Annotated in this window: 53 protein-coding genes (1 of these 53 running past the window's edge); 23 read left to right on the top strand and 30 right to left on the bottom strand. The window is 60.3% G+C overall.

The window, feature by feature from the left end; translation table 11 throughout:
* The 3 genes in view from C6382_RS05745 to tldD are tightly spaced (at most 14 nt apart) and all read left to right on the top strand, a layout consistent with a single transcriptional unit that may run on beyond the window.
* Positions 1–2,870 carry the 3' portion of a YhdP family protein gene (locus C6382_RS05745; RefSeq protein WP_107023576.1) on the top strand. The gene continues 940 nt to the left of window position 1, outside the view, so the window shows 2,870 of its 3,810 coding nt (coding positions 941–3,810); its start codon lies off the left edge, out of view; the stop codon is at positions 2,868–2,870.
* 14 nt (positions 2,871–2,884) lie between these two features.
* Positions 2,885–3,736, top strand: coding sequence for a carbon-nitrogen hydrolase family protein (locus C6382_RS05740; RefSeq protein WP_107023575.1), 852 nt, complete (start codon positions 2,885–2,887; stop codon positions 3,734–3,736).
* A 2-nt stretch (positions 3,737–3,738) separates the two neighbouring features.
* Complete coding sequence (gene tldD, locus C6382_RS05735; RefSeq protein WP_107023574.1) at positions 3,739–5,178, top strand: metalloprotease TldD; 1,440 nt, start codon at positions 3,739–3,741, stop codon at positions 5,176–5,178.
* Positions 5,179–5,220: 42 nt separating this feature from the next.
* On the opposite strand, the gene yjgA is transcribed toward tldD, so the two are convergent.
* The gene (yjgA, locus tag C6382_RS05730; RefSeq protein ID WP_107023573.1) at positions 5,221–5,742 is read right to left on the bottom strand and encodes a ribosome biogenesis factor YjgA; all 522 of its coding nucleotides are present in this window, start codon (positions 5,740–5,742) and stop codon (positions 5,221–5,223) included.
* A 108-nt stretch (positions 5,743–5,850) separates the two neighbouring features.
* On the opposite strand from yjgA, the gene pmbA reads away from it, so the two are divergent.
* A complete protein-coding gene (pmbA, locus tag C6382_RS05725; protein ID WP_107023572.1) occupies positions 5,851–7,197 on the top strand; it encodes a metalloprotease PmbA in 1,347 nt (448 codons plus the stop codon).
* A 101-nt stretch (positions 7,198–7,298) separates the two neighbouring features.
* Positions 7,299–8,660, top strand: coding sequence for a TldD/PmbA family protein (locus C6382_RS05720; RefSeq protein WP_107023571.1), 1,362 nt, complete (start codon positions 7,299–7,301; stop codon positions 8,658–8,660).
* 488 nt (positions 8,661–9,148) lie between these two features.
* Here the strand turns inward: C6382_RS05720 and C6382_RS05705 are convergent, their stop codons facing one another.
* From C6382_RS05705 to C6382_RS05660, 10 genes are all read right to left on the bottom strand, one after another.
* Positions 9,149–9,421 carry an HPr family phosphocarrier protein gene (locus tag C6382_RS05705; RefSeq protein ID WP_107023570.1) on the bottom strand — a complete coding sequence of 91 codons (273 nt, stop codon included), beginning with the start codon at positions 9,419–9,421 and terminating at the stop codon, positions 9,149–9,151.
* Positions 9,422–9,441: 20 nt separating this feature from the next.
* Complete coding sequence (gene rapZ, locus C6382_RS05700; RefSeq protein WP_107023569.1) at positions 9,442–10,296, bottom strand: RNase adapter RapZ; 855 nt, start codon at positions 10,294–10,296, stop codon at positions 9,442–9,444.
* Between the two features lie 2 nt (positions 10,297–10,298).
* Positions 10,299–10,763 carry a PTS IIA-like nitrogen regulatory protein PtsN gene (ptsN, locus tag C6382_RS05695; protein WP_107023568.1) on the bottom strand — a complete coding sequence of 155 codons (465 nt, stop codon included), beginning with the start codon at positions 10,761–10,763 and terminating at the stop codon, positions 10,299–10,301.
* A gap of 11 nt (positions 10,764–10,774) precedes the next feature.
* A complete protein-coding gene (hpf, locus tag C6382_RS05690; protein ID WP_028942831.1) occupies positions 10,775–11,083 on the bottom strand; it encodes a ribosome hibernation-promoting factor, HPF/YfiA family in 309 nt (102 codons plus the stop codon).
* Positions 11,084–11,160: 77 nt separating this feature from the next.
* Positions 11,161–12,654, bottom strand: a complete 1,494-nt coding sequence (locus C6382_RS05685; protein ID WP_107023567.1) for an RNA polymerase factor sigma-54 — start codon at positions 12,652–12,654, stop codon at positions 11,161–11,163.
* A gap of 179 nt (positions 12,655–12,833) precedes the next feature.
* Positions 12,834–13,559: an LPS export ABC transporter ATP-binding protein gene (gene lptB, locus C6382_RS05680; RefSeq protein ID WP_107023566.1), complete on the bottom strand. Its 726-nt coding sequence runs from the start codon at positions 13,557–13,559 to the stop codon at positions 12,834–12,836.
* Entirely contained in the window at positions 13,560–14,087 is a 528-nt protein-coding gene (lptA, locus tag C6382_RS05675) for a lipopolysaccharide transport periplasmic protein LptA (RefSeq protein ID WP_107023565.1), read from the bottom strand.
* Complete coding sequence (lptC, locus tag C6382_RS05670; RefSeq protein WP_107023564.1) at positions 14,074–14,646, bottom strand: LPS export ABC transporter periplasmic protein LptC; 573 nt, start codon at positions 14,644–14,646, stop codon at positions 14,074–14,076. The genes lptA and lptC overlap by 14 nt, the downstream gene beginning before the upstream one ends.
* Positions 14,647–14,654: 8 nt before the next feature.
* Positions 14,655–15,179, bottom strand: coding sequence for an HAD family hydrolase (locus tag C6382_RS05665; protein ID WP_107023563.1), 525 nt, complete (start codon positions 15,177–15,179; stop codon positions 14,655–14,657).
* Positions 15,180–16,154 carry a KpsF/GutQ family sugar-phosphate isomerase gene (locus C6382_RS05660; RefSeq protein ID WP_107023562.1) on the bottom strand — a complete coding sequence of 325 codons (975 nt, stop codon included), beginning with the start codon at positions 16,152–16,154 and terminating at the stop codon, positions 15,180–15,182.
* A 245-nt stretch (positions 16,155–16,399) separates the two neighbouring features.
* On the opposite strand from C6382_RS05660, the gene C6382_RS05655 reads away from it, so the two are divergent.
* The 14 genes from C6382_RS05655 (at position 16,400) to C6382_RS05590 (ending at position 27,312) form a co-directional block, all read left to right on the top strand.
* The gene (locus C6382_RS05655) at positions 16,400–17,209 is read left to right on the top strand and encodes an ATP-binding cassette domain-containing protein (protein ID WP_038614373.1); all 810 of its coding nucleotides are present in this window, start codon (positions 16,400–16,402) and stop codon (positions 17,207–17,209) included.
* Positions 17,209–18,006 (top strand): lipid asymmetry maintenance ABC transporter permease subunit MlaE, encoded by a 798-nt coding sequence (gene mlaE / locus C6382_RS05650; protein ID WP_107023561.1) that lies wholly within the window; start codon positions 17,209–17,211, stop codon positions 18,004–18,006. The genes C6382_RS05655 and mlaE overlap by 1 nt, the downstream gene beginning before the upstream one ends.
* Complete coding sequence (gene mlaD / locus C6382_RS05645; RefSeq protein WP_107023560.1) at positions 18,006–18,473, top strand: outer membrane lipid asymmetry maintenance protein MlaD; 468 nt, start codon at positions 18,006–18,008, stop codon at positions 18,471–18,473. The genes mlaE and mlaD overlap by 1 nt, the downstream gene beginning before the upstream one ends.
* 9 nt (positions 18,474–18,482) lie before the next feature.
* Positions 18,483–19,121, top strand: a complete 639-nt coding sequence (locus C6382_RS05640; RefSeq protein ID WP_107023559.1) for a phospholipid-binding protein MlaC — start codon at positions 18,483–18,485, stop codon at positions 19,119–19,121.
* Positions 19,118–19,423, top strand: coding sequence for a lipid asymmetry maintenance protein MlaB (locus C6382_RS05635; RefSeq protein ID WP_107023558.1), 306 nt, complete (start codon positions 19,118–19,120; stop codon positions 19,421–19,423). The genes C6382_RS05640 and C6382_RS05635 overlap by 4 nt, the downstream gene beginning before the upstream one ends.
* A gap of 115 nt (positions 19,424–19,538) precedes the next feature.
* Complete coding sequence (locus tag C6382_RS05630) at positions 19,539–19,778, top strand: BolA family protein (RefSeq protein WP_107023557.1); 240 nt, start codon at positions 19,539–19,541, stop codon at positions 19,776–19,778.
* 24 nt (positions 19,779–19,802) lie between these two features.
* On the top strand, positions 19,803–21,068 hold the full coding sequence (gene murA, locus C6382_RS05625; protein ID WP_107023556.1) for a UDP-N-acetylglucosamine 1-carboxyvinyltransferase: 1,266 nt from the start codon (positions 19,803–19,805) through the stop codon (positions 21,066–21,068).
* Positions 21,069–21,175: 107 nt separating this feature from the next.
* Positions 21,176–21,811, top strand: coding sequence for an ATP phosphoribosyltransferase (gene hisG / locus C6382_RS05620; RefSeq protein WP_038996931.1), 636 nt, complete (start codon positions 21,176–21,178; stop codon positions 21,809–21,811).
* Between the two features lie 126 nt (positions 21,812–21,937).
* Positions 21,938–23,263 carry a histidinol dehydrogenase gene (gene hisD, locus C6382_RS05615; RefSeq protein WP_107023555.1) on the top strand — a complete coding sequence of 442 codons (1,326 nt, stop codon included), beginning with the start codon at positions 21,938–21,940 and terminating at the stop codon, positions 23,261–23,263.
* Between the two features lie 2 nt (positions 23,264–23,265).
* Positions 23,266–24,312 (top strand): histidinol-phosphate transaminase, encoded by a 1,047-nt coding sequence (gene hisC, locus C6382_RS05610; protein ID WP_107023554.1) that lies wholly within the window; start codon positions 23,266–23,268, stop codon positions 24,310–24,312.
* Between the two features lie 145 nt (positions 24,313–24,457).
* Complete coding sequence (locus C6382_RS05605) at positions 24,458–25,108, top strand: FadR/GntR family transcriptional regulator (RefSeq protein WP_107023553.1); 651 nt, start codon at positions 24,458–24,460, stop codon at positions 25,106–25,108.
* Positions 25,109–25,123: 15 nt separating this feature from the next.
* Complete coding sequence (locus C6382_RS05600) at positions 25,124–26,407, top strand: MFS transporter (RefSeq protein WP_107023552.1); 1,284 nt, start codon at positions 25,124–25,126, stop codon at positions 26,405–26,407.
* Between the two features lie 93 nt (positions 26,408–26,500).
* Positions 26,501–26,971 (top strand): nuclear transport factor 2 family protein, encoded by a 471-nt coding sequence (locus C6382_RS05595; protein WP_107023551.1) that lies wholly within the window; start codon positions 26,501–26,503, stop codon positions 26,969–26,971.
* Between the two features lie 41 nt (positions 26,972–27,012).
* Positions 27,013–27,312 carry a GIY-YIG nuclease family protein gene (locus tag C6382_RS05590; RefSeq protein ID WP_107023550.1) on the top strand — a complete coding sequence of 100 codons (300 nt, stop codon included), beginning with the start codon at positions 27,013–27,015 and terminating at the stop codon, positions 27,310–27,312.
* On the opposite strand, the gene yejK is transcribed toward C6382_RS05590, so the two are convergent.
* A complete protein-coding gene (yejK, locus tag C6382_RS05585) occupies positions 27,293–28,300 on the bottom strand; it encodes a nucleoid-associated protein YejK (protein ID WP_107023549.1) in 1,008 nt (335 codons plus the stop codon). The two genes, C6382_RS05590 and yejK, sit on opposite strands and share 20 nt — an antisense overlap.
* A 409-nt stretch (positions 28,301–28,709) precedes the next feature.
* Between yejK and C6382_RS05580 the strand changes: the two genes are divergently transcribed.
* The gene (locus C6382_RS05580) at positions 28,710–28,991 is read left to right on the top strand and encodes an HU family DNA-binding protein (protein ID WP_009398256.1); all 282 of its coding nucleotides are present in this window, start codon (positions 28,710–28,712) and stop codon (positions 28,989–28,991) included.
* 53 nt (positions 28,992–29,044) lie between these two features.
* Here the strand turns inward: C6382_RS05580 and rlmF are convergent, their stop codons facing one another.
* From rlmF to C6382_RS05555, 5 genes are all read right to left on the bottom strand, one after another.
* Positions 29,045–30,007: a 23S rRNA (adenine(1618)-N(6))-methyltransferase RlmF gene (gene rlmF, locus C6382_RS05575; RefSeq protein ID WP_107023548.1), complete on the bottom strand. Its 963-nt coding sequence runs from the start codon at positions 30,005–30,007 to the stop codon at positions 29,045–29,047.
* A 98-nt stretch (positions 30,008–30,105) separates the two neighbouring features.
* On the bottom strand, positions 30,106–32,952 hold the full coding sequence (locus C6382_RS05570) for a valine--tRNA ligase (protein ID WP_107023547.1): 2,847 nt from the start codon (positions 32,950–32,952) through the stop codon (positions 30,106–30,108).
* A gap of 163 nt (positions 32,953–33,115) precedes the next feature.
* Positions 33,116–33,475 (bottom strand): DNA polymerase III subunit chi, encoded by a 360-nt coding sequence (locus tag C6382_RS05565; protein WP_107023546.1) that lies wholly within the window; start codon positions 33,473–33,475, stop codon positions 33,116–33,118.
* A gap of 5 nt (positions 33,476–33,480) precedes the next feature.
* A complete protein-coding gene (locus C6382_RS05560; protein WP_107023545.1) occupies positions 33,481–33,909 on the bottom strand; it encodes a DNA polymerase III subunit chi in 429 nt (142 codons plus the stop codon).
* 51 nt (positions 33,910–33,960) lie between these two features.
* Positions 33,961–35,454: a leucyl aminopeptidase gene (locus C6382_RS05555; protein ID WP_107023544.1), complete on the bottom strand. Its 1,494-nt coding sequence runs from the start codon at positions 35,452–35,454 to the stop codon at positions 33,961–33,963.
* Positions 35,455–35,740: 286 nt separating this feature from the next.
* Here C6382_RS05555 and lptF point away from each other — a divergent pair, with 286 nt between their 5' ends.
* A complete protein-coding gene (lptF, locus tag C6382_RS05545) occupies positions 35,741–36,856 on the top strand; it encodes an LPS export ABC transporter permease LptF (protein WP_107023543.1) in 1,116 nt (371 codons plus the stop codon).
* Complete coding sequence (gene lptG / locus C6382_RS05540; protein WP_107023542.1) at positions 36,849–37,910, top strand: LPS export ABC transporter permease LptG; 1,062 nt, start codon at positions 36,849–36,851, stop codon at positions 37,908–37,910. Before lptF ends, lptG begins: the two co-directional genes overlap by 8 nt.
* 758 nt (positions 37,911–38,668) lie before the next feature.
* Here the strand turns inward: lptG and C6382_RS05530 are convergent.
* The 13 genes from C6382_RS05530 to arcD (C6382_RS05470) form a co-directional block, all read right to left on the bottom strand.
* Entirely contained in the window at positions 38,669–39,157 is a 489-nt protein-coding gene (locus C6382_RS05530) for an RDD family protein (protein ID WP_107023540.1), read from the bottom strand.
* Between the two features lie 147 nt (positions 39,158–39,304).
* A complete protein-coding gene (locus tag C6382_RS05525; protein ID WP_010220199.1) occupies positions 39,305–39,517 on the bottom strand; it encodes a cold-shock protein in 213 nt (70 codons plus the stop codon).
* Between the two features lie 349 nt (positions 39,518–39,866).
* On the bottom strand, positions 39,867–40,991 hold the full coding sequence (gcvT, locus tag C6382_RS05520) for a glycine cleavage system aminomethyltransferase GcvT (RefSeq protein ID WP_107023539.1): 1,125 nt from the start codon (positions 40,989–40,991) through the stop codon (positions 39,867–39,869).
* 28 nt (positions 40,992–41,019) lie between these two features.
* The gene (locus tag C6382_RS05515; RefSeq protein ID WP_107023538.1) at positions 41,020–42,396 is read right to left on the bottom strand and encodes an L-serine ammonia-lyase; all 1,377 of its coding nucleotides are present in this window, start codon (positions 42,394–42,396) and stop codon (positions 41,020–41,022) included.
* Positions 42,397–42,495: 99 nt separating this feature from the next.
* Positions 42,496–45,351: an aminomethyl-transferring glycine dehydrogenase gene (gene gcvP, locus C6382_RS05510; RefSeq protein ID WP_107023537.1), complete on the bottom strand. Its 2,856-nt coding sequence runs from the start codon at positions 45,349–45,351 to the stop codon at positions 42,496–42,498.
* A 9-nt stretch (positions 45,352–45,360) separates the two neighbouring features.
* Positions 45,361–45,744: a glycine cleavage system protein GcvH gene (gene gcvH / locus C6382_RS05505; protein ID WP_107023536.1), complete on the bottom strand. Its 384-nt coding sequence runs from the start codon at positions 45,742–45,744 to the stop codon at positions 45,361–45,363.
* 276 nt (positions 45,745–46,020) lie between these two features.
* The gene (locus C6382_RS05500; RefSeq protein WP_107023535.1) at positions 46,021–47,529 is read right to left on the bottom strand and encodes a sigma-54-dependent transcriptional regulator; all 1,509 of its coding nucleotides are present in this window, start codon (positions 47,527–47,529) and stop codon (positions 46,021–46,023) included.
* Positions 47,530–47,619: 90 nt separating this feature from the next.
* Positions 47,620–50,145: a dermonecrotic toxin domain-containing protein gene (locus tag C6382_RS05495; RefSeq protein ID WP_107023534.1), complete on the bottom strand. Its 2,526-nt coding sequence runs from the start codon at positions 50,143–50,145 to the stop codon at positions 47,620–47,622.
* A 129-nt stretch (positions 50,146–50,274) separates the two neighbouring features.
* The gene (locus C6382_RS05490) at positions 50,275–50,637 is read right to left on the bottom strand and encodes a DUF5064 family protein (protein WP_107023533.1); all 363 of its coding nucleotides are present in this window, start codon (positions 50,635–50,637) and stop codon (positions 50,275–50,277) included.
* 54 nt (positions 50,638–50,691) lie between these two features.
* Positions 50,692–51,624: a carbamate kinase gene (arcC, locus tag C6382_RS05485; protein WP_107023532.1), complete on the bottom strand. Its 933-nt coding sequence runs from the start codon at positions 51,622–51,624 to the stop codon at positions 50,692–50,694.
* A gap of 68 nt (positions 51,625–51,692) precedes the next feature.
* A complete protein-coding gene (locus C6382_RS05480) occupies positions 51,693–52,703 on the bottom strand; it encodes an ornithine carbamoyltransferase (protein ID WP_107023531.1) in 1,011 nt (336 codons plus the stop codon).
* A 69-nt stretch (positions 52,704–52,772) separates the two neighbouring features.
* Positions 52,773–54,029, bottom strand: coding sequence for an arginine deiminase (gene arcA / locus C6382_RS05475; RefSeq protein WP_107023530.1), 1,257 nt, complete (start codon positions 54,027–54,029; stop codon positions 52,773–52,775).
* A 31-nt stretch (positions 54,030–54,060) separates the two neighbouring features.
* A complete protein-coding gene (gene arcD, locus C6382_RS05470; RefSeq protein ID WP_107023529.1) occupies positions 54,061–55,488 on the bottom strand; it encodes an arginine-ornithine antiporter in 1,428 nt (475 codons plus the stop codon).
* Between the two features lie 439 nt (positions 55,489–55,927).
* Between arcD (C6382_RS05470) and arcD (C6382_RS05465) the strand changes: the two genes are divergently transcribed.
* A partial coding sequence (arcD, locus tag C6382_RS05465) for an arginine-ornithine antiporter (protein WP_107023528.1) occupies positions 55,928–57,338 on the top strand: 1,411 nt, incomplete at its 3' end.

Genomic DNA, 57,338 nt, shown 5'->3' with positions numbered 1-57,338 from the left:
TGGCCATGAGCCTGGGCAAGACTCGCTGGGAGTCGCACCTGCAACTGAATCAGAGCGCTGCCAGTGAGGCGGGCGAAGAAACCTGGAAAATCCAGGCCGACCGCCTCGACCTGACCCCGCTCACGCCCCTGATTGAGTCTCTGGCACCGTTGCCGGACAAGGTCATGGCGGTGGTCGAGGGGCTGAAGGTCAAGGGCAGTCTGCGCAATGTCCTGTTGGATATCCGCCCGAAGGCAACCGGGGACCAGCGTTTGAGCTTTGCCGCCAATCTCGAGCGGGTAGGCTTCAGTGCCTATCACGGTGCTCCGGCGGCGGGGAACGTCAGCGGTAGCATCAGCGGCGACCTGGGGCATGGCGAATTGCGTCTGGACACTGACGCTTTCATGCTCCATCTCTACCCTATCTTCGCCAAACCCTGGAATTACCAGAAGGCCAATGCGCGCCTGACCTGGCGCCTCGACCACGAAGGCTTCACCCTCATTGCTCCCTATCTGAAGGTGTTGGGCGAGGAGGGCAAGATAGCCGGTGATTTCCTCATCCGCATGCTGTTCGATGAAGCCCGTGAAGACTACATGGACTTGCGTGTCGGCCTGGTCGATGGCGATGGTCGCTACACCGCCAAGTACCTGCCCGAGGTCCTCAGTCCTGCACTGGATCAATGGCTGCGCACCGCGGTTCTCAAGGGAGCGGTCGACGAAGGCTACTTCCAGTACCAGGGTTCGCTCAATCACGGTGCAGCTGAACAGGCGCGCAGCATCAGCCTGTTTTTCAAGGTCCATGATGCCGCGCTGGACTTCCAGCCCGGCTGGCCACAGGTGCAGCAGGTCGATGGCGAGGTGTCTATCGACGACGATGGGGTGCGCGTCAATGCCAAGCGCGGACAACTGCTGGATACCCGGGTCAGCGATGTGCAGGTCAACATTCCCCACGTCGCCAGTGGCAAGCACACGCATATGTACCTGGATGGGGCATTCGATGGTGGTCTGGGCGATGGCCTGAAAATTCTCCAGGAAGCGCCGATCGGCACGGCGGCGATGTTCGCGGGCTGGGAAGGCCAGGGTAGCCTCAAGGGCAAACTCAAGCTGGATATTCCCTTGGTCAAGGGCCAGCAACCGCAGGTGGTGGTGGATTTCGACACCAACGATGCGCGATTGAAAATGGCCGCCCCGGTGATAGAACTGAACCAGCTCAAAGGCGCGTTCCGCTTCGACTACGGCAAGGGGCTGAGCGGGCAGAACATCAGCGCTCGGGTATTCGACAAGCTGATCACCGCGCAGATCTTTGCCGAGGGTAAACCCGGTGAGCTGCAAACGCGGGTCCAGGCCAAGGGCCAGGTGGCGCTCGCCACCCTGACCCAATGGCTGCAGGTCAAGCAGGCCTTGCCGTTGTCTGGAGAGCTGCCGTATCAACTGCGATTGAACCTGGGCAGCCGTGACAATCAGCTCAGGGTCGACTCCAGTCTCAAAGGCCTGGCCATCAACCTGCCTGCACCGTTCGGCAAGGCGGCCGGGGAAACCCGCGACAGCCAGTTCGGCATGACCCTGCAAGGGCCAGAGCGGCGGTTCAACTTCAGCTACGCCGATGTCGCCAACATGCTCTATGCCGCGCCCATGGACAAGCTCGACCAGGGCCGTGGCGAGCTGGTGTTTGGCAGTGGCAACGCGCAATTGCCCAGTGCGCCGGGGGTGCGGGTGCGCGGAAAGCTGGCTGAGCTTGACCTGGCACCCTGGCAGCAACAAATGGACAGTCTGGCCGGTAATGACGCAGGCGGCAGTGCACGCCAGCTGTTGCGCGGTGTCGACCTGAGCATCAACCGGCTCAAGGGTGTCGGCCTTGAGTTGAACCAGGCGGTGGTACGTTTGGTGCGTAATCCGAATAACTGGTCGTTGCGTCTGGACAGCAAGGAAGTCATCGGCAACGCGCGCCTGCCTGATGCCAAGGGGGCGCCGCTGGTGGTGAACCTGCAGACCATTCACCTGCCGCCCCAAAATCCGGCCGAGGTGACTGTGCCCAATGCGCCCGACCCGATGGCCAAGATCGATCCGCGCAAGATTCCGTCCATTGATCTGAGTATCGACAAGTTGTACCGCGGTGATGACTTGCTCGGCAGCGCAGCGGTCAAGGTGCGATCGACCGCCAAGGGCATTGCCCTGAATGACCTGGACCTCAGTCTCAAGGGCCTGCAGATCGATGGCAAAGGCGGTTGGGAGGGGATCCCGGGCGCCAGTGGCAGTTGGTACAAGGGCCGCCTTGAGGGCAAGAACCTGGCCGACGTGCTCAAAGCGTGGAATTTTGCTCCGACTGTCACCAGCCGCGATTTTCGTCTGGATGTCGACGCGCGCTGGCCAGGATCGCCGGCCTGGGTCAGCCTTGGGCGGCTCTCCGGTAGTCTCGATGCCGCCCTGCGTAAAGGCCAGTTTGTTGAAGTCGAGGGTGGCGCCCAGGCTCTGCGGGTGTTTGGCCTGCTCAACTTCAACTCCATCGGCCGGCGTTTGCGCCTGGACTTCTCCGACCTGTTTGACAAGGGGCTGAGTTACGACCGGGTCAAGGGTTTGCTGGTGGCCAGCGAAGGCGTGTATGTAACGCGCGAACCGATCACCCTGACGGGGCCTTCGAGCAACTTCGAGCTCGATGGCACCCTGGACATGGTCCGTGACCGGGTTGACGCGAAACTGCAGGTGACCTTGCCGGTGACCAACAACCTGCCACTGGCAGCCTTGATTGTCGGTGCGCCGGCGGTCGGTGGCGCCTTGTTCCTGGTTGATCGCCTGCTGGGTGATCGCGTGGCGCGCTATGCCAGCGTGTACTACCGCGTCGAAGGCCCCTGGAAAGAGCCTAAAATCAGCTTTATCAAACCGTTCAACCAATAGCCTCGGGAGCGCCAATGAAGTCAGCAGTGATCCAGATGGTCAGCCAGAGCGATATCCCGGCCAACCTGGAGCGGGCTCGGCGTTTGCTTGAGCAGGCGGCTGCAGGCGGTGCGCGCCTGGCGGTGTTGCCGGAAAACTTCGCCGCCATGGGCCGTCGCGACAGTGCCGCCATCGGTCGCGCCGAGGCGCTGGGCGAGGGGCCGATACTGCCGTGGTTGAAACAGGCCGCCCGCGACCTCAGGTTATGGGTGGTGGCTGGCACCTTGCCTTTGCCGCCGGCCGGGCAGCCGGATGCCAAGTCCCATGCCTGTTCGTTGTTGATCGATGAGCATGGCGAAACCGTTGCGCGTTACGACAAGCTGCACCTGTTCGATGTCGATGTCGCTGACAACCGCGGCCGTTATCGGGAGTCTGATGACTATGCCCATGGCAGTCAGGTGGTGGTTGCCGATACCCCGGTCGGACGTCTGGGCTTGAGCGTATGCTATGACTTGCGCTTTCCTGAACTGTACAGCGCCTTGCGTGCTGCCGGGGCCGAATTGATCAGTGCTCCGGCGGCGTTCACCGCCGTAACCGGAGCGGCGCATTGGCAAGTGCTGATCCGCGCGCGGGCGATTGAAACCCAGTGTTATGTCCTGGCCGCCGCGCAGGGCGGTACCCACCCGGGGCCACGAGAAACCTACGGTCATGCGGCGATCGTCGACCCCTGGGGGCGAATTATCGCCGAACAGGCCAGCGGCGAGGCCGTGCTGTTGGGCGAACGCGACAGCAGCGAACAGGCGTCCATTCGGGCGCGGATGCCGGTGGCCTTGCACCGGCGCTTTTTCTCGCAGGACGCTTTGCGGCCTGCGCACACCTCGGAGTGACTATGAGCGAGATGTTATCCACTGTCAGCGAGCATCTGCTGGCGCCGGGCGGGTTGACCCTCGACAGCCTGCAGTCAGTGCTGGGTGAGTTGGCCGGGCCGGGCATCGATGCCGCCGACCTGTATTTCCAGGGGCAGATTTCCGAATCCTGGGCGCTTGAAGACGGGATCGTCAAAGAAGGCAGTTTCAATCTCGATCAGGGCGTGGGCGTACGTGCCCAGTCCGGTGAGAAAACCGGTTTCGCCTACAGCAACGCCATCAACCTTGAAGCCCTGACCTTGGCTGCCCGTGCCGCCCGCTCGATTTCCCGCGCCGGGCAGAATGGCAGTGTGCAGGCGTTCAAAAGTCAGGATGTCACCCAGCTGTATGGCACCGACAACCCGCTGGAAGCGATCAGCCGTGCCGAGAAGGTCGAGCTGCTCAAGCGAGTTGATGCCGCCACGCGCAAGCTTGACCCGCGTATACAGCAGGTTACGGTGAGCATGGCCGGGGTCTGGGAGCGCATTCTGATCGCTGCTGCCGATGGCAGCCTGGCCGCGGATGTGCGTCCGCTGGTGCGTTTCAACGTCAGTGTGATCGTCGAGCAGAACGGTCGACGTGAGCGCGGTGGTCATGGCGGTGGCGGGCGTACCGACTATCGCTATTTCACCGACGAGCGGGTCATGGGTTTTGCCCGTGAGGCCCTGCGTCAGGCTTTGGTCAATCTGGAAGCGATTCCGGCGCCGGCCGGCACTTTGCCGGTGGTCCTCGGCTCGGGTTGGTCCGGCGTGTTGCTGCACGAGGCAGTCGGCCATGGCCTGGAAGGTGACTTCAACCGCAAGGGTAGCTCGGCCTACAGTGGCCACATGGGCGAAAAGGTTGCCTCGAGCCTGTGTACCATCGTCGATGATGGCACCCTGGAAGGTCGCCGCGGTTCACTGAGCGTGGATGACGAGGGCACACCAACCGAGTGCACCACGCTGATCGAGAACGGCATTCTCAAAGGCTACATGCAGGACAAGCTCAACGCTCGACTGATGGGCATGGCAGTTACCGGCAACGGGCGTCGCGAGTCCTACGCGCACCTGCCAATGCCGCGCATGACCAACACCTACATGCGTGCCGGGGAAAGCGATCCGGAAGAAATCATCAAGTCGGTCAAGCGCGGTATCTACTGTGCCAACCTGGGCGGCGGCCAGGTGGATATCACCAGCGGCAAGTTTGTCTTCTCCACCAGCGAAGCCTATCTGATCGAAGACGGCAAAATTACTGCACCGGTCAAAGGCGCGACCTTGATCGGCAACGGTCCGGAAGCCATGAGCCGGGTGTCGATGGTCGGTAATGACCTGGCCCTGGACAGTGGTGTGGGCACCTGTGGCAAGGATGGTCAATCAGTGCCGGTTGGCGTGGGCCAGCCGACCTTGAAGATCGATGCGATCACCGTGGGTGGCACGGGCGCATGAAGTTGAAACCGGGCAGGCAGGGTGCCCGCCCGGTCGCGGGGCTCAACGCAGGCCGCGTTGAACCTCGTCGAGGGTGCGAATGTACTTGAAGATCTTGCGGCTGGCGCTAGGCGGCTTGTTGGTTTTCAGCTCATGCTGGGCCTGGCGGATCAGCGAGCGCAGCTGCTGGCGATCGGCTTCCGGGTATTCCTGGACGAATTTTTCCAGGACTTCGTCGGTGCCGTCGATCAGCCGGTCGCGCCAGCGTTCGAGGCCATGGAAGCGCTCGTTGTACTGGCGCGAGGAGGCGTCGAGCTGGTCAAGAAGCGCGTTGATCGCGTCGATGTCCTGGTCACGCATCAGCTTGCCGATGAACGACTTGTGACGCCTTTTGGCCTCGTTCGCCGTGTGGCGCTTGTGCTCTTCCAGGGCCGCGCGCAGTTCGTCGGTCAAGGGCAGTTTGGCCAGGATGTCGGGCTTGAGCAATGTGAGGCGCTCGCCCATATCGACCAGCGCCTGCATCTCGCGCTTGATCTGGGTTTTGCTTTTTTCGCCGTCGAAGGCGGTGTCGTAAGAATCAACCATGGGGGCAGTCCGCTGAGAATCGCCGCCATGATAACCAGTCGGGGGCCGCTTGTCCGGCCCGGTCGTAGATTGACCCGTGCCGAACGCAGAATTTGAGTGGAGAAAACCATGAGTGCAGTCCAGAGCGTAGGTCCACAGGCCCTGCCGGCGTTGCAGGAGCAGGTTGAACAGATCATCGCCGAAGCCAAACGCCAAGGGGCCAGCGCCTGTGAAGTAGCGGTATCGCTGGAGCAGGGCTTGTCGACCTCGGTACGCCAGCGTGAAGTGGAAACCGTGGAGTTCAACCGCGACCAGGGTTTTGGTATCACCCTGTATGTTGGCCAGCGCAAAGGTTCGGCCAGCACCTCGGCCAGCGGCAGCGAGGCCATTCGCGAGACTGTCGCCGCGGCACTGGCGATTGCCAAGCACACTTCCGAGGATGATTGCGCAGGGCTTGCCGATCCGGCGTTGATGGCCCGTGATCTGCCTGACTTCGATCTGTATCACGCCTGGGACATCACTCCGGAGCAGGCGATCGAAAAGGCGCTGGCTTGCGAAGCGGCAGCCTTTGATGCCGATACGCGGATCAAGAACGCTGACGGCACCACGCTCAATACCCATCAGGGCTGCCGCGTGTATGGCAACAGCAACGGCTTTATCGGTGGCTATGCGTCGACCCGTCACAGCCTGAGCTGCGTGATGATCGCCGAAGCCGACGGGCAGATGCAGCGTGACTACTGGTATGACGTCAATCGCCAGGGCGAGTTGCTGGCCGATCCTCGCAGCATCGGCCAGCGCGCCGCGCAGCGGGCGGCCAGCCGCCTGGGCGCGCGACCGGTGCCGACCTGCGAGGTTCCCGTGCTGTTCTCGGCAGAGCTGGCCGGGGGGCTGTTCGGCAGTTTCCTGTCGGCGATCTCCGGCGGCAACCTGTACCGCAAGTCATCGTTCCTTGAAGGCACCATGGGGCAGCGCCTGTTCCCCAGTTGGTTGACCCTGGATGAGCGCCCACACTTGATGCGCGCTCTGGGTAGTGCGGCGTTCGATGGTGATGGTCTGGCCACCTACGCAAAACCGTTCATCGAAAAAGGCGAGTTGGTCTCCTACGTACTGGGTACTTATTCCGGACGCAAACTTGGCCTGCCGAGCACCGCCAATGCTGGTGGCGTGCATAACCTGTACGTCACCCACGGGGTTGAGGATCAGGCTGCGCTGATCCGGCGTATGGGGCGTGGGCTGTTGGTCACCGAGTTGATGGGGCATGGCCTGAACATGGTGACCGGCGACTATTCCCGCGGTGCCGCAGGCTATTGGGTCGAGAATGGCGAGATTCAGTTCGCTGTCCAGGAAGTGACCATCGCCGGCAATATGAAGGACATGTTCCAGCAGATTGTCGCGATCGGTAATGATCTGGAAACCCGTAGCAACATTCATACAGGCTCGGTGTTGATCGAGCGGATGACCGTTGCGGGTAGCTGATGTTCAACCGAACTCGATCAGGTCATAGATATCTATGACCTGATCGTTTCACGGACTCCATACGCTTGCCGTTCTTTCAATCCGGTAGGCAAGGAGTCACCATGAACACATCACTCGAGCATGTCGCTGTAGGTCCCAAAGATCTGGCGACGCTTACACAACATGTCGAAGAAACTCTCGATGCTTCCCATGCGCAAGGGGTTGCCATTGAGGTATTGGCTTTGCGTAGCATGCGGGTCTCTCACCAGGTTAGCGGTGAGAGCGTTGATTCGGATGTTCCAGAACCCGGTCATTACCTCTATCTCGCCGTTTACGAGGATCAATGCAAGGGTGAGATTCAGGTGGCGCTCGATGAGGCCTTCAACCCACACGAGGCGGTCGCTCAAGCATTGGCAATTGCTCGACTGGCAAATCCTGACGCTCATCAGGGGCCTGCCGATGCCGATTCGCTGGCTGCGCAATACCCGGATCTCGACCTTTACCATGAATGCCCGCTGTCTCAGGAATCACTGAAGGAGCTGGTTCGAATATGTGACGCTACGGGGCTGCAAACCGACGAACGGATTGTCGGCTCTCGAGGCAGCATGCTCAACCTGGTGTCCCAGGCGCAGGTTTTCGGTAATAGCCATGGGTTTCTGGGGGGCTACGCCTTCACCACGTATCAGCTTTCATCTTACATGCGTGGCGCATACGCTGGGGTCCAGCGTACCGCTGGAGAGTCTGTGGTCGGGCGCAGTCTGGCTGACATCGGCGAGCCCGGAGAAATAGGTAGTCTCGCTGCGCGTCGGGTAATCGACTATCTGGGTAGCAACACCTTGCAGGTGGATCGTTGCGCGATGGTGTTTTCGCCCCGAACGAGTGTCTGGCTGCTCGGGGCGTTCATCGACGCTATCGGCGGCGAGGCAATCAGTCAGGGCCGTTCGGTGCTCGCCGGAACACTTGGGACACAGTTGTTTCCCCGCGCAGTGTCCATTCAGGAGTTCCCTCATCAGGTCCGGGGGATTGGAAGCGTTCCTTTTGACCTTGAAGGCTGTGCGGTCGCTGCCCGAACCTTTGTCGAGCAGGGGCGTTTACAGTCATATGCGCTGGATGCCACTTCAGCCCGTCGGCTGGGAATGAGCAATACAGGGAACGCGTCGATACCGTTCGAGCAGGCACGTAATCTGTCTTTTGTGCCAGGCCAATCCAGTCAGTCAGAGTTGTTGGCGCAAATGGGGAGCGGGGTACTTGTGAGCGAGGTGCTTCCCCCCGAGGTTGACCTGCAGAGCGGCGCTTTCAGTATGAAAGCTATTGGCTTGTGGGTCGAAAACGGGGAAATACAATACCCTTTGAACCCCTTTGTTATTACTGCCGACTTGAAGGAGATTTTTGGAAAAATTCAGGCAATTGGCAACGATCTTGAAGAGAAAGCACGGATAAAAGGCCTTTCTGTTTTAGTCGATGCCTTGACAATCAGACATTGATACGTGCGGGTGAATGAGCTCATTAGGTTCCATTCAGTAGCCTCGATTGGATTGTTTCTAACTATCATCTGATAATAAATATTATTATCAGGCGATGCAGGATCAACGCCTGACGCCAGCGCTGCGCGAAGCAGCGCTGGCGTCATAGCGGTAAGACCTACACGGTGTTACTCAATTTCATCAGTGAGTACGGCCAGTACCCACGAACCGAACGCTTGCTCCACAGCCATGGTCTGCAAATGGCAGTACTTGCCGGTCAGGAAAGTACCGAGTCTTCTGCACATCAATACGCAATCCATTGAGAATGCCTTCTACAGCGTGATCGACTGGTCCGAGGTAGAGCGCCGTTATGCAGCCGCCCTGGTGTGAGTCGTACCGGTATGCATACGGATGTGATGTCCAACAGCGGCGTGCGTTTGTTCCGCCTGGCACAGAGTACCCTGTTGCTGCTGTTCGGCGCTTTCTGTCCTGAGCGGGAAGCGGGGCGGCTACTCGCCCTCGTCAAAGTAGTTGTTGATCAGCTCGATCAACGCTTCCAGGGCTTCGTCCTGTTGCTCGCCTTCAGTATGCAGATGTACCTGAGTGCCTTTGCCCGCTGCGAGCATCATCACGGCCATGATGCTTTTGCCGTCGATCAGTTTGTCTGGCGCGCGACCTACACGCACGCTGCAAGGGAAGCGTCCGGCCACGCCGACAAACTTTGCCGCAGCCCGGGCGTGTAGCCCCAGCTTATTGATGATGGTGATTTCACGAGCGGGCATCGCGGCGGTAGTCCTGTGGGCTAGAGGTCGCGGTGGCGAACCTGGACATTCTTCAGGGATTGCTGCAGCAACTGGCCCAGGCGTTCGGTGAGATAAACCGAACGGTGGTGTCCACCGGTACAGCCAATGGCAATAGTGACATAAGCGCGGTTGCTGGCGGCAAAGCGCGGCAACCATTTGAGCAGGTAGCTGGAGATGTCCTGGAACATTTCTTCGACGTCAGGCTGGGCTGCCAGGTAATCGATGACCGGCTGCTCCAGGCCGGAGTGTTCGCGCAGCTCTGGCTTCCAGTAAGGATTGGGCAGGCAGCGCACATCGAACACCAGGTCGGCGTCCACCGGCATGCCGCGCTTGAAACCGAAGGACTCGACCAGGAACGCGGTACCGGGTTCCGGTTGGTTGAGCAGGCGCAGCTTGATCGAATCACGCAACTGGTAGAGGTTCAGGTTGGTGGTGTCAATCTTCAGGTCGGCTAGGTCGGCGATGGGACCGAGCAGGTCGGTCTCGACCTTGATCGCTTCGGCCAACGAGCGATTGGCGTTGGTCAGCGGGTGGCGTCTGCGGGTTTCCGAGAATCGCTTGAGCAGGGTTTCTTCATCGGCATCCAGATATAACACGTCACACTGAATATGCCGGTTACGGGTATCTTCAAGCAGTTCGGGGAAGCGTGTCAGATGGCTGGGCAGGTTGCGCGCATCGATGGATACTGCCACTTTGGGCTGCATCAGCTCGGTGTTGACCAGGGCATTTTCCGCCAACTGCGGTAGCAGCCCGGCAGGCAGGTTATCGATGCAGTAGTAGCCGTTGTCCTCCAGGACTGCGAGGGCGGTGCTCTTGCCGGAGCCGGATCGGCCACTGACGATAATCAGGCGCATGTTCAGGACTCGTTCTGTACGTCCAGTACGACCTGGTACAAGGCTTCACTGCTACCGGCGGCACGCAACTTTTCACGCACTTCCTTACGGTCGAGCATGCTGGCAATTTGGCGCAACAGCTCAAGGTGCGCATCAGTGGCCGCTTCGGGAACCAGCAGGACAAACAGCAGATCGACCGGGGCGCCATCAATGGCGTCATAGTCAATCGGTGCATCCAGGTGTATCAGGGCGCTGATGGGGGATGAGCAGCCTTTCAGGCGGCAGTGTGGAATGGCAATGCCATTACCAAAACCGGTCGACCCGAGTTTCTCCCGGGCAAACAGGCTTTCAAAAACGTCTTGCATCTCCAAGTCCGGAACTTCCCGGTCGATCAGGGTAGCGATTTCCTGGAGTACGCGCTTTTTACTGCCTCCCGGCACGTTCACCAGGGAACGGCCGGGGGTCAGGATGGTTTCAAGTCGGATCATGGATGAGGGGATCAGCGGGCCGCTGCACCTTGCAGCAGGCTTTGCTGTTTTTCCTTGTGTTTTTTCAGTTGACGATCGAGCTTGTCGGTCAAGGCATCGATCGCTGCATACATGTCTGTGTGTTCGGCATTTGCAACCACTTCGCCGCCGGGAATGAACAGCGTTGCTTCAATTTTTTGCTGCAGCTTCTCGACCTTCATGATTACCGTCACATTGGTAATCTTGTCGAAGTGCCCCTCCAGACGTTTGAGTTTTTGCTCGACGTATTCGCGCAGCGGCTGGGTGACTTCTACATGCTGTCCACTGATATTGACTTGCATACAGCTTCTCCTTTATTGCCCGTGCATAAGAGGCAGGTATTGCGCCTGCCACTGAACTGCTATGGCTATCTCAGGGGCTACATCAGTCGCTTACGCTCACTCGACGGTGCAATGCCGAGGGACTCGCGGTACTTGGCGACGGTGCGACGGGCTACCTGAATGCCTTGTGCCTCCAGTAAACCAGCGATCTTGCTGTCACTCAATGGCTTTTTCTGATTTTCCGCTGCAACCAGTTTTTTGATGATTGCGCGAATCGCTGTGGACGAGCATTCACCGCCTTCGGAGGTGCTGACATGGCTGGAGAAAAAGTACTTCAGCTCGTAAATGCCGCGCGGAGTATGCATGTATTTCTGCGTCGTGACCCGGGAAATGGTCGACTCGTGCATGCCCACCGCTTCGGCGATGTCGTGCAATACCAGTGGCTTCATTGCTTCGTCGCCGTGATCAAGGAAACCGCGCTGGTGCTCGACAATCTGGGTGGCGACTTTCATCAGGGTTTCGTTGCGGCTCTGCAGGCTCTTGATGAACCAGCGGGCTTCCTGCAACTGGTTGCGCATGAAGGTGTTGTCGGCGCTGGTGTCGGCACGGCGGACGAATCCGGCGTATTGCGGATTGACCCGCAGGCGCGGCACGGCTTCCTGGTTGAGCTCGACCAGCCAGCGCTCGTTGTCCTTGCGCACGATCACGTCGGGGACCACGTATTCGGCTTCGCTGGACTCGATCTGCGAGCCAGGGCGCGGGTTGAGGCTCTGGACCAGCTCGATGACCTGACGCAGTTCGTCTTCCTTGAGCTTCATCCGCCGCATCAACTGGCTGTAGTCACGGCTGCCGAGCAGGTCGATGTAATCGCGGACCAGGCGCTGGGCTTCGGCCATCCAGGGGGTATTGGCGGGCAGTTGACGCAGCTGCAACAGCAGGCACTCGCTGAGGTTGCGGGCGCCGATGCCGGCCGGTTCGAATTGCTGGATGCGGTGCAGGACGGCTTCGACTTCGTCGAGCTCGATGTCCAGCTCCGGGTCGAAGGACTCGCAGACCTCTTCGAGGGTTTCGTCGAGGTAGCCCTGGTTGTTGATGCAGTCGATCAGGGTGACCGCGATCAGCCGGTCGGTGTCGGACATCGGCGCCAGATTCAACTGCCAGAGCAGATGGCTTTGCAGGCTTTCGCCAGCCGAAGTGCGGGTGGTGAAGTCCCACTCGTCATCGTCGTTGCTTGGCAGGCTGCTGGCGCTGGTCTGGTAGATGTCTTCCCAGGCCGTATCGACCGGTAGCTCGTTGGGGATGCGCTCGTTCCATTCGCCGTCTTCCAGGCTGTCCACGGTCGGCGTGGTTTCCTGGAAGCTGGTCTCCTGGGCTTCGGCGACCGGCTTGCTTTCGGCGTTGTCCGCCATCGGGTCGCTGTTGTCGAAGTCTTCGCCTTCTTCCTGGCGTTCGAGCATCGGGTTCGATTCCAGCGCTTCCTGGATTTCCTGCTGGAGGTCCAGGGTAGAAAGCTGGAGCAGACGGATAGCCTGTTGCAACTGCGGGGTCATCGTCAGTTGCTGGCCCATTCTTAGGACGAGCGATGGTTTCATGGCAGGGGCTTAACACCTTTTTCGCCGGCGCACATGCGCCATCCACTACAAGGGCACCGAAGCGCCAACTTTAAGCAAATTATATGCCTGAAATTGGAGCGTTTGCCTAGGGTGCTGTAACAATTTAGCCGGATTTCACCGGTACAGCGGCCCATGGCAAGCGCTTTGTCGCCTCGAACTTACAAGCGGAACTCGTGGCCCAAGTACACCTCTTTGACCATGTCGTTGGCCAGGATTGTCTCTGCATCGCCTTCGGCGATCAGTTGGCCATCGTTGACGATGTAAGCGGTTTCGCAGATATCCAGGGTCTCACGGACGTTGTGGTCGGTGATCAGTACACCGATGCCCTTGGCCTTGAGGTGATGGATGATCTGCTTGATATCGCCGACCGAAATCGGGTCGACACCGGCAAAGGGTTCGTCGAGCAGGATGAATTTCGGTGCGGTGGCCAGGGCGCGAGCGATCTCCACGCGGCGGCGTTCGCCACCGGACAGGCTCATGCCGAGGTTGTCGCGAATGTGGCTGATGTGAAATTCCTGCAGCAGGCTTTCCAGTTCCTTGCGACGTCCGGCGCTGTCGAGGTCCTTGCGGGTCTCGAGGATCGCCATGATGTTGTCGGCAACCGAAAGCTTGCGAAAGATCGAGGCTTCCTGGGGCAGGTAACCAATACCGGCACGGGCACGGCCGTGCATCGGCTGGTGGCTGACATCCAGGTCGTCGATCAGGACGCGGCCCTGGTCGGCCTGGACCAGGCCGACGATCATGTAGAAGCAGGTGGTCTTGCCGGCGCCGTTCGGGCCGAGCAGGCCGACGATCTGGCCGCTGTCGATAGACAGGCTGACGTCGCGGACCACTTGTCGGCTTTTGTAGCTCTTGGCCAGGTGCTGGGCTTTGAGGGTCGCCATTTACTCGGCCTTCTTCTTCGGCTGGATCACCATGTCGATCCGTGGGCGAGGCGTTGACACTGATCCGCCACGACCGGCAGTCGCAACCTGGGATTGGGTGTTGTAAACGATCTTCTCGCCTTCAGTGGTGTTGCCATCGCTGGTTTCCACCTTGGCCTGATCCGTCAACACCACCAGGTTGTTTTGCGACTGGTACTGGATCTGCTTGCCGTAACCTTTCATCTTGTCCGGTTTGTCTGCGCTTTGCTGCTGCTCGAAATAGGCAAGGTTGCCGACCGATGTCACGACGTCGACATCGCCATTGGCGGCACGAGTGATGGTCACGGTGTTGCCTTTGATCATCATCGAACCCTGGGTGATGATGACGTCGCCGGTGTAGGTGGCGACCCCTTTCTTGTCATCCAGGTGCGCGTTGTCAGCCTGAATGCGGATAGGCTGGTCACGGTCGTTCGGCAGGGCCCAGGCGCTCGCGCTTCCCAGTGCTGCGCTCAGGCTGAGCAAAAAGGGGAGGGTTTTAACGAGCCTCATACTGTCCTCTTACGTTGGACAGCAGGTCCATCCTGCCGTCTTTCAAATACGCTTTCATTCCATTGCCCGTAGTGACGCCACCGGCGCCGTCGATTTTAACGGCTTGTTCGGTTTGCGCATATTGCTTCTGCGGGAATACCGTCATGCGGCTGGTAGTAATGATCATGGTGCGGTTCTTTTCATCGGTGCGGGCAACCCGTACCGAGTCAATCAACTCCACTTCGGAGCCATCCGGGTTGACCTCGCCCTTGTCGCTCTGCACATGCCAAGGGTAGGTGGTGCCGCGGTACAGCTGCAGGTCCGGCTTGGTCAGCAGGGTCACTTCGCTGACCTTGAGGTGTTCGACCTTGTCGGCGGTCATTTCGTACTGCATCTTGCCATCTGGCAGGAACTGTACGCTGTGGGCATTGGTGGCGTAATAGTCGATAGCGTTGTTGTCGACGCTGACCACCGGCTTGTCGAGGAAACTCTCGGGGCCGATGTTCCAGTAGCCGACCGCCACCAGCAAGGCGGCGATCACACTGTACAGCGCAAAGGTGCGGATTTTTTTACTGAACATGTGTCGCTCTACAGATAATGGGCATTGGCCGCGTCGAGATTGCCCTGGGCTTGCAGGATCAACTCGCAGAATTCGCGGGCTGCGCCTTCACCGCCACGGGCCTTGGTGATCCCGTGGGCGTGTTCGCGGACAAAGGCTGCGGCATTGGCCACCGCCATGCCCAGGCCGACGCGACGGATCACCGGCAGGTCAGGCAGGTCGTCACCAAGATAGGCAACCTGCTCATAGCTTAGGTTGAGTTGGCTGAGTAGGTCGTCCAATACCACCAATTTATCTTCGCGCCCCTGGTACAGGTGGGGGATGCCGAGGTTCTTGGCCCGGCGTTCGACCACCGGGGTCTTGCGCCCGCTGATGATTGCCGTGGTCACACCTGAGGCCATGAGCATCTTGATGCCCTGGCCGTCGAGGGTGTTGAAGGTCTTGAATTCGCTGCCATCTTCGAGGAAGTACAAGCGGCCGTCGGTCAGTACGCCGTCGACGTCGAATACTGCCAGCTTGATCGCCTGGCCACGCTGGAGCAGGTCCTGGCTCATTTACATCACTCCCGCACGCAACAGGTCGTGCATGTTCAGGGCGCCAACCGGGCGCTCGTCCTTGTCGATCACTACCAGGGCGCTGATCTTGTGGTCTTCCATGATTTTCAGGGCTTCGGCGGCGAGCATTTCGGCGCGGGCGGTCTTGCCGTGAGCGGTCATGACCTCTTCGATCAGGGTGGTGTGTACATCAATGTTGCGATCCAGGCTGCGGCGCAAGTCACCGTCGGTGAAGATCCCGGCCAACCGTCCGTCGGCTTCAAGTACCACGGTCATGCCCAAACCTTTGCGAGACATTTCGAGGAGCGCGTCCTTGAGCAGGGTTCCGCGCTGTACCTGCGGCAGTTCTTCTCCAGCGTGCATGACGTTCTCGACTTTCAACAGCAGGCGGCGGCCGAGGGCGCCACCGGGATGCGAGAAAGCGAAATCTTCAGCAGTAAAGCCACGTGCTTCGAGCAAGGCAATGGCCAGGGCGTCACCCAAGACCAGTGCGGCGGTGGTCGACGAGGTTGGTGCCAGGTTCAGTGGGCAGGCTTCCTGGGCAACGCGGGCATCAAGGTTGACTTCGGCGGCCTTGGCCAGCGGCGAATCCGGGTTGCCGGTCAGGCTTACCAGCTGGATGCCCAGGCGTTTGATCAATGGCAGCAGGGTGACGATCTCGGCGGTCGAACCGGAGTTGGACAGGGCGAGGATGACATCGTCACGGGTGATCATGCCCATGTCACCATGGCTGGCTTCGGCCGGATGAACGAAGAATGCCGGCGTGCCGGTGCTGGCCAGGGTCGCGGCGATTTTATTACCGATATGCCCGGACTTGCCCATGCCGACCACCACCACGCGGCCCTTGCTGGCCAGGATCAGCTCGCACGCCTTGACGAAATCGGCGTCGATGTGGGCTAGCAAGCCCTCAACCGCCTCGAGTTCGAAACGGATGGTGCGTTGCGCGGATTGGATCAGGTCGCTGGATTGGCTCATGTCGAAAATCGGATTGCCTGATGAAAAGGCGGCGATTATAGCGGTAATGCGCAAAACCCTCACCTTGTGATTGTCATACGCTCGCTCGCCAACCTTAACCCAGGCTGAACAAGCGCTGCTACGGCCTTGGGGCGCCGCTATCAGCGATGATATAGTTCGCCGCCTGTTCGGCCCGCTCAGGGCGTGCGTGCCTCCATGAAGGAGGCGCGCGTCTGAGTGAGAAGGCTGCATCGCAAGGAGTCTAGATGAGCGTTGATAACGCCTACGCGGTCGAGTTGAAGGGAGTGTCCTTCAAGCGCGGTTCGCGCAGCATCTTCAATAATGTCGATATACGCATTCCCCGCGGCAAGGTCACCGGCATCATGGGGCCTTCCGGGTGCGGCAAGACCACACTGTTGCGTCTGATGGGGGCACAGCTGCGTCCGGCCAGCGGCGAAGTCTGGGTCGCCGGGCAGAACCTGCCGACACTGTCGCGCAGCGATCTGTTCGATGCGCGCAAGCAGATGGGCGTGTTGTTCCAGAGTGGCGCACTGTTCACCGATCTGGACGTGTTCGAGAACGTGGCATTTCCGCTGCGGGTGCATACCCAGCTGTCCGACGAAATGATCCGTGACATTGTTTTGATGAAACTGCAGGCCGTCGGCCTGCGCGGTGCCATCGAACTGATGCCTGACGAGCTGTCCGGGGGCATGAAACGTCGCGTGGCGCTGGCACGGGCCATCGCCCTGGACCCACAGATTCTCATGTACGACGAGCCTTTCGTCGGTCAGGATCCTATCGCCATGGGCGTTCTGGTGCGGCTGATCCGCCTGCTCAACGATGCCTTGGGCATCACTAGCATCGTGGTCTCCCATGACCTGGCCGAAACCGCCAGTATTGCCGACTACATCTATGTGGTTGGCGACGGCCAGGTGCTCGGTCAGGGCACGCCGGACGAGCTGATGGGCTCCGATAACCCGCGCATTCGTCAATTCATGAAAGGCGACCCGGACGGACCGGTGCCCTTCCACTTTCCTGCGCCGGATTACCGCGCCGATCTTCTGGGGAAGCGTTGATGCGCAGAAAATCCTTGCTCGAACGTATTCGTCGTTTTGGCCGTTCGGCCATCGACGTGCTGGCCGTGCTCGGTCGCTCGTTCCTGTTCCTGCTGCACTCGCTGGTCGGGCGCAGCGGTACCGGCGGCGGCTTTCAGTTGCTGGTCAAACAGCTGTATTCGGTCGGTGTGCTGTCGCTGGCGATCATTGTCGTCTCCGGCGTGTTCATCGGCATGGTCCTGGCCCTGCAGGGTTTTAGCATCCTGACCAAATACGGCTCGGAACAGGCGGTCGGACAGATGGTTGCCCTGACCTTGCTGCGTGAACTGGGGCCGGTGGTCACTGCGTTGCTGTTCGCCGGGCGTGCCGGTTCCGCGCTGACCGCCGAAATTGGCAACATGAAGTCTACCGAGCAGTTGTCCAGTCTGGAAATGATCGGTGTCGACCCACTCAAATATATCGTTGCACCACGGCTGTGGGCCGGTTTCATCTCGCTGCCGATGCTGGCGCTGATTTTCAGCGTGGTTGGCATCTGGGGTGGGTCCTGGGTGGCGGTGGACTGGCTGGGCGTCTATGAAGGCTCGTTCTGGGCGAACATGCAGAATAGCGTGTCGTTCACCGAGGATGTGCTCAATGGCGTGATCAAGAGCCTGGTTTTTGCCTTTGTTGTTACCTGGATTGCCGTATTCCAAGGCTATGACTGCGAGCCCACTTCAGAGGGGATCAGCCGTGCCACTACCAAGACCGTGGTCTATGCCTCATTGGCAGTCCTGGGTCTGGACTTTATTCTGACCGCCTTGATGTTTGGAGATTTCTGATGCAAAACCGCACCCTGGAAATCGGTGTCGGCCTGTTCCTTCTGGCCGGGATCCTGGCGCTGATCCTGCTGGCCCTGCGTGTCAGCGGCCTGTCGGCGAGCCCGAGCAGCGATACCTATAAAATTTACGCGTACTTCGACAATATCGCCGGTTTGACGGTCAGAGCTAAAGTGACCATGGCCGGTGTGACCATCGGCAAGGTCACGGCCATCGATCTGGACCGTGACACCTATACCGGTAGAGTGACGCTGCAGCTGGAAAAACGCGTAGACAACCTGCCTACCGACTCCACTGCATCTATCCTCACCGCTGGGTTGCTCGGCGAGAAGTACATCGGTATCAGCGTGGGCGGAGAAGAGGCGATGCTCAAGGATGGTGCAACCATCCACGACACTCAGTCGGCGCTGGTGCTGGAAGATCTGATTGGCAAGTTCCTGCTCAATACCGTTGGCAAAGAAGCTAAATAAGGAGTTTTCATGATGTCTATCCTGCGACGCGGCTTGCTGGTACTGCTGGCGGCGCTGCCGTTGATGGCTGGCGCAGCTGCCCAGTCCCCCAAAGAGGTGATTCAGGGCACGACCAACCAGTTGCTGGCCGACCTGAAGGCCAACAAAGAGCAATACAAGGCCAACCCGAGTGCGTTCTATGATGCCCTGAACGCCAATCTGGGGCCGGTGGTCGATGCTGATGGCATCTCCAGAAGCATCATGACCGTCAAGTACTCGCGCAAAGCGACCCCGGAGCAGATGCAGCGCTTCCAGGAGAACTTCAAGCGCAGCCTGATGCAGTTCTATGGCAACGCTTTGCTTGAGTACAACAACCAGGGCATCACTGTCGGCGCAGAGAGAAAGGACGGTGATGACCGCGCCAGCGTCGACATGACAGTCAAAGGCAACAACGGCGCTATCTATCCGGTGCAGTACACCATGACCAGGCTGGGCGGCGAATGGAAAGTACGTAACGTCATTGTCAACGGCATCAACATCGGCAAGCTGTTCCGTGACCAGTTCGCTGACGCCATGAACCGCAACGGCAACGACCTCGACAAGACCATCAATGGTTGGGCCGGTGAAGTGGCCAAGGCCAAGGAAGTCGCCGAGAAGCAAGAACAATGAGTGATAGCGCCGTGACCATGAGCGAGCCAGGCGTGTTGAGCCTGGCCGGGGTGCTGGATTACCGCAGCGGGCCCGTCTTGCGCAAGGAAGGTAAAGCCTTGATCACGGCGTGCAAGGCCGCCGCTCTGGTGCTCGATTGCTCGCAGGTGGAGAAATCCAGCAGCGTCGGCTTGTCCTTGTTGCTGGCATTCATGCGCGATGGCGAGGCGGCCGGCAAGGCTGTCGAGGTTCGCGCAATGCCTCAGGATATGCGTGAAATCGCCGAGGTTTATGACCTCGACGGGGTGCTGGTCGGTCAATGACCGCCAGCCAGCGACTGGCCCCTCTGTCAGAGTCTCCGTTTACGGGGTTCGCAGGCGAGGGGCTTTTTTGTATGATGGCCGACCCGCGCGCACAGGGCGCCGATTGAGGTTGAGCATGCAGGCCGTAGAAGTTAAGAACTTCCTTGAAGAAAAGTTGCCGGGAACCCGGGTCGAAGTTGAAGGCGAAGGCTGCAACTTCCAGTTGAACGTGGTCAGTGACGAGTTGGCGGCCCTGAGCCCGGTCAAGCGTCAGCAGCAGATCTATGCTCATCTTAATCCGTGGATCACCGATGGCAGCATCCATGCGGTAACCATGAAATTTTTCAGCAGCGCAGCCTGGGCTGAGCGCAACTGAGCCTAAATTGGCGGTGAGACACAAATGGACAAACTGATTATTACTGGCGGCGTTCGTCTTGATGGCGAGATCCGCATTTCCGGTGCCAAGAACGCGGCCCTGCCGATTCTTGCCGGTACCCTGCTTTGCGATGGTCCGGTCACGGTCGGCAACTTGCCGCACCTGCACGACATCACCACCATGATCGAGCTGTTCGGACGCATGGGCATCGAGCCTGTGATCGACGAGAAGCTCGCGGTAGAGATCGATCCGCGCACGATCAAGACATTGGTCGCGCCGTACGAGCTGGTGAAAACCATGCGTGCCTCGATCCTGGTACTGGGTCCGATGGTTGCCCGCTTTGGCGAAGCCGAAGTGGCACTGCCTGGCGGTTGCGCCATTGGTTCGCGTCCGGTCGACCTGCACATCCGTGGCCTTGAAGCCATGGGCGCAAAAATCGAAGTCGAAGGTGGCTACATCAAAGCCAAGGCGCCTGAAGGCGGCCTGCGCGGTGCGCACTTCTTCTTCGACACCGTCAGTGTGACCGGTACCGAGAACATCATGATGGCCGCTGCCCTGGCCAAGGGCCGCAGCGTGCTGCAGAACGCCGCGCGTGAGCCGGAAGTGGTCGATCTGGCCAACTTCCTCAACGCCATGGGCGCCAAGGTCCAGGGCGCCGGCACCGACACCATCACCATCGATGGCGTCGAGCGCCTGGGTTCTGCGACCTACCGGGTCATGCCGGACCGTATCGAAACCGGTACCTACCTGGTCGCCGCTGCTGTTACAGGTGGCCGGGTCAAGGTCAAGGACACCGATCCGACCATCCTCGAAGCCGTCCTTGAAAAACTCAAGGAAGCTGGCGCCGAAATCACCACCGGTGAAGACTGGATCGAGCTGGACATGCATGGCAAGCGGCCAAAAGCCGTCAACCTGCGCACCGCTCCGTACCCGGCATTCCCGACCGACATGCAGGCGCAGTTCATCTCGCTCAATGCCATTGCCGAAGGCACGGGTGCGGTGATCGAGACGATCTTCGAAAACCGTTTCATGCACGTGTACGAAATGCACCGCATGGGCGCGCTGATCCAGGTCGAAGGCAACACCGCTATCGTCACCGGCACCAAAACCCTCAAGGGCGCGCCAGTCATGGCTACCGACCTGCGGGCTTCGGCAAGTCTGGTGCTGTCGGCCCTGGTGGCCGAAGGCGACACCTTGATCGACCGCATTTACCACATCGACCGTGGTTATGAGTGCATCGAAGAGAAACTGCAGATGCTCGGCGCCAAGATCCGTCGCGTACCGGGCTAGTCTGTGACCGGCGCAGGGACGCGCCAGCCAATTGCTGCACCGAATCGAATGCGGTCGGGCCACATCAGGCCCGGCCGGCTGTAGCCGCATAAGGACCGACGTTTCCCATGTTGACCATCGCGCTATCCAAAGGTCGGATTCTCGACGATACCCTGCCGCTGCTGGCGGAAGCCGGTATCGTGCCGACCGAGAACCCGGACAAGAGCCGCAAACTGATCATCCCGACGACTCAGGAAGACGTGCGTCTGCTGATCGTGCGCGCCACTGACGTGCCGACCTATGTCGAGCATGGTGCCGCCGACCTGGGTGTGGCTGGCAAGGACGTGCTGATGGAGTACGGTGGCCAGGGCCTGTATGAGCCGCTGGACCTGCAGATTGCCCAGTGCAAGCTGATGACCGCCGGCAAGGTCGGCGCTGCCGAGCCCAAGGGCCGTCTGCGTATCGCCACCAAGTTCGTCAACGTCGCCAAACGTTACTATGCCGAACAAGGCCGTCAGGTCGATATCATCAAGTTGTACGGTTCGATGGAGCTGGCGCCGCTGATCGGCCTGGCCGACAAGATCATCGATGTCGTCGACACCGGCAATACCCTGCGTGCCAATGGCCTGGAACCCCAGGAACTGATTGCCACCATCAGCTCCCGGCTGGTGGTCAACAAGGCTTCGATGAAGATGCAGCATGCGCGCATCCAGAGCCTGATTGACACCCTGCGTCAGGCTGTCGAATCGCGACACCGCGGCTGACTTCTGCGCGCGACCTTCGCTGTCGCGCCCGTCTATCCGCGTCATAGCCAATTTTCTCGGGTGCCCGCGCGGATGGACTGGTAGCTTAGGGTGCCTGAGCATTCGCCATTTATTGAGGCCCTCGCTATGACCACGTCCACTGCAATTGCCCGACTCAATGCCGCTGACCCGGATTTCGCCCGACATCTGGATCATCTGTTGAGCTGGGAAAGTGTCTCTGACGATGCGGTCAACCAGCGTGTGCTCGACATCATCAAAGCCGTGCGTGAGCGCGGTGATGCGGCGCTGGTGGAGTTCACCCAGCGTTTCGATGGCGTTGAAGCCAAGTCAATCGATGATCTGATCCTCGATCGTGAGCGCCTGGAGCTGGCTCTGACCCGTATCACCGCCGCCCAGCGCGAAGCCCTGGAAAAGGCCGCCAGCCGCGTGCGCAGCTATCACGAGCGGCAGAAGCAGGATTCCTGGAGCTACACCGAAGCTGACGGTACCGTGCTGGGTCAGAAAGTCACCCCGCTGGATCGTGCTGGCCTGTATGTGCCGGGCGGTAAAGCGTCTTATCCTTCGTCGGTGCTGATGAACGCGATTCCGGCCAAGGTTGCCGGTGTCGGGGAAGTGGTGATGGTAGTGCCAACCCCGCGCGGTGAGGTCAACGAACTGGTGCTTGCGGCCGCCTGCATTGCCGGTGTTGACCGCGTGTTCACCATCGGTGGCGCCCAGGCGGTAGCGGCGCTGGCCTATGGCACCGAGAGCGTACCGCAAGTCGACAAGGTGGTCGGCCCCGGCAACATCTACGTTGCCACGGCCAAGCGCCACGTGTTCGGCCAGGTCGGTATCGACATGATTGCCGGTCCTTCGGAAATCCTCGTGGTCTGTGACGGTCAGACCGATCCGGACTGGATTGCCATGGACCTGTTCTCCCAGGCCGAGCACGATGAAGATGCCCAGGCGATACTGGTCAGCCCGGATGCAGCGTTCCTCGACAAGGTGGCTGCCAGCATCGATAAGCTGCTGCCGACCATGGAGCGTGCCGAGATCATCAAGACCTCGATCAATGGCCGTGGTGCGCTGATCCAGGTGCGTGACATGCAGCAAGCCATGGAGGTCGCCAACCGAATCGCGCCTGAACACCTGGAACTGTCGGTGGCTGATCCACAGGCCTGGCTGCCGCAGATTCGCCATGCCGGCGCGATCTTCATGGGCCGCCACACCAGTGAAGCCTTGGGCGACTACTGCGCAGGCCCGAACCACGTGTTGCCGACCTCCGGTACCGCGCGCTTCTCTTCGCCGCTGGGGGTATATGACTTCCAGAAACGTTCGTCGATCATCTTCTGCTCCGAGCAGGGCGCATCGGAACTGGGCCACACTGCCTCGATCCTGGCCCGTGGCGAATCGCTGACCGCCCACGCCCGTAGCGCCGAATACCGCATTGTTGCCGACAACAAGGGGAACTGAGCATGAGTAAATTCTGGAGCCCCTTCGTCAAGGACCTGGTGCCTTACGTTCCGGGTGAGCAACCGAAGCTGGCCAGGCTGGTCAAGCTCAACACCAACGAGAACCCCTATGGCCCGTCGCCCAAGGTGTTGGAGGCCATGCGCGGCGAGTTGAATGACAATCTGCGCCTGTACCCGGATCCCAACAGTGACCTGCTCAAGCAGGCAGTGGCAGAGTATTACGGGGTCAAGGGCAATCAGGTGTTCCTCGGCAACGGTTCGGATGAAGTGCTGGCGCACATCTTCCATGGCTTGTTCCAGCACGGCGCACCGCTGCTGTTTCCGGATATCAGCTACAGCTTCTATCCGGTGTATTGCGGCCTGTATGGCATTCCTTACGAGACGCTGGCGCTGGATGAACAGTTCCAGATTCGTGTCGGGGATTACGCCAGGCCCAATGGCGGGATCATTTTCCCCAACCCCAATGCCCCGACGGGTTGCCTGTTGGCGCTGGACGCCATCGAACAACTGCTCAAGGCCAACCCGCAGTCGGTGGTGGTGGTCGATGAAGCCTATATCGACTTCGGTGGGCAGACGGCGATCAGCCTGGTCGATCGCTATGACAACCTGCTGGTTACCCAGACGCTGTCCAAGTCGCGTTCGCTGGCAGGCTTGCGTGTGGGGTTGGCGGTCGGTCACCCAGACCTGATCGAAGCGCTGGAGCGGATCAAGAACAGCTTCAACTCCTATCCACTCGATCGCATGGCGATCGTGGGTGCGGCGGCGGCGTTTGCGGATCGTGCCTACTTCGACGAGACCTGCCGCAAGGTCATCGACAGTCGCGAGAAGCTGGTGGCTGAACTCACGGCGCGTGGCTTCGAAGTACTGCCTTCGGCAGCCAACTTCATCTTTGCCTGTCATCCGCAGCAGGATGCCGGCGAACTGGCGGCCAAACTGCGTGAGCAAGGGGTGATCGTGCGTCACTTCAAGCAGGCGCGGATTGCCCAGTTCTTGCGCATCACCATTGGTACGCCGGAGATGAATCAGGCGTTGCTTGATGCGTTGAACTGATATCACGTAGTCCTGATCGCGGGGCAAGCCCGCTCCCACAGTCATGAAGCCTGTGTGGGAGCGGGCTTGCCCCGCGATTGCTTTTACACAATTGAGAAGGTTATTCTCTCTTCCTAATTCATCCGATGATTGGATGTAAGCGCAAATGACCTTGCTAATCAAACGTTCTCTGGTCGAACAGGCCGTCGATCAATTGCGTCAGCGCATTGCCAGCGGCGCCTGGGCAGTGGGACAGCGCCTGCCAACCGAGCCGGAGATGGCCGCGGAACTGGGTATCAGCCGTAATACCGTGCGCGAAGCCATGCGTGTGCTGGCCTTCAGTGGCCTGGTCGAGGTCCGCCAGGGCGACGGTAGTTACCTACGGACTGCGGCCGATCCTTTGCCGGCGGTCCAGGCGTTGTCGCGCTGTAACCTGGAACAGGCACGGGAAACGCGACATATCCTCGAGGCCGAGGCAATCGGCCTGGCAGCGTTACGTCGCACCGACGAGGACCTGCAAGGCCTGCGTGAAGCACTCGCCCATAGCAGCGAGTATTTTCACGCTGACCTGGAGCGTTATGTCAGCTGCGATCTGATCTTCCACCAACGCCTGGTGGATGCCGCGCACAACCCGGCATTGAGCGAGTTGTACCGCTATTTCTCCGGGGTAGTGGCCGCCACCGTGCACCACAACCTGAGCCATGCGCCGCGCTGCCAGTCGGTCTTCGATCTGCATGGACAGATTCTCGACGCTATCGAACAACGCGATTCGGACAAGGCCAAGGCCTTGAGTCGGACCCTGATCAACGAATCCTGACCTTGCGAGGCTGCCATGGCGCATGACGCTGCTCGAAACACCCAGCCGGCCAATGGGCCGGAGCTGGAAGAACTGCTGATCGACGCTGAAGTCGACGACGAACAGGTGCAACAACAGCCGGTGCTGCTCACTCGCCCTTGGTTGTTGCTGCTTGGCCTGGTGCTGGTGGCGCTGAACTTGCGCCCGGCGCTGTCGAGCATGGCGCCGCTGCTCAGCCAGGTCTCCGATAGCCTTGGCCTGACCGCCTCTCAGGCCGGTTTGCTGACGACTCTGCCGGTGCTTTGCCTGGGGCTGTTTGCGCCCTTGGCGCCGATTCTGGCGCGGCGCTTTGGCAGCGAGCGGGTGATACTCGGCATTCTCCTGACCCTGGCTGCCGGCATCGCCGTGCGTAGTGCTTTCGGCAGCACGGGTGTGTTTGTTGGCAGCCTCATGGCCGGGGCCAGCATTGGTGTGATCGGGGTCTTGCTGCCGGGTATCGTAAAGCGCGACTTCCCTAAGCATGCCGGTACGTTGACCGGGGTCTATACCATGGCGCTGTGTCTGGGTGCGGCCATGGCTGCCGGAGCCACGGTGCCGCTGAGCGAGCACTTGGGCGACAGCTGGTCGCTGGGCCTTGGCTTCTGGCTGATACCAGCCTTGCTGGCAGCACTGATCTGGTTGCCGCAAGCACGGCAGGGCCACGGTGCGCATCATGTGGCTTATCGGGTGCGCGGCCTGCTGCGCGATCCACTGGCCTGGCAGGTAACCCTGTACATGGGGCTGCAGTCGTCGCTGGCTTACATCGTTTTCGGTTGGTTGCCGTCGATTCTCATCGGTCGTGGGCTGTCCCCGACCCAGGCGGGCCTGGTGTTGTCGGGTTCGGTGATGGTGCAGTTGATCAGCTCGCTCAGCGCGCCGTGGCTGGCCACGCGTGGCAAGGATCAGCGTCTGGCCATTGTCGTGGTCATGCTTCTGGTGTTGGCCGGCCTGTTCGGCTGCCTGTACGCGCCGCTCGACGGTCTGTGGGGCTGGGCGATCGTGCTCGGGCTGGGGCAGGGCGGCAGCTTTGCCCTGGCCCTGACCTTGATCGTGCTGCGCTCCAAAGATGCTCATGTGGCCGCCAACCTGTCGAGCATGGCTCAGGGCGTCGGCTACACCCTGGCATCCATGGGGCCGTTTGCGGTGGGACTGGTGCATGACCTGACCGGTGGCTGGAATGCTGTCGGCTGGATTTTTGCGGTGTTGGGTGTCAGCGCCATCGGTTTTGGGTTGAAGGCCGGGCGCAATATGCACGTGCAGGTGGTGAGCGAGCGGGTTTGAAACCTTCGGTATTCACCTGGTAAATGCCCATAGCTTTTTGCCACATGAGCGGACTATCGTGCGGGTCTATTCCATCGGAACCGGACCCGCCTAATGAGCGATGCCAACAGTGCCTTGATCACTCGCTTCTACCAGGCTTTCCAACGCCTGGATGCCGAAGCAATGATTGCCTGCTACAGCGATGACATCATCTTCAGCGACCAGGCCTTCGGCACCTTGCGCGGCAAGGATGCGGGCGACATGTGGCGAATGCTCACTACCCGTGCCAAGGGCTTTTCCCTGACATTCGACAGCGTGAGTGCCGACGAGCGTCGCGGTGCTGCCCACTGGGTCGCTACCTACCTGTTCAGCCAGACCGGGCGCAGCGTGGTCAACGACATCCAGGCGCGCTTTGTTTTTCGCGACGGTAAGATCTGTGAGCACCACGACAGCTTCGACTTGTGGCGTTGGTCGCGGCAGGCGCTGGGCACCACCGGCCTGCTGCTGGGCTGGACGCCGATGCTCCAGGGCAAGGTTCGCCAGCAGGCGTTGAAAGGTTTGCGCGCGTTTCAGGGCGGGCGTTGAACGGGTAAGCTGTAGGCTTTGCCGTTCAATAGTCAGAACTTGTGACCAAAGCCGCCGTCGATACTCCTGCAAAACCCTGGTATGTCTACCTGGTGCGTGCCGCCAATGGCTCGTTGTACTGCGGTATCAGTGATGATCCGCAACGGCGTTTCATCGCCCACCAGAAGGGTCAGGGGGCACGCTACTTCAGTACCAGTCCGGCAGTGGCACTGGTCTACGTCGAGGTCTGGCCGGACAAGGCCGAGGCGCTGCGTCAGGAGCGCTTGGTGAAGAGGCTGCGCAAAAGTGCCAAGGAGGCCCTGGTGGCCTCCTGGCAGGGCGTCAGTCCTTGCGACGCTTGAGCTGATCGGTCAGCTGCGTCGGCAGGCCTTTGATGATCAGCGTACCGGCCTCTTCGTCGTACTCGATCTTCGAGCCCAGCAGGTGTGCCTCGAAGCTGATCGACAGTCCTTCAGCGCGGCCTGTGAAGCGGCGGAACTGGTTCAGGGTGCGCTTGTCGGCAGGGATCTCCGGCGACAGGCCGTAGTCCTTGTTGCGGATGTGTTCGTAAAAGGCCCGTGGACGGTCCTCGTCGATCAGCCCTGAAAGCTCTTCCAGGGTCACCGGCTCGCCGGCCTTGGTCTGGCTGGTAGCGTAGTCGACCAGGGTCTGGGTTTTCTCGCGGGCAGCTTCTTCGGGCAGGTCCTCGCTCTCGACAAAATCACTGAATGCCTTGAGCAGAGTGCGGGTTTCGCCCGGGCCGTCGACGCCTTCCTGGCAGCCGATGAAGTCGCGGAAGTATTCCGAGACCTTCTTGCCGTTCTTGCCCTTGATGAACGAGATGTACTGTTTCGACGCCTTGTTGTTCTGCCACTCGGAGATATTGATACGAGCGGCCAGGTGCAGCTGGCCCAAGTCCAGGTGGCGGGATGGGGTGACGTCCAGTTCGGCGTTCACCGCCACGCCTTCGCTGTGATGCAGCAGGGCGATCGCCAGGTAGTCGGTCATGCCTTGCTGGTAGTGGGCGAACAGGACGTGACCACCGACCGACAGGTTGGACTCTTCCATCAGTTTTTGCAGGTGCTCGACGGCTACCCGGCTGAAGGCGGTGAAGGTGCTGCCGTCCTCCAGGTACTCTTTCAGCCAGCCGCTGAACGGGTGGGCGCCGGATTCGGCATGGAAAAAGCCCCAGGCTTTGCCTTGTTTGGCGTTGTAGCTGTCGTTGAGGTCGGCCAGGAGGTTTTCGATGGCGCTGGACTCGGCCAGCTCAGAGTCGCGTGCGTGCAGCACAGCGGGGCTGCCATCGGGTTTCTTGTCGATCAGGTGGACAATGCAATGACGGATCGGCATGGGATTCTCGGTTGAAAATGGGCGGTGCTGGCCGCGTTGCAAAGCTGCCAAGTGTACCTCAGCCCGGAGGTGATTCAGCGGCCAGATGTTGGCAGAAATGACGGTTGTTCGTTTTTTATTCAGTTTTTTGCGTTTTTTCGCGCAAAGCCCCGAAAAACCTGCACATTTAGCCGGTCAGCTGCGGATATTTATCCATTCCTGTGGTAGTTTTGCCCGGTCTTGCGCCCCGTGTGTGGCGCATTGCTGGCAGACCGCTCGCGTCACGTCGAACCAAACGTCGTTTTACGTATCTACATACGCGATTGACGTGGCTGTAACCCCGGACCGCCGGTTACCCCCGCAGGTCTGGCTCGATGACTGACGTAGCACTCTGCATACTCACTGAATTTGATAGGGAAGGAACACCACCATGGCATTGACCAAAGACCAACTGATCGCCGACATCGCCGAAGCTATCGACGCGCCGAAAACCACCGCGCGTAACGCTCTGGAGCAACTGGGCCAGATCGTTGCTGATCAACTGGAAAATGGCAGCGAAATCACTCTGCCGGGCATTGGCAAACTGAAAATCACCGAGCGTCCTGCCCGTACCGGCCGCAACCCTTCGACTGGCGCTGCCATCGAAATCGCTGCCAAGAAAGTCGTCAAGTTCGTACCAGCCAAAGTGCTGACCGACGCTGTAAACAAGTAATTGTAAACAGCTTCGAAAAAGCCGCGTCCGGGTTGCCCGGGCGCGGCTTTTTTTTATGCCTTGCTGCTGGCCCAGCGCAGTGCCCGCCAAGCCTGGCGGGCGTTGGTGTCCTGGAACGTCCAGGCGACCATACGGCTCTGTTTCTGTCCCTGTCCCATCTCGACGATACGCACATCCGCTGCACCCGCTTTCTTCAGCGCAGCCTGAATGCCGGGCAGGTTGGAGGCCTTGGACACCAGTGAGGTGAACCACAACACCTGCTGGCCGAGGGCAGCGCTTTCTGCCACCAACTGGCTGACGAAACGGATCTCACCGCCTTCGCACCAGAGTTCGTTGTTTTGTCCGCCAAAGTTCAGCACTGGCAATTTGCGCTTGGGATCGGCTTTGCCCAATGCTCGCCATTTGCGTTGGCTGCCGCGCGTGGCTTCCTCCCGTGAGGCATGGAAGGGTGGGTTGCACAGGGTCAGGTCGTAGCGCTCGTCGTCTTTGAGCAAACCCAGCAGGATATGTTTGCGGTTGGCTTGCTGGCGCAGGCTGATGGCTTTATCCAGGCCGTTGGCCTGGGCGATGGCTTTGGCTGCGGCCAGCGCTGTGGTGTCGATGTCGGTTCCGAGAAAGCGCCAGCGGTAATCACTGTGGCCCAGCAGCGGGTAGATGCAGTTGGCACCGACACCGATATCCATGGCGCGTACCTGGGCGCCGCGAGGAATCTCACCGTTGTTATCCAGGGCCAGCAGGTCGGCGGCTACGTGAATGTAGTCGGCGCGGCCAGGAATCGGCGGGCACAGGTAGTCTGTCGGGATATCCCAATGCTGGATGCCGTACTGGGCCTTGAGCAGGGCGCGGTTGAACACTCGGACGGCGTCGGGGTTGGCAAAGTCGATGCTCGGCTTGCCATGGGGGTTGGTGATCATGAACTGGCCCAGTTCGGGGCTGCTCTTGATCAGCTCGGGAAAGTTGTAGCGACCCTGGTGGCGGTTGCGCGGGTGCAGGGTCGGTTTGTCTGGTGTGGTCATGTTGATGTCCGCTGGAAAGCATCGCGGGTCAAGCCCGCTCCCACGGGCTCTGTGGGAGCGGGCTTGACCCGCGATGGTGTCGCTGAGATCAGCGCGTATTACAAGGCGGCAATCCGCGCATGCTGCTCGGTGAAGTTGGCCAGGGCCTGTTCGGCTTCGGCCAGCTTGGCGCGTTCCTTGTCGATCACCGCAGGCGGTGCCTTGTCGACGAAGGCGGCATTGGACAACTTGCCACCGACACGCTGGACTTCGCCTTGCAGACGCTGGATTTCCTTGTTCAGGCGCGCCAGTTCAGCGTCCTTGTCGATCAGGCCAGCCATCGGCACCAGCACTTGCAGGTCACCAACCAGCGCCGTAGCGCTCAGCGGTGCTTCGTCCTGCTCGCCGAGTACGGTGAAGGATTCGATCTTCGCCAGCTTCTTGAGCAGCGCTTCGTTTTCCTGCAGACGACGCTGGTCTTCGGCACTGGCGTTCTTGAGGAACAGTTGCAGCGGCTTGCCCGGGCCGATGTTCATCTCGCCGCGGATGTTACGCACGCCGAGCATCAGCTCCTTGAGCCACTCGATATCGCCTTCGGCAGCGGCATCGATGCGGCTTTCGTTGGCCACTGGCCACGGCTGCAGCATGATGGTCTTGCCTTCTGCACCGGCCAGCGGCGCCAGGCGCTGCCAGATTTCTTCGGTGATGAACGGCATGAACGGATGGGCCAGGCGCAGTGCCACTTCCAGCACGCGCACCAGGGTGCGACGGGTGCCGCGGGCACGTTCGACTGGCGCGTTCTCGTCCCACAGCACAGGCTTGGACAGCTCCAGGTACCAGTCGCAGTACTGGTTCCAGATGAACTCATAGAGCGCCTGGGCGGCCAGATCGAAGCGGAACTGCTCGAGTTGGCGGGTCACTTCGGCTTCGGTGCGTTGCAGCTGGGAGATGATCCAGCGGTCAGCCAGCGACAGCTCATAGGCTTCGCCGTTCTGGCCGCAGTCTTCGCCTTTGTCCAGCACGTAGCGGGCGGCGTTCCAGATCTTGTTGCAGAAGTTGCGATACCCTTCGACGCGGCCCATGTCGAACTTGATGTCGCGACCGGTGGACGCCAGCGAACAGAAGGTAAAGCGCAGGGCGTCGGTGCCGTAGCTGGCGATGCCTTCAGGGAACTCGGCCTTGGTCTGCTTGGCGATCTTGTCGGCAAGTTTGGGCTGCATCATGCCGCTGGTACGTTTCTCCAGCAGCTCGTCGAGGGTGATGCCGTCGACGATGTCCAGCGGGTCAAGGACATTGCCCTTGGACTTGGACATCTTCTGGCCCTGGCCGTCGCGGACCAGACCATGAACGTAGACCGTCTTGAACGGTACTTGCGGGGTACCATCCTCGTTCTTCACCAGGTGCATGGTCAGCATGATCATCCGGGCAACCCAGAAGAAAATGATGTCGAAACCGGTGACCAGCACGTCGGTGGAGTGGAAGGTCTTGAGGAATTCGGTCTGCTGCGGCCAGCCCAGGGTCGAGAAGGTCCACAGGCCCGAACTGAACCAGGTGTCGAGAACGTCGTTGTCCTGGTTAAGAACCACGTCGGCGCCGAGCTTGTGCTTGGTGCGGACTTCTTCTTCGCTGCGACCAACGTAGACTTTGCCGGACTCGTCGTACCAGGCTGGAATCCGGTGGCCCCACCACAGCTGACGACTGATGCACCAGTCCTGGATATCGCGCATCCAGGAGAAGTACATGTTTTCGTACTGCTTGGGCACGAACTGGATGCGGCCGTCCTCGACAGCGGCGATCGCAGGTTCGGCCAGCGGTTTGGTCGAAACGTACCACTGGTCGGTCAGCCACGGCTCGATGACGGTGCCGGAGCGGTCGCCTTTCGGCACTTTCAGGGCATGATCGTCGACACTGACCAGCAGGCCAGCGGCGTCGAAGTCGGCAACGATCTGCTTACGCGCAACAAAACGGTCGAGACCGGCGTATTGGGCGGGCAGGCTGGCGTCGATGCTTTCGTTGACGCTGCCGTCGAGGTTGAACACCTGGGCGGCTGGCAATACGAAGGCGTTTTTGTCGAAGATGTTCAGCAGCGGCAGGTTGTGACGCTTGCCCACCTCATAGTCGTTGAAATCGTGAGCCGGGGTGATCTTCACACAGCCGGTGCCGAATTCAGGGTCGCAGTAGTCGTCAGCGATGATCGGGATGCGGCGGCCAACCAATGGCAGCTCGACGAAACTGCCGATCAGCGCCTTGTAGCGCTCGTCTTCGGGGTTCACGGCCACGGCAGCGTCGCCGAGCATGGTTTCCGGACGGGTGGTGGCAACGATCAGGTAGTCTTTGCCGTCGGCGGTCTTGGCGCCGTCAGCCAGCGGGTAGCGCAGGTTCCACAGGTGACCTTTCTCGTCGTGGTTTTCCACTTCGAGGTCGGAGATTGCCGTGTGCAGCTTGGTGTCCCAGTTGACCAAGCGCTTGCCGCGGTAGATCAGGCCGTCTTCATGCAGGCGCACGAAGGCTTCTTTGACCGCTTCCGACAGGCCGTCGTCCATGGTGAAACGCTCGCGGCTCCAGTCGACCGAGGAGCCCAGACGGCGAATCTGACGGCTGATGTTGCCACCGGACTGGTCTTTCCATTCCCAGACTTTTTCCAGGAATTTCTCGCGACCCAGGTCGTGGCGATTCTGGCCTTTGGCTTCGAGCTGACGCTCGACCAGCATCTGCGTGGCGATACCAGCGTGGTCGGTTCCCGGCTGCCACAGGGTGTTGCGGCCCTGCATGCGGCGGAAACGGATCAGGGCATCCATGATCGCGTTATTGAAACCATGACCCATGTGCAGGCTGCCGGTGACGTTCGGCGGCGGAATCATGATGGTGTAGGAATCGCCCGCGCCTTGCGGAGCGAAATAATTCTCGGACTCCCAGGTGTTGTACCAGGAAGTTTCAATAGCGTGCGGCTGGTAGGTCTTATCCATGCGCGGCGGGACCCTATGGCATTTATTCAGGAAAGCCGAGCAGTATAACGGGGATAAGTGCCGGGGCGTAGCATGAGGTGATGGCAGGAGGTAAAAACATCGCGGGGCAAGCCCGCTCCACCGGCAGACTGCAATCCCGGTGGGAGCGGGCTTGCCCCGCGATTTATTCTGGTAACTGGTTGAGCAAACGCTCGAGACGGGCATCGAGCCGGCGTTTGATCTCGTTCTCGATGTGCGGGGTAAAGTCATTGATCACGTCCTGCATGATCAACTGCGCCGCCGCGCGCAGCTCGCTGTCCAGGTGCAACAGGGTCTCCTGGCGCCGGGTTTGCGGGTCTACGGGTTGTTCCGGCGCAACGGCAGGGGGAGGCACTTCAGCCTCTTCAAGCAGCAACGGAATCTGCTCTTCGACAGTGTCGGTCAGCAGCGGTGGCTCAAGGGATTCGTCGCCCAGCAGCTGACGGATCGATTCAAGGTCGTCCAGCAGGTGTGCGGATTGGGGCAGGGGAGTGGGTTTATCCATTGTCTTCAGAGTCGCTGTAAGCTGTGATCCTGCAGAGCATAGCCCTGTTCGCGGTAGAAACGGAAACTCTCTCGGGCAGCCTGACGAATCGTCGGCTCCTCGACCACGATCTCGGCAATGCGGGCAAAGCGTGCGGCGAACGGCGGTACCTTGAGGTCGAGGTTGATCAGCAGGTCCTGGTGACTACCAGGATCGTCTCCCAAGCCCAGTACCACGGCGCCTTGGGGCTGTTCTTCGGCACCATTGTGCGGCACGAAAGCTTCACCCTTGAAGGCCCACAGGCGGGCATCCAGTTCGTCGCGCTGGGCGGCGTCGGCGCAATGCAGGTAAACCTGATGTCCCATGCGCCAGGCCTTGTCGCAGAGCTTGCAGGCAAAATCCAGGCGCGCCGAGGGCGCGTCGCTGGGCAGAATATAGAAGTCAACTTTGCTCATGGTCAGCACGCCTGCCGTCTACATCCGGGAATGTTCACGGCAGGCATTCACTCAGGCGTTGGCGCGATCGAGCAGGTACTGGGTCAGCAGCGGCACCGGACGGCCAGTGGCGCCCTTGTCCTTGCCGCCACTGATCCAGGCAGTGCCGGCGATGTCCAGGTGGGCCCAGTTGTAGGCCTTGGCAAAGCGCGACAGGAAGCAGCCGGCGGTGATGGTGCCAGCCTTCGGCCCGCCAATGTTGGCGATGTCGGCGAATGGGCTGTCCAGCTGCTCTTGATACTCGTCGAACAGCGGCAGCTGCCAGGCACGGTCGTCGGCTCGCTTGCCGGCGTCGAGCAACTGGTTGACCAGCTCGTCGTTGTTACCCATCAGGCCCGAGGTGTGGCTGCCCAGGGCGACAATGCAGGCACCGGTCAGGGTGGCGATGTCGACCACGGCCTGAGGCTTGAAGCGCTCGGCATAGGTCAGGGTGTCACACAGTACCAGGCGGCCTTCGGCGTCGGTGTTGAGGATCTCGACGGTCTGCCCGCTCATGGTGGTGACGATATCGCCCGGACGGGTGGCGCCGCCGCTTGGCATGTTTTCGGCACAGGCCAGCAGGCACACCAGGTTGATCGGCAGTTGCAGTTCAAGTACCGCGCGCAGGGTGCCGAAGACACTGGCTGCACCGCCCATGTCGAACTTCATTTCATCCATGCCGGCGCCGGGCTTGAGGCTGATGCCGCCGGTATCGAAGGTGATGCCCTTGCCGACCAGTACGAACGGTTTCTCGCTTTTCTTGCCGCCCTGATAGTTGAGCACGATCAGGCGTGGCGGTTGGTCGCTGCCCTGGCCAACGGCGTAGAACGCGCCCATGCCCAGTTCCTTGATTTTTTTCTCGTCGAGAATTTCGACCTTCAGGCCCTTGTAGGCTTTGCCCAGACCCTTGGCCTGATCGGCCAGGTAGCTCGGGTGGCAGACGTTGGGTGGCAGGTTGCCCAGGTCGCGGGCGAAGCTCATGCCAGTGGCAATCGCGCTGGCGTGCTTGACGGCGCGCTCGACCTCAGCGGCACCGGCCTTGTCGGCCAGCAGGGTGATCTTCTTCAGGGCGCGGGGCTCGGCCTTCTTGCTCTTGAACTGGTCGAAGATGTATTCACCGTCGAGCAGGGTTTCGGCCAGCAGGCGCGATTTGCCATAGAACGCATCGCGGCCAGTGACGGCGACATCGTCCAGCGCCAGTACCGCGTCGCTGCCATTGAGGCCCTTGAGCACCGCCAGCACGCTGGTAACCACTTTGCGCCAGCTGCGGTCACCCAGCTCGCTGTCTTTGCCGGTGCCAACCAGCAGCACACGCTCGGCCTTGAGGTTGGGCAGGCTTTGCAGCAGCAGGGTCTGGCCCAGCTTGCCGGTCAGGTCGCCGCGCTTGAGCACGGCGCTCAGGGCGCCGCCGCAGGCTTCGTCGATAGTTTTGGCGCTGGCGCCGAGTTTGCGGCTTTCAGCTACCGGGAGTACCAGTGTGGCGGTTTTCAAGGATGCAGCGGCTACGCTTTTTACAACCAGTTCCATGTCAGGTTCCCCGAATGATCTGTCTTTGCGCGCTGTCTGTGCAGGCACTTTAAGCGAGCTGGCCGCGTGGTCGCGTGCCAGTGATAAAGCCGCCAGTTTGAGCCTGCTCGGACCGACCTGACAACCCCGTTAATGAAGCATCGTGCGTCGCCAGTGACAGGCACGGCCAATCACAGGATAATGCGCCAACTTTTGTGCGGGTTCGCTATGGCGAGTCAGCAACTATCTTGGCTGTTATGGATTTTTTGTTTGGCTGTCCGAGCCTGACAACCCAGGAGTGTCTGGTTTGATCGTCTTCCGATATCTGTCCCGCGAGGTCCTGGTGACCTTGAGTGCCGTCAGCGCTGTGCTGCTGGTGATCATCATGAGCGGGCGCTTCATCAAGTACCTGGCCCAGGCGGCCCAGGGTGTGCTCGACCCGGGCGTGCTGTTCCTGATCATGGGCTATCGCCTGCCGGGGTTCCTGCAGTTGATTCTGCCGCTGGGCTTGTTCCTGGGGATCCTCCTGGCCTACGGCCGGCTTTACCTGGAAAGTGAGATGACCGTGCTCTCGGCCACCGGCATGAGCCAGCAGCGCCTGCTGGGCATGACCATGGCGCCTGCGGCGCTGGTGGCCGTGCTGGTTGCCTGGCTGAGCCTGGGCCTGGCGCCGCAGGGCGTTACCCAAGTGGCGCAGATCATCAACCAGCAGGATGCCCTGACCGAGTTCGATACCCTGGTGCCGGGCCGTTTCCAGACCTTGCGTGATGGCTCGCGGGTCACCTACACCGAGCAACTGTCCGAAGACCGCGGCAACCTGGCGGGCGTGTTCATTTCCGAGAAGCGTTTCTCCCAGGACAAGACCAAGGAGCGTGCGCCTTCGGTGCTGGTCGCTGAAAAGGGCCGTCAGGAAATCGGTGCCGACGGCAACCGCTACCTGATTCTGGAGAACGGCTACCGTTATGACGGTAATCCGGGGCAGGCCGACTACCGTGCGATCAAGTACGACACGTACGGCGTGCTGCTGCCCAAGCCTGAAGTCAGTGAGGAGATCACCGATCGCGAGGCTATCCCGACATCCGAACTGATCGCCAGCGATGGCCGCCGTGAGCGTGCCGAGCTGCAATGGCGCCTGTCGTTGCCGTTGCTGGTGTTCGTGGTCACCTTGCTGGCAGTGCCGCTGTCACGGGTCAATCCCCGTCAAGGCCGTTTCCTCAAGCTGTTGCCGGCCATTCTTCTGTATATGGCGTACCTGACCATGCTGATCGCTGTACGTGGTGCCCTGGAGAAAGGCAAATTGCCGATCGGTCTGGGTATCTGGTGGGTTCACGGCCTGTTCCTGCTCATCGGCCTCGGGTTGATGTATTGGGAGCCGCTACGCCTCAAGCGTGCCGCGCGTCGTGCGGAGGTGGCCCATGGTTAAGCTCGACCGTTACATCGGCAAGAGCGTGCTGGTGGCCATTCTGGCTGTGCTCGGCATCATCCTCGGCTTGGCATCGTTGTTTGCCTTCATCGATGAAATGGGTGATATCAGCGACAGCTACACGCTGATGGATGCCGGTAATTTCGTGCTGCTGACTGCTCCGCGGCGTCTATACGACATGCTGCCGATGGCCGCCCTGATCGGCTGCCTGATCGGCCTGGGCAGCCTGGCCAGCAGCAGTGAGCTGACCATCATGCGCGCTGCCGGGGTGTCGATCGGGCGCATCGTCTGGGCGGTGATGAAACCGATGCTGGTGCTGATGCTCGCTGGCATCCTGATTGGCGAATACCTGGCGCCAGTGACCGAGAACAAGGCTCAGGCCGATCGTTCGCTGGCTCAGGGCAGTGGCGAGGCGCAGAGCTCCAAGCGCGGCATGTGGCATCGCCAGGGCGAAGAGTTCGTGCACATCAACTCGGTGCAGCCCAATGGCCTGTTGTACGGTGTAACCCGCTACCGATTCGACAACGAGCGTCATCTGGTGACCTCAAGCTTTGCCCGGCGGGCCCAGTACAAGGAAGATCACTGGCAATTGAGTGACGTGACCACTACGCATTTCCGTGGCGATCACACTGAAGTGGTCAAGGCGCCTGCCGAGCGCTGGGATGTGACGGTCACGCCGCAACTGCTCAATACCGTGGTGCTGGCGCCTGAGTCGCTGTCGATCACCGGGCTGTGGGATTACATCCACTACCTGTCTGACCAGGGCCTGAACAATGCTCGGTACTGGCTGGCATTCTGGACCAAGGTCCTGCAGCCGATGGTCACCGCAGCGCTGGTACTGATGGCTATCTCGTTCATTTTTGGTCCGTTGCGTTCGGTGACCTTGGGTCAGCGGGTCTTCACCGGTGTGCTGGTGGGTTTCGTGTTCCGTATCGCTCAAGACCTGCTCGGGCCATCGAGCCAGGTGTTCGGCTTCCCGCCGCTGCTGGCGGTGGTGATACCGGCGGCGATCTGCGCCGGGGCTGGCTGGTGGATGTTGCGACGCGCGGGTTAAACGCGCAGGCAGTAAAAAGCCGACCCAGGGGTCGGCTTTTTTGTGGTTCACGGAATACCGGGGACTATGATTCCCGGGTTGGGTTGTTGAGACTGGAGCTTATCCGTTCAATGTGGCGCCGCTGCCGGCCCCTTCCGCCCTTACGGCGGGTCCCTTTTGTCTTGGTGTCGCGGCCTACGACTTGCTTCGCCAAGTCTACGGCTCGCGAACTTCGGCTGAGGCCGAAGGGTGCTGCGCACCAGCCCCCTCCAGACACCTACGCTCGGCCTCCTGAAGTCGCGAAGTTACGGGTGGCGCCTGCGCTGACGCATCTTCGAAATCAAATGTTGGCGCAGCCAGGCTGAGGCTATCGAAGGGCAAGTCCGCTAGCAAAGCAAGGAACGATTCGCTCTCGCTCTCGTTCCTGATCTTGATCTTCATGCGCGTAAGTTCAGGCGCCGCAGACTGCGACTTCAGGAGGCTGAGCGTAGTTGCCTGTAGGGGCGGTGCGCAGCACCTTCGGCGTAGCCGAAGACGCGAGACGTAGACTTGGCGCAGCAAGTCGTAGGCCGCGATGCCCCGGAGGGCGCCGTAGCGAAGGGACCCGGAGCGCAGCGTAGGGCCGTATGCAGGAGCGAGCGGCTTTGCCTACTTTCCCCAAGAGGAAAGTAGGCCGCCGTAAAGGCGGAAGGGGCCGGCAGCATCGCCACATCAAATGGATAAGCTCGCAGCCTCAATAGCCCAACCCAACCCAACCGTGAAGAGCCTTCTTGTGCCGGCTATTTCTTCGCTTTGGGCAACTGCACCAACTGCGTATCGGAGTAGATGTCATGCCAGGCACGCTGGCGCTTGTCGAACAGCGACCAGATGAAACCCAGGCCCAGGCACAGCCACGAGGCGATAGCGACGACAAAACGCAGCAGGGCCTGCCACAGGCTGATGGCGCTGCCGTCGGCGTTCTGTACACGAATGCGCCATACCTGCATGCCCAGGGTCTGCCCGCCGTGGGTCCAGAACTTGGCGAAGAAGCCAAACAGGGCGAACAGCAGGATCGTCGACAGCAACGGGTCGCCGTCCAGGGCGCCGGCTTCGGTCAGTTGACGCATACGCGTTTCACCGATAATCGCCATCTGGATCATCTTGTACACCCCCGCGGTAACGATCAGCAGCGCGGTACACAACAGGAAATCGTAGAACATGGCGGCCAGGCGCCGACCCAGGCCAACAACCGGGAACTCGCCCTGGGGCTGCAACAACTGCTTGGGCATACACAGGCCCTCCTTGGGCAAAACCGCCATTCTACGAAATTACGCGGACAAATCGTTGCCCTGCGACACGGTTTACCTGCCAGGCTGCCACCGAGCGCGCATAAAAAAGCCCCTGCTGTTGCCAGCAGGGGCTTTTCATATCGGGAATCAGGCTTCGGCGATAACTTCGTCAGCCTGCATGCCTTTCTGGCCTTGCACGGCGATGAAGGTCACTTTCTGGCCTTCTTTCAGGCTCTTGAAGCCGTTGCCCTGAATAGCGCGGAAGTGTACGAACAGATCCGGACCGCTTTCTGGAGTGATGAAACCAAAACCTTTCTCGTCGTTAAACCACTTGACGGTACCGCTCTGACGTTGGGACATTGTCTTATTTCCTTTGAAACTTAGAATTAGTAACAGCTTCTTCCAAATGAAAGAGTACTGGGCTGGGTTGCAGGAAAGTAAGAGACGTCGAACGGGTTGTAGCAAATCTCAGCGCTACTGCCCAGGTCACGAACCATAGCGACCCATGCAAACACAGTGCAGTGACTCTACGCTAACTCTGTCGGCAAAAACAAGCCCTGGAGGCCGCTGCTTTTCTACCTTTTAACGGCCGTTCGGTCGATTTTTTTCTGCTCATTCCAGTGCGTGCTGCAAGGCTTTTCGAAAGTAATAAAACGCGTTCGAATTCGAAAATCCGAACGCCTCATGACACAAAGTTTCAACTAACGATTCAGCCGCGGTAGTAGCGCTGTGCAACGAACGGCATCTTGCTGACTTTCATTGCAACACGCTTGCCGCGAACTATCGCCCAGACTGCTGTTTCCAGTGCAGTATGCGCTGCATCCAGGTAACCCATTGCCACCGGTGCATTCAAGCTTGGCCCGAAGCCACCGCTGCAAACAGTACCAATCACGGTGCCTGCTTCGTCGACGATCTCGGCGCCTTCACGTACCGGCGTGCGCTCCTGCGGCAGCAGGCCTACGCGTTTACGTGCAACACCGGTTTGCTGTTGGGCAAAGATCGCTGCGGCACCCGGGAAGCCACCTGTACGTTCGCCATCAGCGCGGCGGACTTTGGAGATGGCCCAGAGCAGGCTGGCTTCGATCGGAGTGGTCTGAGTGTTCATGTCGTGGCCGTACAGGCACAGGCCGGCTTCAAGGCGTAGCGAGTCGCGGGCACCGAGGCCGATGGCGGCGACTTCGGGCTCGGCCAGCAGGCGGCGGGCCAGTTCTTCGGCTTTATCGGCCGGCACGGAAATCTCGAAACCGTCTTCGCCGGTGTAGCCCGAGCGGCTCACATAGCAGTCTGCGCCCAGCAGTTGTACCGGCTGGAACTGCATGAAGGTCATCTGCGCTACTTCAGGCGCCAGGCGCTCCAGCACCGTGACCGCCGCCGGGCCTTGCAGAGCCAGCAAGGCGCGTTCTTCGAACAGCGGCTGAATCTGGCACTGAGCGCCGATGTGCTTGCGCAAGTGCGCCAGGTCCTGGTCCTTGCAGGCGGCGTTGACCACCAGAAACAATTCATCGTTACCCAGGTTGGCGACCATCAGGTCGTCAAGGATGCCGCCTTGTTCATTGGTGAACATCGCGTAGCGCTGCATGCCCACTGGCAAGTCGATGATGTCGACGGGTACCAGGGTTTCCAGAGCCTTGGCCGCGTTGGCACCGCTCAGGCGGATCTGGCCCATGTGCGAGACATCGAACAGGCCGGCCTGATCGCGGCTGTGCAGGTGCTCTTTCATCACCCCCAGCGGGTACTGGACCGGCATGTCATAGCCGGCGAACGGCACCATGCGCGCTCCCAGTTCCAGGTGCAGGGCATGCAGCGGGGTCTTGAGCAGTGTTTCGGTGGACATTGATGACTCCTTGGGGCTTGAGAGGGTGTCAGCATTCGATGATGTTGACGGCCAGACCGCCGCGGGCGGTCTCCTTGTATTTGCTTTTCATGTCGGCGCCGGTCTGGCGCATGGTGCGAATGACCTTGTCGAGGGAGACGAAGTGCTGACCGTCACCACGCAGGGCCATGCGCACCGCATTGATAGCCTTGACCGAGCCCATGGCGTTGCGCTCGATGCACGGCACCTGGACCAGCCCGCCGATCGGATCGCAGGTCAGGCCCAGGTTGTGTTCCATGCCGATCTCGGCGGCGTTTTCGACCTGTTGCACGGTGCCGCCCATGACCTCACACAGGGCCCCGGCTGCCATCGAACACGCCACTCCCACCTCGCCCTGGCAGCCGACTTCGGCGCCGGAGATCGAGGCGTTTTCCTTGTAGAGGATGCCGATGGCGGCCGCCGTGAGCAGAAAGCGCACCACGCCATCTTCGTTGGCGCCGGGGATGAAGCGCATGTAGTAGTGCAGCACAGCCGGGACGATGCCGGCGGCGCCATTGGTGGGGGCGGTGACCACCCGTCCGCCAAAGGCGTTTTCTTCATTCACCGCCAGGGCGTAGAGGTTGACCCAGTCCAGCACCGAAAGCGCGTCACGCAAACTCGCCTCCGGATTGCTGCACAGCTGGCGATAGAGTGCTGCGGCGCGGCGTCTGACCTTGAGCCCGCCGGGCAGGATGCCTTCGTTGCGACAGCCGGCGGCGACGCAGTCCTGCATCACTTGCCAGATCCGCAGCAAGCCGCTGCGGGTTTCGCTTTCCGGGCGCCAGGCCGCTTCATTGGCCAGCATGATCTGGCTGATCGACTGGTTCTGCGCGGCGCAATGGCCGAGCAGCTCTTTTGCCGTTTTGAACGGGAAGGGCAGTACCGTGCAGTCTTCGACGATACGGTCGGCACCCGCGGCATCTTCATCGACGACAAAGCCGCCGCCCACCGAGTAGTACTCGCGGCTGCGGATTTGCAGACCCGCGCGGTCGAAGGCGCGGAAGATCATGCCATTGGGGTGATAGGCCAAGGGTTTGCGAATCATCGCCAGGTGCTGTTTTTCAATGAATCCGATGTCGTGCTCGCCCAGCAGCTTTAACCGTCCAGTGCTGCGGATGGTGTGCAGGCGGGCGGGAATGCTTTCGGTGTCGACGCTGTCGGGGTGCTCGCCTTCAAGGCCCAGGAGCACGGCCTTGTCGCTGCCGTGCCCTTTGCCGGTGGCACCGAGCGAACCATAGAGCTCGGCCTTGACGCTGACCGTCGCGGCCAGCAGACCGTCGCGCCGCAAGCCTTCAGCAAAACGCGCAGCGGCGCGCATGGGGCCTACGGTATGGGAACTGGAGGGGCCGATGCCGATCTTGAACAGGTCGAAGACGCTTAGTGACATGGTCGTACCCTCGTTGTGGTGAAGGCTATCGCGGGGCAAGCCCGCTCCCACAGGGATGATGGTCTCCCTGTGGGGGCGGGCTTGCCCCGCGAAGAGGCCTCAGACGTCCTGATAGCTCTCGATCGACGGGCAGGCGCACACCAGGTTACGGTCGCCAAACACGTTGTCGACGCGACCGACCGGCGGCCAGTATTTGCCTTCCACCAGCGTCGTCAGCGGGTACACCGCCTGTTCGCGGCTGTATGGATGACTCCATTCACCGGCAAGTTCAGCAGCCGTATGCGGCGCGTTTTTCAGCGGGTTGTCGTCCTTGTCCAGGCTGCCGTTTTCCACCGCGCGAATCTCTTCGCGGATGCGGATCATCGCCTCGCAGAAGCGGTCCAGTTCTTCCTTGGACTCGCTTTCGGTCGGTTCGATCATCAACGTACCGGCCACCGGGAACGACATGGTCGGGGCATGGAAGCCAAAGTCGATCAGGCGCTTGGCGACGTCGTCGACGCTGATGCCGCTGCTGTCTTTGAGCGGGCGCAGGTCGAGGATGCACTCATGCGCCACCAGGCCGTTGCTGCCGGTGTACAACACAGGATAGTGCTCTTCCAGGCGGCGGGCGATGTAGTTGGCGTTGAGGATTGCCATCTGCGAAGCACGTTTGAGCCCGGCACCGCCCATCATGCGGATGTACATCCAGGTGATCGGCAGGATGCTGGCGCTGCCGAACGGCGCTGCGCAGACCGCGCCCTGTTTGTTTTCCATGTGAGCGTGACCTGGCAGGAACGGCGCCAGGTGCGACTTGACGCCGATCGGGCCGACACCTGGGCCGCCACCGCCGTGCGGAATGCAGAAGGTCTTGTGCAGGTTCAGGTGCGAGACGTCGCCGCCGAACTTGCCCGGGGCGCAGAGGCCGACCATGGCGTTCATGTTGGCGCCGTCGATGTACACCTGGCCGCCGTTGTCGTGAATGATCGCGCAGATTTCGCCGATGGCTTCTTCGAACACGCCATGGGTCGACGGGTAGGTGATCATCAGCGCAGCGAGGTGTTCGCGGTGCTCGATGGCCTTGGCGCGCAGGTCGTCGATATCGACGTTGCCGCGAGCGTCACAGGCCGTCACCACCACGCGCATACCAGCCATGTGGGCGGTGGCCGGGTTGGTGCCGTGGGCCGAGGACGGGATCAGGCAGATGTCGCGACGGGCGTCGCCACGGCTCTGGTGGTAGGCTCGAATGGCCAAGAGACCTGCGTACTCGCCCTGGGAACCGGCGTTGGGTTGCAGCGACACGGCGTCATAGCCGGTGGCGGCGCAGAGCATGGCCTCCAGTTCGTCGGTCAGTTGCTGGTAGCCCTGGCTCTGTTCGGCCGGCGCGAACGGGTGCAGGTTGCCGAATTCGGCCCAGGTCACCGGGATCATTTCGCTGGCGGCGTTGAGTTTCATGGTGCACGAGCCCAGCGGGATCATGGTGCGGTCCAGGGCCAGGTCCTTGTCGGCCAGGCGGCGCAGGTAGCGCATCAGCTCGGTTTCGCTGTGGTAGCGGTTGAACACCGGGTGCTGAAGGATCGCCGACTGGCGCAGCAGGGCGGCAGGCAGTTGAACCTGAACGCTGGCAGCCAGGGTGCTGAATTCCGGTACGGCTTTACCGTCGGCAAACAGTTGCCACAGCGCTTCAATGTCAGCCTGTGTGCTGGTTTCGTCCAGCGACAGGCCCAGGCGCTGGGCGTCGATCTGACGCAGGTTCAGGCGTTGAGCGCGGGCCTTGTCGTGCAGGGCAGCGGTGGCGTCGCCGGTGGCCAGAGTCAGGGTGTCGAAGAACGCTTCGACTGCGACGCTAGCGCCCAGTTGCTGTAGGCCGGCCTTGAGGATCGCGGTCAGTGCATGGGTGCGCTGGGCGATCTGCTTCAGGCCCTGCGGGCCGTGGTAGACGGCGTACATGCTGGCGATGTTGGCCAGCAGTACCTGGGCGGTGCAGATGTTGCTGGTGGCTTTCTCGCGACGGATGTGTTGCTCGCGGGTCTGCATGGCCAGGCGCAGGGCGGTCTTGCCGAAACGGTCGATGGACACACCGACCAGGCGGCCCGGCATGTCACGCTTGAACGCGTCACGGGTAGAGAAGTACGCGGCATGTGGACCACCGAAGCCCAGCGGCACGCCGAAGCGTTGGGCGCTACCGATGGCGACATCAGCGCCGAATTCGCCAGGCGGGGTCAGCAGGGTCAGGGCCAGCAGATCGGCGGCGACCGCGACCAGGGCATTGGCGGCGTGGAAGCGCACGACCAGTTCGCTGTAGTCGAAGACTTCGCCGTTGCTGGCCGGGTATTGCAGCAAGGCGCCGAAGAACGCGCTGACATCATCAAGCTCGCGCTCGTCACCGACCACCACTTCGATACCCAGTGGTTCGGCACGGGTACGCAGTACGTCGAGGGTCTGCGGGTGGCAATGCACGGAAGCGAAAAAGGTATGGCTGCCCTTGTTCTTGCTCAGGCGTTTGCAGAAGGTCATGGCTTCGGCGGCGGCGGTGGCTTCGTCAAGCAGCGAGGCATTGGCGATTGGCAGGCCGGTGAGGTCGCTGATCAGGGTCTGGAAGTTCAGCAGTGCTTCCAGTCGGCCCTGGGAAATCTCAGGCTGGTACGGGGTGTAGGCGGTGTACCAGGCCGGGTTTTCCAACAGGTTGCGCAGGATCGGTGCCGGGGTATGACAGTTGTAGTAACCCTGGCCGATGAAGCTCTTGAAAAGCTGGTTGTTGCTGGCGATGGCCTTGAGCGACGCCAGGGCGTCGGCTTCGCTTTGCCCGGCGCCCAGTTCCAGGACGCTGGTGCCCTTGATGCTGTCGGGGATGACGGCGGCGCTCATGGCTTCCAGGGAATCGAAGCCCAGGGTGGCAAGCATGTGTTGCTCGTCAGCCTGGCGCGGGCCGATATGACGGGCGATGAATTCGTTGGCAGTGCCGAGGTTGATGGTCATGGCGAGTCCTCAGGCGTCAGCGTTGGCGGTGATCAGGCGGTCGTAAGCATCCTGGTCGAGTAGTTGCTCAACCGCGTCGGCATCGGCGGGAATGAAGCGGAAGAACCAGCCTTCACCCAGCGGATCTTCGTTGACCAGCTCAGGGTTGCCTTCGAGTTTGTCGTTGACTGCGACCACTTCACCGCTCAATGGCATGTACACGCCGCTGGCAGCCTTTACCGATTCAACGGTCGATGCTTCGGCGCCCTTGTCGTAGCTTTGCAGCTCCGGCAGTTGCACGTAGACCACATCGCCCAGGGCGTTCTGGGCGAAGGCAGTAATCCCGACGGTGACACTGCCGTCAGCTTCAGTACGCAGCCATTCGTGATCTTCGGTAAAACGCAACTCGCTCATGGAAACTCCTCAAGGGTAGGCGTGGCTCAGGTTCGGCACTGAGCGCTGATAATGAGGATTTCCTTAGCAATTTCGCGGCCATTTATAAAAAGTTCATATAAATCAATAAGATATATTTTATACAGGACAATAAGAAATCGTTGGTGTAGCGAAATCGATACATTCGAAGGCAAGAAAAAAACATCAAGGGGATCAAAACCTTGCAGAACAGCGCTTTCGCTGTTCCGTACTGAAATCGTTACGCTGTAGCGATTTCGGTACGGATGTAGATCGCTTTCAGGACTTGGCCGGGATCCCGTATTTGCGCAGGCGGTGCGCGATGGCGGTATGCGAGGTCTGTAGGCGACTGGCCAGTTGGCGGGTAGAAGGGTAGCTGGCGTAAAGCTTTTCCAGCAGGGTACGTTCGAAATCCTCCACCGCCTGTTCCAGGCTATTGACGTCGCCATCATGTTCGCGCGCTACCGAGGTGCCGGCGATGTCCAGATCGCCGATGTCGACCAGGCTGCTTTCGCAGATGGCCGCCGCGCGGAAGATCACGTTCTGCAACTGCCGCACATTGCCCGGCCAGCGGTTGCCGAGCAGGGCGGCATAAGTGCCTGGGGCCAGGCGGCACAGAGGGCGCTGGATCTGGGTGCAGGCCTGCTGCATGAAGTAGCCGGCCAGCAGCAGGATGTCCTGGCCGCGTTCGCGTAGTGGCGGCACCTGTAGGTTGAGTACGTTCAGGCGGTAGAACAGGTCTTCGCGAAAGCTGCCTTCGGCAACCATTTTCTCCAGGTCGCGGTGCGTGGCGCTGAGGATCCGCACATTGACCTTTACTTCGCGATCACCTCCCACCCGGCGGAAGCTGCCGTCGTTGAGAAACCGCAGGAGCTTGGCCTGCAGGTACGGCGACATTTCACCGATTTCGTCGAGGAACACCGTGCCCTGGTTGGCCAGTTCCATCAGGCCTGGTTTACCGCCGCGCTGGGCGCCGGTGAAGGCGCCAGGGGCATAGCCGAACAGTTCGCTCTCGGCGAGGTTTTCCGGCAGTGCCGCGCAGTTCAGCGCCAGGAACGGCGCACTGTGACGGCTGCTGATCGCGTGGCAGGCGCGGGCTACCAGCTCTTTGCCGGTACCGGTTTCACCATGGATCAGCAACGGCGCATCGAGGGCCGCCACGCGCAGGGCGCGGGCCTTGAGGGTGCGGATCGGCGGCGAGTCGCCGAGCAGGGCATCGAAGCCTTCGGCGTGATCGTGGTGCAAGGCCGACAGCCGTTCACCGATGCGGTTGGGCTGGTACAGGGTCAACAGGGCGCCGGCATTGGTGATCGGGGTGGCATCGAGCAACAGGGTCTGACCGTTCAGCACCACTTCGCGCATGGGCAGGCGGAAACCCTGTTCGATCAGCGCCTCGAGCAGGCCGGGGTCGTCAAACAGATCGACTACCGAGCGATCGGAGGGCTCCTGACCGCACAGGGCTACCAGCGCCGGGTTGGCCAGGAGTACGTGACCGGCACTGTCCAGCGCCAGCACCGGGTCGCTCATGGCGGCGAGCAGGGCATCGAGTTGCAGGTGGCGGCGCTGGCCGGGAAGGATGTCGACGACCCGCACAGACTGCACGCCGTGCACGTTCAAGAGAGCGTCGTGTAGTTCTTCCAGCACATGCGGACTTAAAGTCGGGGCATCAATGTAGACGTTGGGTGGCACCATCTCCACGGCATCCAGATTGAGGTTGCGGGCGCCAAGCAGGGCCAGCACCTCTTGGGTGATGCCGACGCGGTCGATGAAGCTGACGTGGATGCGCATGAGGGGGCGGGTTCAGGTTGCCGAAGAGGGCAAGTATGCCTTAAATCGCAGGGCAAGCCTGCCTCGCCGACGTTTATCGCGATACAGGTGTCACGACCAATGTTCGGCCGGGAAGAACCGATCCACCCAGGGCGCGTTGCCCACTCGCTCGACATAGCCCTGACGCTCGAATGGCTCACCCGTGCGTAGTTCGTACATCGGCTCTGCTACGGGTCTGGGCACTTCGCGAAGCTTGAACCTGACGAATCGGTAGTGTTGTCCTTGCACCTCGCCGATTTCCTCGATGCGGAACGTGCGGCCCGGCATAAACAGCACTTCCGCCTCTTGCCAGTGCAGCGACAGTGGTGAGACCGGGGCACCACTGAGCTGCTCGCCCCCGGCCAATTCGTACAGTACCGTATGCTCGCCAAAATGCCCGGACACCTCGGCGAGCGGGAGATCGGCAGCATTTTGGGGCAGCATGAACCGACGGGGAATATACGGGTTTTCGGTAAACGAGGTGATGTCCGTGGTGACCAGCACATCTCCAGCTTTGATCGCACCTTCCCGATACCGGGCACCGAGGGTCACCCGTGGCGCTCGGCCACCTCGCCACAGTAGTGCAGCCTTGCTCTTGGGTAACTGCTCCAGGGAGCCCGCGAGGGTGTCAATAAAGTCGAGCAGTTCCTCTTTGGCAAAGCCCTGCAGGCGTGAGCCGTCGCCCCTGAACAGATCGTTGACCTTGGCCATGTGGCTGCTGTATTCCATGACCAGATCGTTATTGAATTCACCTTCCTGCCTGAAGGTATAAAGGCGCTGTCCATCCACCTCCACGAAGTGGTGGCCGAACGCATCAGCCGCAGTCATGTGCCCCGCGAACTCCGGCAAAGCGGCCTTCTCCAGCAAGCGGGTCTGTCGATCAAGCAGCGCCAGGGAAAGCCTGTCACTCAGCCTGGGATCAGGCTCCATATAGGTATCCCAGAATTGGGTTGTCAGTGCATCGACGTTACCGCCAGGTGCATGTAAGCGCCAACGACCATCAAGCCCGCGGCGTACCATCAGGCTTTCTCGCAGCTCAAGTGAGTCGAGGTCGCTCATGACCATCCATTGGGACCACTTAGCGTTGTAGCGTACAGGCAAGGTCAAGTCGTCGATCTCGACCCAGGTGTATCCCATATCATTCATCATCAGGCCCTGAAGTCGGTCCGATGCCAAGGTGCGCGCTGCCGCAACGCGTTGGTCCAGTGACGCCAGGACGTGCCTGGCCCGTGCCGCTTCCCGCACTGGTTGCAGCAGTTTCGGCACAAGTTTGCTGAAGTGCGGTGGAGCACGGTAAAACAAGGCCTTGAGGCCAAGACCTGTATCGATGATGAAGAACACGGTCAACAACGCGTCACCGATGGAGGCAAGGATGGCCTGGGTACGCTCGTCGCTCGATCGTGCGTCCACTGCCGCCTTGATATCCAGCCCCAAACGGCTGGCGCTGGCTCCCACCATGACCAAGCCGATTGGCCAGGCCATCGCTGTGAAACCACCGAAGACCAGCAAAAAGGCTCCCAGATAGCCGCGCCAAAGTTGCCTGCGTAGTTCAGTGTTGCTGACCAAGTTGCGCAGGGTAAGGCTCAGGTCAGCTTTGACCCAGAGCAGCATTGTGTCGAATAGATCCGCTGACACCAGTGCTATGCCCTCGCCAAAAGGCCACTTCGGGGAGGCATGCGAGCCGATGCGTTGGCGCACCGCCTGCAGTTCTGCCTCCTGTGTCTGAGCCGGCATTTGCGGGGGTATTCTGTAAACCGCGTGCAGCCAGGCGGGACCATCGTTTCCAGCCAGATGCCCAGTTAGCCACTGGACCATATCAGTGTGGCTGGCAAAAGCTCGGAGTGGGGTTTGAAGCGAGGGGGCATAGAGCACCGTACGGCCTGATGTGTGCCTCAGGGTAATCAGGTGTCCATTCCCCGGCGTGAAGTAAAGCACCCGCATCTGCGTGCCATGACCGGAAGCAGACAATGTGGTCAACGTCAGCGGGAGTCCTTCTGTGAGACCGAGCCAGGCCCGCAGATTTTGCTGATCGACCGTATCGAGCGTGCCTGCCTTAGCGGCCTGGTCGATCTGGGCAATGAATTGGGCTTTGGCCAGTACAGGGAAGTCTCGTCCCTGTTCTCCCCAGAAACGTTCAACCTGAGCGTCAACCACAGCGGCGAAATCCAACGTCCACAGGTAGTCCATCACCTTTTTTGGTGACAGCGCCACTTCGTTGGCGGCGTCGTATTGATCAGCCTCAGGGCCACGGGTATAGAAGCCGCCGAACACGGGTAGGGTGTCAGGCGCGCCCTGGAAGCCGCCATTGAAACGGTGGATCAGCAACTGCGTAAAGCGCATTGAGCGTATTGGCGGGCCAGAGTGCCGCCAACCGGTAAATGTCGGGGCGCTGACACCGAGATCGAACTCGTGCCACCAGACCTTGTCGGGGTCCAAGGGGGTGCCGGTTTGTTCAAATAGGTAGGCACTGGCCGTCTGGTGGGCCAGGCGGTAGGGGTCGGGCCAGGCTTCAAGGTAATTCCGGGCTTTTTCCATTACCGTTTGCGCATCTCCCAGCGAGTCCAGGCTGTGCGCGAAATGGTCAAGATCGATTGTCATGTTGAAGATCCTCAGCGGTGCGGAAGATCTTCGATTAGGCCTGGCCGGGTGATGGTAATGGGGGTATTGGAGTAACACCCCCGGCCATGATGACCTCTTCGCGGGCTTGCCCGTGAAGAGGTCCGAGGGTTACTCGAAATGTTCTGGTTTGATCGGGTCGCCGGATTTCATGTTCAGTTGAACACGCACATCTTCGAACATGGCGTCGTAGTGTTTGTGCACCGAGCCAATGCTGCTGTATGCCTTGGGAATGCCGTACTTCTCGGCGATTTTCGTTACATTGCTGGCGAAGTTGTAGGCTTCTTCCTTGGGCAGGAAGAACGTCTCGCTCATGTCCTTGCCCTGGATCGATCCATGCATCGTGAACTGCATGCCAGTGCCTTTACTGGGATCCTTGGCAACTTCGTAATCGATCTTGATGTCGTAACTGACGTCATCCTTGGTCAATGCGTGACGCTCGATGTGCAGGTGACCGGGTGTGAACGTGGCCATGAAAGGCTCCTCTGGAAGGTTGAAAAGGGCGGGTCTCAAGTCCGCCCAACTGCATCAACGGTAGCTTATTCCAGGCTTGGCCGTGGTGACACGAGTACCGGCAGTCCCTTTGACGATATCTTCGATATCCGCCAGCGAACCGATCACCGCGACTTTGCCGGTTTCACGGGCAAATTCGCAGGCAGCCTGGACTTTCGGACCCATGGAGCCGGCGGCGAAACCAAGGCGTTCAAGTTCGTCTGGATGAGCTTCGGCGACGGCTTTCTGGGTTGGTTTGCCCCAGTCGATGTAAGCAGCATTGACGTCGGTGGCGATGACCAGCAGGTCGGCCTTCAGTTGCTGAGCCAGCAAGGACGAGCACAGGTCTTTGTCGATCACCGCCTCTATGCCGCTGAGGACTTTGCCGCTCTGGTCGTAGATGGTCGGGATGCCACCGCCACCGGCACAGATCACCACTGTGCCTTTTTCCAGCAGCCATGTGATCGGGCGAATTTCAAAAATGCGTTTTGGTCGAGGACTGGCTACTACGCGACGGAATTTGTCTCCGTCCGGGGCAATGGACCAGCCTTTTTCTGCGGCCAGGCGCTCAGCATCTTCTTTGGAGTAGACCGGCCCGATCGGCTTGCTCGGTTTCTGGAAAGCCGGGTCCTTGGCATCGACTTCAACCTGGGTCAGCAGGGTGGCAAACGGTACTTCGAAGGCCAGCAGGTTACCCAGCTCTTGCTCAATGATGTAGCCGATCATGCCTTCGGTTTCAGCCCCGAGGACGTCCAGTGGATAAGCTTCGTCCGGTTTGTAGGATTGCGCTTGCAGCGACAGCAGGCCGACTTGTGGGCCATTGCCGTGGGCGATGACCAGTTCGTTGCCGGGATGAATCTTGGCGATCTGTTCAGTGGCGATGCGGATATTGGCGCGCTGATTGTCCGCGGTCATGGGTTCGCCACGGCGCAGCAGGGCGTTACCGCCCAATGCAACAACGATACGCATGATGAGTGTCCTTCTAGGAAAGAGAGAAGCTACCCCCTCCCACAGGGGGAGGGGCAGCTCCAGAGGTCTTACAGGTCAGCCAGGGTCGAAACCAGGATTGCCTTGATGGTGTGCATGCGGTTTTCCGCTTGCTCGAAGGCGATGCAGGCTGGCGACTCGAATACGTCGTCGGTGACTTCAATACCGTTGGCCAGGTTCGGGTATTGCTCGGCGATCTGTTTGCCGACCTTGGTGTCGGCGTTGTGGAACGCTGGCAGGCAGTGCATGAACTTGGTCCGTGGGTTGCCGGTGGCTTTCATCAGCTCGGCGTTGACCTGGTATGGCAGCAGTTGCTGGATACGTTCGGCCCAGGCTTCAACCGGTTCGCCCATCGATACCCAGACATCGGTATGGATGAAGTCAACGCCCTTGACCGCCGCTTTGGGGTCTTCGGTCAGGGTGATGCGGGCGCCGCTTTCTTCCGCGTATTTCTTGCAGCGGGCGACCAGGTCGTCATGCGGCCACAGGGCTTTAGGTGCACAGATTCGCACGTCCATGCCGAGTTTCGAGCCGACCAGCAACAGCGAGTTGCCCATGTTGTTGCGGGCGTCGCCCAGATACACGTAGCTGATCTCATGGATCGGCTTGTCGGCGTGTTCACGCATGGTCAGCACGTCGGCGATCATCTGGGTTGGGTGGTATTCGTCGGTCAGGCCGTTGAACACCGGAACGCCAGCAAACTTGGCCAGCTCTTCGACGATTTCCTGTTTGAAACCACGGTACTCGATGGCGTCATACATGCGGCCCAGAACACGTGCGGTGTCCTTCATGCTTTCTTTGTGGCCGATCTGCGAGGAGTTGGGGTCGATGTAGGTGACGTTGGCGCCTTGGTCATAGGCGGCGACTTCAAAAGCGCAACGGGTACGGGTCGAGGTTTTCTCGAAAATCAGCGCAATGTTGTTGCCTTTGAGGTGCTGCTGCTCGGTGCCGGTGTACTTGGCACGTTTCAGGTCGCGGGACAGGTCCAGCAGGTAACGCAACTCGCGAGGGGTGTGGTGTTCCAGGCTCAGCAGGTTACGGTTGTGGATGTTGAACGCCATGATGATTCTCCTTGGATGCGGTGATCGGCCCGGCCGGCACCGGGTAAGTGCGGCCGGGTTGATGGTCGTTTAGTAGTCGATAGGGTCACGAACGATTGGGCAGGTCATGCAGTGACCGCCGCCACGGCCCCGGCCCAGTTCGCCGGCGCTGATAGTGATGACCTCGATACCGGCCTTGCGCAGCAGGGTGTTGGTGTAGGTGTTGCGGTCATAACCGATGACCACACCCGGCTCAACAGCCACCACGTTGTTGCCGTCATCCCACTGCTCGCGTTCGGCGGCGAAGCTGTTGCCACCGGTTTCGACGACGCGCAGTTTCTTCAGATTGAGGGATTCGGCGACCACCTCGATGAAGGTTTTGTTCTCGCGGCGCACGTCCATGCCATAAGGCTTGCTGTTGTCCGGACGGATGACGAACGGCACGATTTCCTTGACCACTTCCGGGAAGATCGTGACCAGGTCGCGGTCGCAGAAGCTGAACACGGTGTCCAGGTGCATGGCGGCGCGAGATTTCGGCAGACCGGCCACTACGACTTTCTCCACTGCGCCTTTGGCGAACAGCGACTGCGCCAGTTGGCCGATGGCCTGGCGCGAGGTGCGCTCGCCCATACCAATCAGCACCACGCCATTGCCGATTGGCATGACGTCACCGCCTTCGAGGGTGGCTTTGCCATGGTCCTTGTCTGGATCGCCGTACCAGATTTCGAATTCGGCACCGGTGAACTCAGGGTGGAACTTGTAGATGGCGGTGGTCAGCAGGGTTTCCTGACGTCGCGCCGGCCAGTACATCGGGTTCAGGGTGACGCCGCCGTAGATCCAGCAGGTGGTGTCGCGAGTGAACTGGGTGTTCGGCAGTGGGTCGAGCAGGAAGCTGGAGTGCCCCAGGTAGTCGCGGTACATCTTGATCACACTGGAGCCTTCGCTATCCGGCAGGTCTTCACCGGCCACGCCGCCGATCAGGAACTCTGCCAGATGACGTGGCTCCAGGCCTTCGAGCCAGCTGCGCACTTCGTTGGTCAGACCGACGCCGACGGTGTCAGAGGTAATCTTGCGGTCGAGGATCCATTTCAGCGCTTCGGGTTGCGCAACGATATCGGTCAGCAGGTTGTGCATTTCCAGCACTTCGATGCCGCGTTCACGCATTTTGGTGACGAAATCGAAGTGGTCGCGCTTAGCCTGATTGACCCAGATGACGTCGTCGAACAGCAGCTCGTCGCAGTTGCTCGGCGTCAGGCGCTGGTGCGCCAGACCAGGGGAACAGACCATCACTTTGCGCAGTTTGCCGGCTTCGGAATGTACGCCGTACTTAACTTTTTCCGTGGACATGGTTATTTCCTCCAAGTTGCGAATACGGGGGTTACAGAGTCAGGAAGCCGTCGTAGAGGCCATAGGCTGCCACCAGGGCGCCAATAACCACGGCGGCGAAAAGCAGCTTCTCCACGTTGGTAAAAACCGGTTGGCCGACCTCGCGCTTGGCCTTGGCGAACAGGATCACGCCAGGGGCATAGAGCAGTGCCGAGAGCAGCAGGTATTTGACGCCACCGGCGTACAGCAGCCAGATCGCATAGACCAGGGCGATACCGCCGATGATCAGGTCTTTCTTGCGTTCGGCCAGGGCTTGTTCGTAGGTCTCGCTACGCCATGCCATAAGGAAGGCATAGGCCGCCGACCACAGGTAAGGCACCAGGATCATCGAGGTGGCGAGGTAGATCAGTGACAGGTAGGTACTGGCCGAGAACAGGGTGATGACCAGGAAGATCTGCACCATGGCATTGGTCAGCCACAGGGCATTGGCCGGTACATGGTTGGCGTTCTCGCGGCGCAGGAACTCAGGCATGGTGTGGTCTTTGGCGGCGGCGAACATGATCTCGGCGCACAGCAGCACCCAGGACAGCAGCGCACCGAGCAGCGAGATGATCAGGCCGACACTGATCAGCACCGCGCCCCAGTGGCCAACGACGTGCTCAAGCACGGCGGCCATCGACGGGTTCTGCAGTTTGGCCAGCTCAGGTTGAGTCATGATGCCCAGCGACAGCACGTTGACCAGGACCAGGAACAACAGCACGGTGATGAAGCCGATGACCGTTGCCTTACCCACGTCTGAACGTTTTTCCGCCCGGGCCGAGAAGATGCTCGCGCCCTCGATACCGATGAACACCCAGACGGTGACCAGCATCATGTTGCGCACCTGGTTCATCACGCTGCCCAGGTCCGGGTTCATGCTGCCCCAGATGTCAGCGGTGAAGATGTCCAGTTTGAACGCGAACAGGGCGATCAGGATGAACAGCGCCAGTGGTACAACCTTGGCTACGGTGGTGACCAGGTTGATGAAGGCGGCTTCCTTGATCCCGCGCAGCACCAGAAAGTGCACGGCCCAGAGCAATACCGAGGCGCCGATGATGGCGGCCGGGGTGTTGCCCTCGCCAAAGATCGGGAAGAAGTAACCCAGGGTGCTGAACAGCAGGACGAAGTAGCCGACGTTGCCCAGCCAGGCACTGATCCAGTAGCCCCAGGCGGACGAGAAACCCATGTAATCGCCGAATCCGGCCTTGGCGTAGGCATACACACCGCCGTCCAGATCCGGCTTTCGGTTGGCCAGGGTCTGGAACACAAAGGCCAGGGTCAGCATACCGATGGCGGTGATCCCCCAGCCGATCAGAACAGCGCCTACATCAGCACTGGCAGCCATGTTTTGTGGCAGCGAAAAGATCCCGCCGCCGATCATAGAACCGACTACAAGTGCGACCAGGGCACCAAGTCGTAGTTTTCCGGGAGCGTCTGACATCGAATAACTCCGTATCAGGAGAAGAGATGACGCTAGAGTAAATCCAGCGACGTATTCACTAGCTGATTCAGGTCAGTTAATAGAACAATCCATTGCTTTCCTTGACTGAAAGAGCTCCCCCGGAGTATGCCGATGGCACTGCTGCAAGCCTCGTGCACAGGCACCTCCATGGTGTTTAGAGCATTCGCTCTGACAGCCTGCGAGATATGACGCTAGCCCGTTTCACAGCTTTCGCAAATTTTTGACGAGATTTTCTCTTATTTACGTGAGGGGCGAGAATAGTGCACAAAACTCACCATCTAGTATGCCTGGCATAGACGTCATAGTTATGATGGCTCTAGTTTTAAAGACTGAATATCTATAAACGCCTAGACTGTGCATATATTTAACTCAGGGTGAATCGCTGAGGTTACAAAGACAAGACAGAAAGGGGGATTTCATGTCCGAACCTGGACAAAAACTGCGCCTGGGTGCGTTGATCGCTCTGGTGGTCGGTTCGATGATTGGTGGCGGAATTTTCTCCTTGCCGCAGAACATGGCCGCCCGCGCTGACGTCGGTGCAGTGCTGATCGGCTGGGGGATCACGGCGGTGGGCATGTTGGCCCTGGCCTTCGTGTTTCAGACCCTGGCCAATCGCAAGCCGGAGCTCGACTCGGGAGTGTATGCCTACGCCAAGGCCGGCTTCGGCGACTACATGGGTTTCTCGTCCGCCTGGGGCTACTGGATCAGTGCCTGGCTGGGCAACGTCGGTTACTTCGTGCTGTTGTTCAGCACCCTGGGCTTTTATTTTCCGCTGTTCGGTGAGGGCAACACGCCGATCGCCATTGCCTGCGCTTCGTTGCTGCTGTGGGCCGTGCACTTCCTGGTGCTGCGCGGGATCAAGGAGGCAGCGTTCATCAACCAGGTGACCACTGTGGCCAAGATCGTGCCGCTGGTGATGTTCATCGTCATCGCTGCGGTGGCGTTCCGGGCCGACATCTTCACGCGCGATATCTGGGGGCTGAGCAACCCGAAATTTGGCAGCGTGCTCGATCAGGTGCGCAACATGATGCTGGTAACCGTGTTCGTGTTCATCGGCATCGAGGGTGCCAGTGTCTACTCAGGTAGAGCGCAGAAGCGCTCGGACGTGGGCAAGGCCACGGTGATCGGCTTCATTGGTGTGCTGGCCTTGCTGGTGCTGGTCAACGTGCTGTCGCTGGGGGTTATGACCCAGCCGGAACTGGCGGCGCTGCAGAACCCGTCGCTGGCCTCGGTGCTGGAACATATCGTCGGCCCTTGGGGGGCGTTGCTGATCAGCCTCGGCCTGGCGGTTTCTTTGCTCGGTGCCTTGTTGTCCTGGGCGTTGCTATGCGCCGAGATCCTCTTTGCCACGGCCCGCGACCAGACCATGCCGCGCTTTCTGGCCAAGGAAAACGCCAATCATGTGCCGGCCAATGCCCTGTGGTTGACCAACATCATGATCCAGCTGTTCTTGCTGATCACGTTGTTCTCGGCCGGCACCTATACCAGCCTGATTTATCTGGCGTCGTCGATGATTCTGGTGCCTTACTTGTGGTCGGCGGCTTATGCGGTGTTGCTGGCGGTGCGGGGTGAGACCTACGAGGGACATGCCAGCAGGCGACGCAAGGATTTGCTGATCGCTGGCGTCGCTCTGGTCTACGCAATCTGGCTGCTGTACGCCGGTGGCTTGAAGTACCTGCTGCTCTCTGCGCTGTTGTATGCGCCGGGTGTGATCCTGTTTGCCCGAGCCAAGCATGAGCAGGGCCAGAGCTTGTTCACGCATTGGGAGAAGCTGATTTTCATGGTGGTGCTGGTAGGGGCGGGGGGGGCTGCTTACGGGCTCTCTAGCG

It is taken from the genome of Pseudomonas sp. BBP2017 (assembly GCF_003024385.1).
Classification (GTDB): domain Bacteria; phylum Pseudomonadota; class Gammaproteobacteria; order Pseudomonadales; family Pseudomonadaceae; genus Aquipseudomonas.
Note: the sequence above shows the minus strand (reverse complement) of the source record. Positions and strands in the feature narration are given on the sequence as shown.

Bases quoted from the DNA above. Each gene is read 5' to 3' on its own strand.
- C6382_RS05740 (WP_107023575.1), top strand. From the start codon at position 2,885: ATGAAGTCAGCAGTGATCCAGATGGTCAGCCAGAGCGATATCCCGGCC.
- tldD (WP_107023574.1), top strand. From the start codon at position 3,739: ATGAGCGAGATGTTATCCACTGTCAGCGAGCATCTGCTGGCGCCGGGC.
- yjgA (WP_107023573.1), bottom strand. From the start codon at position 5,742: ATGGTTGATTCTTACGACACCGCCTTCGACGGCGAAAAAAGCAAAACC.
- pmbA (WP_107023572.1), top strand. From the start codon at position 5,851: ATGAGTGCAGTCCAGAGCGTAGGTCCACAGGCCCTGCCGGCGTTGCAG.
- C6382_RS05720 (WP_107023571.1), top strand. From the start codon at position 7,299: ATGAACACATCACTCGAGCATGTCGCTGTAGGTCCCAAAGATCTGGCG.
- C6382_RS05705 (WP_107023570.1), bottom strand. From the start codon at position 9,421: ATGCCCGCTCGTGAAATCACCATCATCAATAAGCTGGGGCTACACGCC.
- rapZ (WP_107023569.1), bottom strand. From the start codon at position 10,296: ATGCGCCTGATTATCGTCAGTGGCCGATCCGGCTCCGGCAAGAGCACC.
- ptsN (WP_107023568.1), bottom strand. From the start codon at position 10,763: ATGATCCGACTTGAAACCATCCTGACCCCCGGCCGTTCCCTGGTGAAC.
- hpf (WP_028942831.1), bottom strand. From the start codon at position 11,083: ATGCAAGTCAATATCAGTGGACAGCATGTAGAAGTCACCCAGCCGCTG.
- C6382_RS05685 (WP_107023567.1), bottom strand. From the start codon at position 12,654: ATGAAACCATCGCTCGTCCTAAGAATGGGCCAGCAACTGACGATGACC.
- lptB (WP_107023566.1), bottom strand. From the start codon at position 13,559: ATGGCGACCCTCAAAGCCCAGCACCTGGCCAAGAGCTACAAAAGCCGA.
- lptA (WP_107023565.1), bottom strand. From the start codon at position 14,087: ATGAGGCTCGTTAAAACCCTCCCCTTTTTGCTCAGCCTGAGCGCAGCA.
- lptC (WP_107023564.1), bottom strand. From the start codon at position 14,646: ATGTTCAGTAAAAAAATCCGCACCTTTGCGCTGTACAGTGTGATCGCC.
- C6382_RS05665 (WP_107023563.1), bottom strand. From the start codon at position 15,179: ATGAGCCAGGACCTGCTCCAGCGTGGCCAGGCGATCAAGCTGGCAGTA.
- C6382_RS05660 (WP_107023562.1), bottom strand. From the start codon at position 16,154: ATGAGCCAATCCAGCGACCTGATCCAATCCGCGCAACGCACCATCCGT.
- C6382_RS05655 (WP_038614373.1), top strand. From the start codon at position 16,400: ATGAGCGTTGATAACGCCTACGCGGTCGAGTTGAAGGGAGTGTCCTTC.
- mlaE (WP_107023561.1), top strand. From the start codon at position 17,209: ATGCGCAGAAAATCCTTGCTCGAACGTATTCGTCGTTTTGGCCGTTCG.
- mlaD (WP_107023560.1), top strand. From the start codon at position 18,006: ATGCAAAACCGCACCCTGGAAATCGGTGTCGGCCTGTTCCTTCTGGCC.
- C6382_RS05640 (WP_107023559.1), top strand. From the start codon at position 18,483: ATGATGTCTATCCTGCGACGCGGCTTGCTGGTACTGCTGGCGGCGCTG.
- C6382_RS05635 (WP_107023558.1), top strand. From the start codon at position 19,118: ATGAGTGATAGCGCCGTGACCATGAGCGAGCCAGGCGTGTTGAGCCTG.
- C6382_RS05630 (WP_107023557.1), top strand. From the start codon at position 19,539: ATGCAGGCCGTAGAAGTTAAGAACTTCCTTGAAGAAAAGTTGCCGGGA.
- murA (WP_107023556.1), top strand. From the start codon at position 19,803: ATGGACAAACTGATTATTACTGGCGGCGTTCGTCTTGATGGCGAGATC.
- hisG (WP_038996931.1), top strand. From the start codon at position 21,176: ATGTTGACCATCGCGCTATCCAAAGGTCGGATTCTCGACGATACCCTG.
- hisD (WP_107023555.1), top strand. From the start codon at position 21,938: ATGACCACGTCCACTGCAATTGCCCGACTCAATGCCGCTGACCCGGAT.
- hisC (WP_107023554.1), top strand. From the start codon at position 23,266: ATGAGTAAATTCTGGAGCCCCTTCGTCAAGGACCTGGTGCCTTACGTT.
- C6382_RS05605 (WP_107023553.1), top strand. From the start codon at position 24,458: ATGACCTTGCTAATCAAACGTTCTCTGGTCGAACAGGCCGTCGATCAA.
- C6382_RS05600 (WP_107023552.1), top strand. From the start codon at position 25,124: ATGGCGCATGACGCTGCTCGAAACACCCAGCCGGCCAATGGGCCGGAG.
- C6382_RS05595 (WP_107023551.1), top strand. From the start codon at position 26,501: ATGAGCGATGCCAACAGTGCCTTGATCACTCGCTTCTACCAGGCTTTC.
- yejK (WP_107023549.1), bottom strand. From the start codon at position 28,300: ATGCCGATCCGTCATTGCATTGTCCACCTGATCGACAAGAAACCCGAT.
- C6382_RS05580 (WP_009398256.1), top strand. From the start codon at position 28,710: ATGGCATTGACCAAAGACCAACTGATCGCCGACATCGCCGAAGCTATC.
- rlmF (WP_107023548.1), bottom strand. From the start codon at position 30,007: ATGACCACACCAGACAAACCGACCCTGCACCCGCGCAACCGCCACCAG.
- C6382_RS05570 (WP_107023547.1), bottom strand. From the start codon at position 32,952: ATGGATAAGACCTACCAGCCGCACGCTATTGAAACTTCCTGGTACAAC.
- C6382_RS05565 (WP_107023546.1), bottom strand. From the start codon at position 33,475: ATGGATAAACCCACTCCCCTGCCCCAATCCGCACACCTGCTGGACGAC.
- C6382_RS05560 (WP_107023545.1), bottom strand. From the start codon at position 33,909: ATGAGCAAAGTTGACTTCTATATTCTGCCCAGCGACGCGCCCTCGGCG.
- C6382_RS05555 (WP_107023544.1), bottom strand. From the start codon at position 35,454: ATGGAACTGGTTGTAAAAAGCGTAGCCGCTGCATCCTTGAAAACCGCC.
- lptG (WP_107023542.1), top strand. From the start codon at position 36,849: ATGGTTAAGCTCGACCGTTACATCGGCAAGAGCGTGCTGGTGGCCATT.
- C6382_RS05530 (WP_107023540.1), bottom strand. From the start codon at position 39,157: ATGCCCAAGCAGTTGTTGCAGCCCCAGGGCGAGTTCCCGGTTGTTGGC.
- C6382_RS05525 (WP_010220199.1), bottom strand. From the start codon at position 39,517: ATGTCCCAACGTCAGAGCGGTACCGTCAAGTGGTTTAACGACGAGAAA.
- gcvT (WP_107023539.1), bottom strand. From the start codon at position 40,991: ATGTCCACCGAAACACTGCTCAAGACCCCGCTGCATGCCCTGCACCTG.
- C6382_RS05515 (WP_107023538.1), bottom strand. From the start codon at position 42,396: ATGTCACTAAGCGTCTTCGACCTGTTCAAGATCGGCATCGGCCCCTCC.
- gcvP (WP_107023537.1), bottom strand. From the start codon at position 45,351: ATGACCATCAACCTCGGCACTGCCAACGAATTCATCGCCCGTCATATC.
- gcvH (WP_107023536.1), bottom strand. From the start codon at position 45,744: ATGAGCGAGTTGCGTTTTACCGAAGATCACGAATGGCTGCGTACTGAA.
- C6382_RS05500 (WP_107023535.1), bottom strand. From the start codon at position 47,529: ATGCGCATCCACGTCAGCTTCATCGACCGCGTCGGCATCACCCAAGAG.
- C6382_RS05495 (WP_107023534.1), bottom strand. From the start codon at position 50,145: ATGACAATCGATCTTGACCATTTCGCGCACAGCCTGGACTCGCTGGGA.
- C6382_RS05490 (WP_107023533.1), bottom strand. From the start codon at position 50,637: ATGGCCACGTTCACACCCGGTCACCTGCACATCGAGCGTCACGCATTG.
- arcC (WP_107023532.1), bottom strand. From the start codon at position 51,624: ATGCGTATCGTTGTTGCATTGGGCGGTAACGCCCTGCTGCGCCGTGGC.
- C6382_RS05480 (WP_107023531.1), bottom strand. From the start codon at position 52,703: ATGGCGTTCAACATCCACAACCGTAACCTGCTGAGCCTGGAACACCAC.
- arcA (WP_107023530.1), bottom strand. From the start codon at position 54,029: ATGTCCACGGAAAAAGTTAAGTACGGCGTACATTCCGAAGCCGGCAAA.
- arcD (WP_107023529.1), bottom strand. From the start codon at position 55,488: ATGTCAGACGCTCCCGGAAAACTACGACTTGGTGCCCTGGTCGCACTT.